33 protein-coding genes and 2 tRNA genes (1 of these 35 running past the window's edge) are annotated in these 57,671 nt (G+C 58.0%); 16 read left to right on the forward strand and 19 right to left on the reverse strand.

Annotated features, from left to right (window positions below):
* Window positions 1–114: 114 nt before the first annotated feature.
* The 6 genes from PW792_14365 to PW792_14390 form a co-directional block, all read right to left on the reverse strand.
* Complete coding sequence (locus PW792_14365) at window positions 115–1,287, reverse strand: oxidoreductase (protein ID MDE1163105.1); 1,173 nt, start codon at window positions 1,285–1,287, stop codon at window positions 115–117.
* 249 nt (window positions 1,288–1,536) lie between these two features.
* The gene (locus PW792_14370; GenBank protein ID MDE1163106.1) at window positions 1,537–4,629 is read right to left on the reverse strand and encodes a CusA/CzcA family heavy metal efflux RND transporter; all 3,093 of its coding nucleotides are present in this window, start codon (window positions 4,627–4,629) and stop codon (window positions 1,537–1,539) included.
* Window positions 4,630–4,632: 3 nt separating this feature from the next.
* Entirely contained in the window at window positions 4,633–5,718 is a 1,086-nt protein-coding gene (locus PW792_14375; protein MDE1163107.1) for an efflux RND transporter periplasmic adaptor subunit, read from the reverse strand.
* Entirely contained in the window at window positions 5,715–7,013 is a 1,299-nt protein-coding gene (locus PW792_14380; protein MDE1163108.1) for a TolC family protein, read from the reverse strand. The genes PW792_14375 and PW792_14380 overlap by 4 nt, the downstream gene beginning before the upstream one ends.
* A gap of 599 nt (window positions 7,014–7,612) precedes the next feature.
* Window positions 7,613–10,561: an Ig domain-containing protein gene (locus tag PW792_14385; GenBank protein ID MDE1163109.1), complete on the reverse strand. Its 2,949-nt coding sequence runs from the start codon at window positions 10,559–10,561 to the stop codon at window positions 7,613–7,615.
* 85 nt (window positions 10,562–10,646) lie between these two features.
* A complete protein-coding gene (locus PW792_14390) occupies window positions 10,647–11,669 on the reverse strand; it encodes a LacI family DNA-binding transcriptional regulator (GenBank protein ID MDE1163110.1) in 1,023 nt (340 codons plus the stop codon).
* A 302-nt stretch (window positions 11,670–11,971) separates the two neighbouring features.
* Between PW792_14390 and PW792_14395 the strand changes: the two genes are divergently transcribed.
* On the forward strand, window positions 11,972–13,105 hold the full coding sequence (locus PW792_14395; GenBank protein MDE1163111.1) for an amidohydrolase family protein: 1,134 nt from the start codon (window positions 11,972–11,974) through the stop codon (window positions 13,103–13,105).
* The gene (locus PW792_14400) at window positions 13,102–14,235 is read left to right on the forward strand and encodes a glycosyl hydrolase family 18 protein (GenBank protein MDE1163112.1); all 1,134 of its coding nucleotides are present in this window, start codon (window positions 13,102–13,104) and stop codon (window positions 14,233–14,235) included. Before PW792_14395 ends, PW792_14400 begins: the two co-directional genes overlap by 4 nt.
* Window positions 14,236–14,353: 118 nt before the next feature.
* Here PW792_14400 and PW792_14405 read toward each other — a convergent pair whose 3' ends face one another.
* A complete protein-coding gene (locus tag PW792_14405; protein MDE1163113.1) occupies window positions 14,354–16,696 on the reverse strand; it encodes a family 20 glycosylhydrolase in 2,343 nt (780 codons plus the stop codon).
* A 153-nt stretch (window positions 16,697–16,849) separates the two neighbouring features.
* Here PW792_14405 and PW792_14410 point away from each other — a divergent pair, with 153 nt between their 5' ends.
* The 3 genes from PW792_14410 (at window position 16,850) to PW792_14420 (ending at window position 19,578) form a co-directional block, all read left to right on the forward strand.
* Window positions 16,850–17,620, forward strand: a complete 771-nt coding sequence (locus tag PW792_14410) for a GntR family transcriptional regulator (GenBank protein MDE1163114.1) — start codon at window positions 16,850–16,852, stop codon at window positions 17,618–17,620.
* Between the two features lie 69 nt (window positions 17,621–17,689).
* Window positions 17,690–18,625, forward strand: a complete 936-nt coding sequence (locus tag PW792_14415) for a hypothetical protein (GenBank protein ID MDE1163115.1) — start codon at window positions 17,690–17,692, stop codon at window positions 18,623–18,625.
* Between the two features lie 20 nt (window positions 18,626–18,645).
* Window positions 18,646–19,578 carry a hypothetical protein gene (locus PW792_14420; GenBank protein ID MDE1163116.1) on the forward strand — a complete coding sequence of 311 codons (933 nt, stop codon included), beginning with the start codon at window positions 18,646–18,648 and terminating at the stop codon, window positions 19,576–19,578.
* A 106-nt stretch (window positions 19,579–19,684) separates the two neighbouring features.
* Here PW792_14420 and PW792_14425 read toward each other — a convergent pair whose 3' ends face one another.
* Together PW792_14425 and PW792_14430 are read right to left on the reverse strand one after the other, a co-directional pair.
* On the reverse strand, window positions 19,685–22,162 hold the full coding sequence (locus tag PW792_14425) for a hypothetical protein (protein ID MDE1163117.1): 2,478 nt from the start codon (window positions 22,160–22,162) through the stop codon (window positions 19,685–19,687).
* 43 nt (window positions 22,163–22,205) lie between these two features.
* On the reverse strand, window positions 22,206–25,607 hold the full coding sequence (locus PW792_14430) for a carboxypeptidase regulatory-like domain-containing protein (GenBank protein ID MDE1163118.1): 3,402 nt from the start codon (window positions 25,605–25,607) through the stop codon (window positions 22,206–22,208).
* Window positions 25,608–26,195: 588 nt separating this feature from the next.
* Here PW792_14430 and PW792_14435 point away from each other — a divergent pair.
* The 3 genes from PW792_14435 (at window position 26,196) to PW792_14445 (ending at window position 32,177) form a co-directional block, all read left to right on the forward strand.
* Entirely contained in the window at window positions 26,196–29,387 is a 3,192-nt protein-coding gene (locus tag PW792_14435) for an efflux RND transporter permease subunit (GenBank protein MDE1163119.1), read from the forward strand.
* Window positions 29,388–29,451: 64 nt separating this feature from the next.
* The gene (locus tag PW792_14440; protein MDE1163120.1) at window positions 29,452–30,741 is read left to right on the forward strand and encodes an efflux RND transporter periplasmic adaptor subunit; all 1,290 of its coding nucleotides are present in this window, start codon (window positions 29,452–29,454) and stop codon (window positions 30,739–30,741) included.
* Window positions 30,738–32,177 (forward strand): efflux transporter outer membrane subunit, encoded by a 1,440-nt coding sequence (locus PW792_14445; protein ID MDE1163121.1) that lies wholly within the window; start codon window positions 30,738–30,740, stop codon window positions 32,175–32,177. Before PW792_14440 ends, PW792_14445 begins: the two co-directional genes overlap by 4 nt.
* Before the next feature lie 90 nt (window positions 32,178–32,267).
* Here PW792_14445 and PW792_14450 read toward each other — a convergent pair whose 3' ends face one another.
* Both PW792_14450 and PW792_14455 read right to left on the reverse strand, forming a co-directional pair.
* Window positions 32,268–33,608: an oligogalacturonate lyase family protein gene (locus tag PW792_14450; GenBank protein MDE1163122.1), complete on the reverse strand. Its 1,341-nt coding sequence runs from the start codon at window positions 33,606–33,608 to the stop codon at window positions 32,268–32,270.
* Between the two features lie 86 nt (window positions 33,609–33,694).
* Window positions 33,695–37,726 carry a carboxypeptidase regulatory-like domain-containing protein gene (locus PW792_14455; protein MDE1163123.1) on the reverse strand — a complete coding sequence of 1,344 codons (4,032 nt, stop codon included), beginning with the start codon at window positions 37,724–37,726 and terminating at the stop codon, window positions 33,695–33,697.
* Between the two features lie 175 nt (window positions 37,727–37,901).
* Between PW792_14455 and PW792_14460 the strand changes: the two genes are divergently transcribed.
* Window positions 37,902–38,240: an L-rhamnose mutarotase gene (locus PW792_14460; protein ID MDE1163124.1), complete on the forward strand. Its 339-nt coding sequence runs from the start codon at window positions 37,902–37,904 to the stop codon at window positions 38,238–38,240.
* Window positions 38,241–38,296: 56 nt separating this feature from the next.
* On the opposite strand, the gene PW792_14465 is transcribed toward PW792_14460, so the two are convergent.
* Window positions 38,297–39,451, reverse strand: coding sequence for an L-rhamnose/proton symporter RhaT (locus PW792_14465; protein ID MDE1163125.1), 1,155 nt, complete (start codon window positions 39,449–39,451; stop codon window positions 38,297–38,299).
* A 201-nt stretch (window positions 39,452–39,652) separates the two neighbouring features.
* On the opposite strand from PW792_14465, the gene PW792_14470 reads away from it, so the two are divergent.
* The 4 genes from PW792_14470 (at window position 39,653) to PW792_14485 (ending at window position 45,851) form a co-directional block, all read left to right on the forward strand.
* On the forward strand, window positions 39,653–40,825 hold the full coding sequence (locus PW792_14470; protein MDE1163126.1) for a substrate-binding domain-containing protein: 1,173 nt from the start codon (window positions 39,653–39,655) through the stop codon (window positions 40,823–40,825).
* A gap of 29 nt (window positions 40,826–40,854) precedes the next feature.
* On the forward strand, window positions 40,855–43,650 hold the full coding sequence (locus PW792_14475) for a glycosyl hydrolase (protein MDE1163127.1): 2,796 nt from the start codon (window positions 40,855–40,857) through the stop codon (window positions 43,648–43,650).
* Window positions 43,651–43,738: 88 nt separating this feature from the next.
* Entirely contained in the window at window positions 43,739–45,343 is a 1,605-nt protein-coding gene (locus tag PW792_14480) for a glycoside hydrolase family 88 protein (GenBank protein MDE1163128.1), read from the forward strand.
* Entirely contained in the window at window positions 45,303–45,851 is a 549-nt protein-coding gene (locus tag PW792_14485) for a GDSL-type esterase/lipase family protein (protein ID MDE1163129.1), read from the forward strand. Before PW792_14480 ends, PW792_14485 begins: the two co-directional genes overlap by 41 nt.
* Before the next feature lie 87 nt (window positions 45,852–45,938).
* On the opposite strand, the gene PW792_14490 is transcribed toward PW792_14485, so the two are convergent.
* Both PW792_14490 and PW792_14495 read right to left on the reverse strand, forming a co-directional pair.
* Window positions 45,939–47,345 carry a carbohydrate porin gene (locus tag PW792_14490; GenBank protein ID MDE1163130.1) on the reverse strand — a complete coding sequence of 469 codons (1,407 nt, stop codon included), beginning with the start codon at window positions 47,343–47,345 and terminating at the stop codon, window positions 45,939–45,941.
* Window positions 47,346–47,420: 75 nt separating this feature from the next.
* Window positions 47,421–49,652: a glycoside hydrolase family 3 C-terminal domain-containing protein gene (locus PW792_14495; GenBank protein ID MDE1163131.1), complete on the reverse strand. Its 2,232-nt coding sequence runs from the start codon at window positions 49,650–49,652 to the stop codon at window positions 47,421–47,423.
* A 193-nt stretch (window positions 49,653–49,845) separates the two neighbouring features.
* On the opposite strand from PW792_14495, the gene PW792_14500 reads away from it, so the two are divergent.
* Together PW792_14500 and PW792_14505 are read left to right on the forward strand one after the other, a co-directional pair.
* Window positions 49,846–51,108 (forward strand): hypothetical protein, encoded by a 1,263-nt coding sequence (locus tag PW792_14500; protein ID MDE1163132.1) that lies wholly within the window; start codon window positions 49,846–49,848, stop codon window positions 51,106–51,108.
* A 158-nt stretch (window positions 51,109–51,266) separates the two neighbouring features.
* Complete coding sequence (locus PW792_14505) at window positions 51,267–52,436, forward strand: phosphoserine transaminase (protein MDE1163133.1); 1,170 nt, start codon at window positions 51,267–51,269, stop codon at window positions 52,434–52,436.
* Between the two features lie 358 nt (window positions 52,437–52,794).
* Here PW792_14505 and PW792_14510 read toward each other — a convergent pair.
* The 3 genes from PW792_14510 to PW792_14520 all read right to left on the reverse strand — a co-directional run bounded on the left by PW792_14510 (window position 52,795) and on the right by PW792_14520 (window position 54,905).
* Window positions 52,795–52,869: transfer RNA gene (locus PW792_14510), tRNA-Val, on the reverse strand.
* Window positions 52,870–52,945: 76 nt separating this feature from the next.
* Window positions 52,946–53,248, reverse strand: coding sequence for a hypothetical protein (locus PW792_14515; protein ID MDE1163134.1), 303 nt, complete (start codon window positions 53,246–53,248; stop codon window positions 52,946–52,948).
* 43 nt (window positions 53,249–53,291) lie between these two features.
* Complete coding sequence (locus PW792_14520) at window positions 53,292–54,905, reverse strand: adenosine deaminase (protein ID MDE1163135.1); 1,614 nt, start codon at window positions 54,903–54,905, stop codon at window positions 53,292–53,294.
* Between the two features lie 248 nt (window positions 54,906–55,153).
* Here PW792_14520 and PW792_14525 point away from each other — a divergent pair.
* A tRNA-Phe gene (locus PW792_14525) sits at window positions 55,154–55,228 on the forward strand.
* Between the two features lie 97 nt (window positions 55,229–55,325).
* Here the strand turns inward: PW792_14525 and PW792_14530 are convergent.
* Both PW792_14530 and PW792_14535 read right to left on the reverse strand, forming a co-directional pair.
* Window positions 55,326–56,621: a PepSY-associated TM helix domain-containing protein gene (locus tag PW792_14530; GenBank protein ID MDE1163136.1), complete on the reverse strand. Its 1,296-nt coding sequence runs from the start codon at window positions 56,619–56,621 to the stop codon at window positions 55,326–55,328.
* Between the two features lie 15 nt (window positions 56,622–56,636).
* Window positions 56,637–57,671, reverse strand: partial view of a TonB-dependent receptor gene (locus PW792_14535; GenBank protein ID MDE1163137.1) — the end only. 2,091 nt of this gene lie beyond the right edge of the window; only the last 1,035 of its 3,126 coding nucleotides appear in the window; the start codon falls outside the window, past its right edge; the stop codon is at window positions 56,637–56,639.

Raw genomic sequence — 57,671 nt, forward strand, 5'->3', positions numbered from 1 at the left:
TACTCGCATTTCACGGTCATGCCCTCCAGCACCATCCAGGCAGGCAATCAATAGAAGAGGGGCAAACGAAAAGGCACGGCCGAAGCCATGCCTTTCCTTCAAACCATCTGAAGCCTAGTAAACGTCGCGCTGATAACGCTTGGCCTTTTTCATCTCACCCAGATACTCGGTCGCATGCTCCAGCGTCGAGTTTGCACCCTTCGCAATCGCATCCAGCAGAGCCGTTTCGACGTCCTTCGCCATACGCGAAGCATCGCCGCAAACGTAGAAGTGTGCTCCCTCTTCCAGCCATGCGTAGAGTTCCGCAGCGTTCTCCTGCATGCGGTCCTGCACGTAAACCTTCTTGCCCTGATCGCGCGAAAACGCCGTGTCGAGCTTGGTCAGCGTGCCATCGGCCTGCATCGCGTTCCACTGGTCTTCGTACAGGAAGTCCGAAATGCGGCGCTGTTCGCCGAAGATCAGCCAGTTCTTGCCCTTTTCGCCCAGTGCCTGACGGTGCTCCAGGAAAGCGCGGAAAGGCGCGATGCCGGTTCCGGGACCGATCATGATGACCGGAGCGTCCGTGTTTTCGGGAAGACGGAACGCATTGTTCTCGTGCAGGAAGATCGGCAGCGTTGCGTCAGCCGGAGCGCGCTCGCCCATGTGGCCCGAGCAAACGCCCTGACGATCTTCACCGTGTGCGTGGTAGCGAACGACGCGAACCGTCGTGTGCACCGCATCCGGGTGCGCCGCCTGCGAACTGGCGATCGAGTACATGCGCGGCGTCAGACGCTGCAGCACGTTGAAGAGCTCCTGCGGGTTCTGCACCGCGCCGGGGAACTGCTTGGCGAGGTCAGCAAACTCGCGGCCCCAGACGTACTCTTCTGCAGCAGCCTTGTTCTCCTGGCCGAGAAGAGCCTTCAGGTCCTCGGGAACGTTCTCGCCGAAGAGCTTGGCGTACTGGTTCACCGAACCGCGGGCCAGCTTGCCGATGCCGAGACGCGTCGTCAGCGCTTCGTGCAGAGAGATCTCTACCTTGTAGTGGTCGAGCACGCGCTCGGTACCGTTGAAACCCAGAACCTTCAGGTTCGCTTCTACCTGTGCCTCACGATTTGTGGGCACAATGCCTACGGCATCGCCAGGCGTATAGGTCATGCCCTCTTCGAGCTCTAGCTCGATGTGGATCGTTTCCTTCTCGGACTCCGGCCCGGTAAGGCGATCGTTGATGAGGACGCGCGACTGATACGGCTGATTGCGGGTGTACTTGCTGTGCGCCTTGGCCGGCGCTGCGGTTGCTGTTTCGCTCATTGTCCTTCCATTGTAAAACGCAAAAACGCCCCAAACCTCGCATCTGAGGCGGTTTTTGCCCTGCTGAAACCACCACCTATCGTTTGGCGAAGGAAGAAATTGCCCCAGAAATGGCTCCCGTGACACTCTCAGGCAGGAACCTGAGCCGATCAGGCCAATCCCACCCCCGCAAGGACCACGGAAACTGCAGCAAAAAACGTAAAAGGTCGCAGATCCTTTGGGATCTGCGACCTTTTACGTTTGTGCGTTTTAGTGGGCCTGACTTGCCGTCCGCTTCCTTGCGGAGAAGCGTGCAACAAGCTCTGGAACCAGTAGCACGACGGAAAGAATCGTCGTGATCATGCCTCCGACAACAACACGTGCCAGAGGCTGCTGGGCCTGCGCTCCGATGCCGTTCATGATGGCTGCCGGCAACAGACCCAGCCCCGCAGAGAAGCACGCCATCAGCACCGGGCGCAGTTCGTCCATCGCGCCTTCGCGCAAAGCCTCCGGCCCCGGATGCTTACGTTGATGCTGACGAATGCCGCTCAAGAACACGACCGAGGCCAGCGTTGCCACGCCTGTCAGCGAGGTGAAACCGACAGCCGCCGAAATACTGAACGGCGTATGCGTCACGAGCAAGGCCATGATCCCGCCGATGGCGCAAAACGGCAGTGATATCAGCACGATGATCGCATCAGACCAGGACTGGAACTGCAGATAAAGCAGCAGGAAGATCACAACGAGGCTGATCGGAATCACGATAGCCAGTCGTTGCTGCTCCTTCTGCAACGAATCAAACTCTCCAGCCCAGCTCAGGGAGTAGCCCGCAGGAAGCTGGATCTTCTGATCCAGCTGATGCTTCAGGTCCTCGATCGTGGCTGCGAGGTCACGCTCTCGAACGCTGAACTTGATGGGAATGTAGCGACGTCCACCCTCACGATAGATCATGAAACTGCCTTCGCGGACACCGATATCGGCTACCTGAGACAGAGCCACATGTCCTCCATCGGGCGTTGGCAACTGGATGCGACCGATAGCGTCGGGATCATTTCTCGACGCATCCGGGAAACGCACCGTGACGTCGAAGCGACGGTCGCCTTCGATGAGTTGCGTTACCGCAGAACCACCCACCGCCGCCTGAATCGTCGCATTTACGTCGGCAACCGAAATGCCATAACGCGCCGCGTTCGCACGATTTACGGCAACGATCAGGTTTGGCTGGCCGTTCACCTTGAAGACGCCTGCATCCGCAACGCCACGCACGCCTTCCATGACGTGAACGATGTTGTCGGCAACACGACTCAGCTCTCCGAGGTCATCGCCGAAAAGCTTCACGGAGTTCTCTCCCTTCACGCCGCTCATCGCTTCTTCCACGTTGTCCTGAATCGTCTGCGAGAAGCCGAAGACGACTCCGGGATACTTCGCAAACTTCTTCTGCATCTGCTCGATGAGCTTCTCCTTGTTGCCGCGGACGTCTGCAGGCCACTGGTCGGAAGGTTTCAGAGAGACGCCGAACTCGGCGTTATTGAAGGTCGTCACATCGGTTCCATCATCAGGACGGCCGATCTGCGAAACAACCTGCGTAACCTCAGGAAACGCGCGAATTTCATCACGAATCTGATCCGCAAAGCCAGCCGACTTTTCGAATGAAATGTCCTGAGGCAACGTCGCGCGAATCCACAGATTGCCCTCTTCGAGCGGCGGCATAAACTCGCCGCCAATGGCAAAGAAGAAGATTGAGCCTGCGGCGACGATCGCGATGATCGCCGTAATCCACATACGTCTTGGGTGCCGCAGTGTGTGGTCAAGCAAGCGAGCATAATGACGGCTGAAGAAACGACTTACCGGCGTTCCCTCTTCCTTTGCAGGCTCATCGCTCTCTTCCACCTTTGGCGCGAAAACGGCGCTCAGTACAGGAGCAAACACGATAGCGAAGATGAGCGCCCCCGTGAGTGCAAAGCCGTACGTTACCGACATGGGGGAGAAGATTTTGCCGGGGACGCCCTCCATGGTGAAAAGCGGGATGAACGCAACAAGAATGATGAGCGTGGAGAACAAGACCGGCCGCGCTGCATCCCCTACACCCTGCAGAATGGAGTTCTCCGCCAACTCGCCCGGCTTGCGACGAGAGAGCCTGCGGAAGATGTTCTCCAGCACGACGATTGAAGCATCCACAAGAATGCCGAAGTCGATTGCACCGATGGAGATGAGGTTCGCGGGGCGCCCTGCCAGCACCATCATGGAAAAGGAGAACAGAACAGCGAACGGAATCGTCGCTGCGGCAATGATCGTGGTGCGCACATCCCCAAGCATGAGCAGAAGGATGAGCGTCACAAGCGCAAGGCCGGTCAGAATGACATGCTTCACCGTATGCGTCGTTTGGTCAATGAGCGTGGTGCGGTCATAGATTGTGTCGACATGCATGCCCGGTGGCAGCAGGGTTCCTGTGTTCAGCTCATGAATTTTCTTCTTGAGTCCATCGAGAGCGGGCAGGCTCTCTTCGCCCTTCTGTAGAAGGACGATGCCTTCCACAATGTCCTTCTGTCCGTTGCGACCTATCTTGCCGAGCCTCGGCTGAAAGCCTTCGCTCACCGTGGCAACATCGCTCACCAGCACAGGCGTGCCAGCCTTTGATGCGATTACAATGTTCTGAATATCCGCAATGCTATGCAGCAGCCCGAGAGAGCGAACGTTGATGCTCTGCTCACCCATGGTCATATAGTTGCCACCGGCGTTCGCGTTGCTGTTCTGCAAAGCTGTTACGAGTTGCGGCAACGTGACCCCGTAGGCCAGCAGCTTATTGGGATCAGGCTCCACTTGATACTGCTTCGTCGTGCCACCAAAGGTTGTGATGTCGATGACACCAGGAACCTGGCGCAGTTCTCGGCGAACGAGCCAATCCTGCGTCGCCTTCAAATCGTTGAGCGAGTATGGGCCGGAGAGTTGATAGCGGTAGATCTCTCCGATGGGCGACCACGGAGAGAGTTGCGGCTGCAACCCGTTCGGCAACTGCAACGTCTGTAGACGATCCAGCACTTCCTGGCGATCATGAAAGAGATCGCTGGAGAAGCGGAAGTAGAGCTTCACATCACTCAGACCAAAGATGCTGATGGAACGCACCTGCTCCAACTCAGGCGTTCCATTCAACGCAAGTTCGATAGGCGCAGTAACCTGCTGTTCCATCTCTTCGGCAGACCACGCAGGATTCTGCGTGATCACTTCCACCAGCGGAGGCGAAGGGTCGGGGTACGCTTCAATGTCGAGCTTCAGTGAGCCATAAATACCTGCGGCCAGAGCCGCGACCAGCAGGATGAGAACGACGGTGCGATAACGGAGGAGGGCCTGCACAAAGGATGTCATTGATCAGTCTCCTGCCGGTTCGCGCAGATACGCTGCGCCCTTGGTGACGACACGATCGCCATTCTGTAAGCCCGAGAGGATTTCAATGCGATCTCCGATGCTGGCTCCCGTCTTCACCGTCTTCGTCACGTACTTACCGTCTCCGGCAGGAACGTACACCACGGTCGAGTCGCCATCATGCAGAACGGCAGACTGCGGCAACATGAGTCTGGTCTGAGCGGGTTGTGCCACGGAGAGCGTGGCAAACATGGCCGGCTTCAGCTTATGGCCCGGATTCTGCAGCACCACACGAACTTTCAATGCGTGGGTTCCGGGGTCAAAGGAATCTCCAACATTCGCGACCGTGCCCGTAAACGTCTGTCCCGGATACGCGCTGAAGGTGATGCTGACGACGTCGTGCAGATGGATAGAGTGCAGGTCCTGCTCAAAGACATCGCCCGTTACCCAGACCTGATCCAGGTTGGCTACCGTTGCGATTCCATTGGTGGTTTCGAGCGAGCGCTGCATCTCGCCGGTCGCCGTTCCGACATCAAGAACGGTGCCGGTGATCGGCGCCGTGATCGTAGCAATATCGCTGGTACCGTTCTCTGAAAAGCCGAGTTCGTGCACACGCTGGCGCGCCCGCTCCTGCTCGGAGTGCGCTGCAGCATCGGTTGCCTGCAACTCCTGCAAGTCAGCCTGCGAGAGCACGTCATGAGACGCCAGCAGTTTGCCGCGTTCGAGAGCACGGTCTGAGCGCAACGCTTCAATCTTTGCCTTCTCAAAGTCCGAGCGAGCCTGCGCCACATCGCCGCTCTGCAGCGTTGCAACAGCCTGCCCCTTACGAACTTCCTGGCCGGGCACGAGTGAGAGACTCAACAAGCGCCCGCTGAGAGGAGCGTAGATATGAACGACCTTCTGAGGGTCTGCTTCTACGCGCCCCGGCAGATGAAGCTGGTCACTCGACGTCTCTGCGTGAATGGTGTTGACCGTGAGATTGATCTTTGGCTGCGCAGCTTCAGGAGCCGAGGCAGCATGCTTGCACCCTGTCGCCGAGAGCATCAGGCAAGCGGCAGCAAACGAGTAAGTGGACAATGCGGACAATTTCATGGAGTGACCTCGATATGAGCTGCGGCATCAAGCTGTTCGGCTGCGAGCAGCAGCTGAAGACGAGCGTTGAGAGCGGCAAGATTTACCTGGCGATAGTCGGAAAGAGCACTGAGATAGTCGAGCAACGTGGAGTTTCCGTGGCGATAGCTGAACTCGAGGTTGTCTCGCACGCTGGAAGCTTCGGCAAGATACTTCTCTCGGTAGCGGGCATCCTGTCCCAGCGCCGTTCGATAAGCAGCCCACGACGAATCCACGTCAGCAAGCACCTGGTTACGAGTAGCGATCAAAGCCAGACGGCTGCTCTCAAGCTCATGCTGCGCTCGAACCTTCTCCCCCTGATTGCGATCAAAAAGCCGTAGAGGGATGTTGATGCTGCCGCCAACCGAGTTGGCGTTTCCACTGCGTTCGTACTCGCCTTCAAGAGTTGGGTCAGCCGTTCCATTCGCCTGCGCCAACTTCAAGCCCGCAGCGTTGGCATCAATCTGCGCCTGCGCCGCTTTCAGGTCCGGACGTTCCTGAATAGCCCTGTTATGAAGTTCGTCGAGAGTCAGCGTCTCGGTCTGCGGCTCCAGAGATCCCTGAATCGCAAAAGCTTCCTGCGGGGCAGCAACACCTATCAGCGTCTGCAGTGCAATGCTGCTTTGCTGCAGAACTAGCCGGGCGTTGTCCGCATCGTTTTCAAAACCGACGAGTTGCAGCTCGACCCGATCGAAGTCCGTGCGGTCCATGTCTCCGGCCCCAAGTCGAAACTTCATGAGGCTGACAGTCTTTTCATAACTCGCAAGGTTCTGCTGAGCGATATCCAGATCCGCCTGCGCATAGAGCATTCGAGAGAACGACTGGCAAACGCTGAGGTCTGTCTGTCGCCGTTGATCCGCAAGCTGCTGCACAGTGAGTGCGGTCGTTGAGCGAGCACTTTGAAGGCGCCATTCGCGCTTGTTGCCTCGCTCGAACAAACGCTGCACCCCCGCTTGATAGAAGTCAGGACCGTTCGGATCGTTCGGCCCCAGCGACAACATTTGCCCACCCAGCACAGCGGTCGGGTTCTGACGCAACCCGGCAGTGACCTCACCGGCACGAACAGCGTTGGCATGTTCGGTACCCGAGAGCAACGTGGGGTTCATGCGGTGAGCTGCGTCGAGCACCTGCAGAAGGGACAAAGGCGGAGTGTCGCCCGCAGCTGCGCGCGCAGTAATAGAAGAAGGTAACGTCGCCATGATCGGCGGCGCGGACGATTGTGCACCCGCTACCGACACAGCGGCGAGCAGATACACCAAAGGCAAGGACTTGCGCACGAGGCACACCTCCCACTGGTAAGCGCATAAATAGCGCATGAAATTTTCAGAATGAATGGGCTCTATGCAGTCAGAGCAGGCGGAGGCCGTAAACAGAGCGCACGGGTGCTCCAGGCAGCATAGGCGCTGCGACGCGTTTTCCGAGCAGGCTTCAGAACCACAAGCAGTGCAAGGCACGCTACAAGCCTTATAAAGGCAAATAGGATCGGGACAATTTCTAAGGCGGAGGCCGCGCCTTCAATGGCAAGGTGCCACGTCTGCGCCGCAACAGGCAGAGCTGCCTGTCGGGCCTCAAGAAGATCGTCGCTGACAGAGATAAGAGGAAGCAGGAACAGGCATAGAGCCGTGACCAGCAAGAAGGCCGAACGCCTGGAGACACGTAGGTGCTCCTGCCGTCCAGCACGCCAGGTGAAGGCCAATAGCGCTAAAGAAACCAGCGCCCAAACGCAATTGGAAGCAAGCTCCACGATCCTGCGCTTAGTGTACCGTCAAGCCTCGTGCGGAGCGCAAGTATCCTTGCGTCTCTCAGCCGCTGCGAACGCCCGTGTACTCAAGCAATAGAAAACATGGAGCACACGGGCAGAGCATACTTCTGCGGCCTACTGCAACGTAAGTTCACGCACCACGGGAAGGCTCTGGGAGCCGTCCAGCCAGAGTGCTCGCGAAGGCGAAACAATATAGAGCACGCCAGAGGAGATTCCCGTAAGCGCCACGCGACCGTTCGTTGCGCCTGTCGCGGTGTATGTCGTGCTGACATCGGGGACCGTTGTTCCAGTAATGGATTGGTCCAGCGAGGTAACGAGACTGCTGGAGCTAACGGTGGCCAGCCCCGACTCGGTGACCACCTGCGTGGTTGCCGGAGCCTGTGTTCCCAAAGCATATGCTCCGCTCAAAGATAACGTCGTGCCGCTGAGCTGTGGCTCAAGAACACCCTGTCCTCCCGAAACCGCGTAGTCCAGATAGAACCCCTGCCCTGCGCCCGCGAAGTAGAAAACATAGCTCGTGCCAGTGCAGTTTGTGCATCCCGAAAGCCCTGCCGGCGCCAGGATAATGCTCGCTCTGCCATTGGGTACCACGCTGTAGGTTCCGGTCAGAGCCACCTGGGCCACTACACCGCTGGCACTGCGATCGGAGGTTCCGGTAATGCTGCCGGCACCATCGAACGTGAGCAGGCCTATCTGTACATCCGGGAAGTAACTCGGCGTGCTCGTGACACCAAGCTTGGTCTCGCTATACACACTGCTCGCCCCCAGCGAGGCTGCAGTGAAGTTGCCATTCGTGATCGTCTGTACCAAAGCGTCCCCGGACAGCAGAGCTTGTGCAGAACTGCCAGATGCAGCGTCTGTCGAAAGCAATACAAGCTGCGAGGCAGAGACGACATACACCACAAAGTGCAGCGAGCCTGTTGCGGTCGTAAGCGTCAGCGTGCCGCGCCCGTTGCTTCCTACGGTGAACGCGCCAGCCGTAGAGGTAACAGGCGTCGCGCTCGCGCTGGTGACAAACTCGCTACTGCTCACCACACCAGCCGCGCTTAGTTGCAGCTCACCAACCAAACCACTCTTCGTCCGAGCCGCAGCAGAGCTGTTTGCGCTCCAGCCAGATAAACCAAACGCAAATCCGTTAGCCAGCGAAGCCTGCGTAAACGCGCCTGAGGTCTGCTTGTAGAAGCGGCCCGCGAGTCGAACGCCAGTAGCATCGAACTCCAGCAGGCTGCCGCCCGTGGCCACTCCGTTCGAGAGCCCGCTTGTCGTCAAGACATACGACGAAGAACCAGCGGAACTTGCAAGAGTGACCTGGCCGCGCCCGTCCGAACCCACCGCAAACGTTGAAGCGGTAAGGGCCACATTCGTGGACGCTGAGGCCAAAGCAGAGCCGTTGCTATCCGCGGTGCCAGCGGTAATATGACCGTTGCCATCGGCCGTAAAACTGCCCACAGTCGTCGCGGGAAGCCCACTAACATCGAAGCCTGTCAACTCGAAAGCATACTGACCGTTCAACTCGCTATCGCCTGCTGATCCACGCGAAGGGTTGACCGTAAACGTCATCGCCTGCGTTCCCGTAGCGCCAAGCGAATCAGTCGCCTGCACCACGACGTTCGCATACGGGCTTCCCGTATTGCTGGTCGGAACGCCGCTGATAGCTCCCGTACTCGCATTGATGCTGAGCCCGGCAGGAAGAGCGCTTCCTGTCGATGCGATGGAGAAGGTGTAAGGCGTGGTGCCACCAACAGCCGTCACCAGGAAGTCGAATGGCAAATCAACCTCGCCAGTAGCACTGTTTGCCGAAGTGATCTGTGTACTGACGACGGAAAGCGTAAGCGTCTGAGTTGCAGAAGTCTGCGTGCCCACGGTTACGGCAACACCGAGGGTATAGCTCGCAACAGTTGTTGGCGTACCTGAAAGCAGACCGCTGCTGCTCAAGGTGATCGTGGACGGCAACGAGCCTGACACAATCGACCAGGTCACGCTACTTCCACTGACCCCACCACTGTACGCAAGCTGCTGGCTGTAGGCCACATTGATATTTCCCGTCGGCAGCGTCGTAGTCGTCACAACAACCGGAGTAACCACGTTCAGCGTGAAAGAAACGCTAGCAGACGTCTGCCCTCCAACCGTCACAGCAACAGCAAACGTATAGCTCCCCGCAACAGCAGGCGTTCCTGCAATAAGACCAGCCGAACTGAACGTAAGCCCTGAGCCAGAGGGCAGCGAACCGCTTGTGATCGACCAGACCACCGTCCCCGTACCGCCCCCGGTGTAAGCCAGTTGCTGACTGTAGGCGGTTCCCGTGACTCCAGACGCAAGCGTCACGGGCGTCACAGTGGGTGGTGCCGAAGCAACAGTTAACGTCAGCGTTTGAACCGCTGTCACCGGCGTCGTCGCCGAATCCGTGACCGCAAGTGTGAACGTAGAGGAGACCGCCGCAGTCGGCGTTCCGGAGAGAACGCCTGAGGCAGCATTGAGCGTGATTCCTGCTGGAAGCGTGCCGCTCGTAATCGACCATTTGAGCGTCCCCGCTCCGCCCGTGACGACCGGCGTTGCGCTGTAAGCGGTACCCACAACACCCGAAGCGAGCGAGGTTGTGGTGATCACAGGAGCAGCCGTCACCGTAATCACTACCGGATAAGAGAGCGAGGGCGAAGCGACCGACGTAGCTGTCACCGTCGCAGTCGTCGCCATAGCAGGAGCGGTGTATGGGATAGAAATTTTCTTTGTCTGCCCCGAAGCCGCGGTCGTAGCCGTTCCCAACGTACCGCCGCCTGTGACGGTAAACGTTGCGCCGCCCGGCGTACCGTCGTTCGTAATCGTCGCAGTCACCGTTGTGCTCTGGCCTGTATCCAGTGACTGCGAGCCCCCCACCGACAGAGCGGTAAGCGACGCGCCACCGGTGCCACCATCGCTGCAGGACGACGCACCAAGTGCCAGAACAGAGACCAACAGACACGCAAAGAGCGCGTGCCCAGCGCTGCGAACGCGAAAGAACGAATGACAAACCGTGTGCATGAAGCCTCCAGTTCCCTCAGGAACGATGACCCGTGGCAAGCTCATGCAACCGATTGCACTAGCTTGACTGTCAATCTATCGCGCCAATGGTTTTCTCGCAACAAGAATTCACAATTTCGAAATATTCGCGTCAGCGACGACGAGTGGAACGCTGCGGCGGACGTGCTTCGCCTGTCGTCGCGCGCACCACCAACCGTGTCTCAAGCACGCAGCGGACATCTGCTTCGTCAGTACCCTGCATCGCCTTCATCAGCAGATCGAAGGCGATCTGTCCGGCCGTGTCACAGCGGGCGGAAACGCTCGTAAGTGCTGGAAACGTCGAGGCCCCAAGCACGTCGTCGCAGCCAATCACGCTGAACCCCTGCGGTACCGAGACACCATTCTCCAGCAAGCCCGCAAGCAAGCCGTGAGCGACAAGATCATCGAAGGTGATTGCCGCCGTCGCGCCCGTGGCACGAACCTCAGCCACCACCTGACGTCCTGCTTCGAAGGTCGCTCGACGAGCTCCGATCGCCAAACTCTCCATGCCAGCTTTCTTGGTGGCACGCTTCAGCGCCCGACGACGCTCCTGGTCGGACCACGAAGCCGACGGTCCGCTGACGTACACGATCAGCCGATGCCCAAGCGCAGCAAGATGCTCCACAGCAGCGCTGATGCCCGCAGCCGTATCGATCAACACACGAGAAATTCCCGGCGTATCACGATTGATCAGCACCAAAGGTCGGCGTTCTGCGAGCTCAACAATCTGCTCATCCGGCATACGCGATGAGGCCAGAATAAAGCCTTCGACCTGCAACGCCAGACGCTGCATCAACGTGTGCTCACGAGCCGCGTCTTCATCAGAATCGCCAAGAAAAACGCTGTATCCGGCGGCGTCCGCACCCGCCTGAGCCGCTCGTATCAGCGGCGGGAAAAAGGGGTTAGCCACATCAGGAACCACTATGGCGATGTTCGTATGGCGTCCAGTGCTGAGCGCCCTGGCCGTCTGGTTCGGCTGATATCCCAGCTCTTTGGCAGCAAGATGCACACGCTGCACCGTATCTTCGCCAATCAGGTGAGGACGCCCGAAGGCGCGCGACACCGTTGCACGGGACACGTTGGCAAGACGCGCCACATCGCTGATGGTGGGAAGTTGTTTTTTGTCGCGAGCCACACAGAGAGTCTAGCTGGAGTCGGGAGCTCATCGCGCAGAAAGCTCAAATCTTTTGCTTGTCATGCAATCGGTTGCATGTAAGAATCCTGCGAACGGCTTCCCCTCACTGCGATGCTACCGAGGCACCGCTTCTCTCGCAGCGGAAGACACTTTCAACTGCTCAGCCTAGCGGTGCCGAAGACAGCGGTCCTTCTCAGAGAAAGAGAGTGGCTGAGCGGTTTCGCCAGCAAGGCTTTGCAAGGTATATCTGGATCAGCCTTCTGTGCCCCGGTGCGGCAGAAGAGTGATCGAGGACATTGACCATGACGACCGTACGCGGACGCGACCCACGAAGCGGCCACTCTATCGCTGTAACGATGAGTGAAGGACGCATCACGAACATTGCGCCCGCGCACGAGGAGACATCGACCTGGGTCAGTGCGGGACTCGTCGATCTACAGGTAAACGGCTACGCAGGTTTTGACCTGAACGCAGAGAGCCTAACCGTCGAGTCCGTCCACGCTCTCTCTGTTGCACTTGCACGCGTGGGAGTCACCAGCTTTCTCGCGACGCTGATCACGCAATCAGAAAAACGCCTGCTCGCCGCCATGCGAACGATCGCGGCCGCGCGCCAACGGTACGCTATGGTGCGCCACGCTCTTGTAGGCATTCACGTTGAAGGGCCGCACATTTCTCCTGAAGAGGGTGCACGGGGAGCGCATCCCCGCGAACATGTACGCCAACCGTCCCTGCAGGAGTTTGATCGCTGGCAGAGCAACTGCAGCGGCATCGTTCGCCTGGTCACGCTTTCCCCGCACTTTGAGAACGCTCCTGAGTACATTGCGGCTCTATCTGAGCGTGGCGTTCTCGTCTCGATTGGTCATACACACGCGACACCGGAGCAGATTCAAGCCGCCGTCAATGCCGGAGCCACTCTCTCCACCCACCTCGGCAACGGCATCGCATCGACGCTGCCAAGGCACCCGAACCAGCTCTGGACACAGCTTGCCGAGGATCGGTTAACCGCGATGGTCATCGCCGACGGGCACCATCTCCCCGATGATGTCCTGCGCGTCTTTCTGCGTGCGAAGGGGCTTGAGCGCATCGTCCTCGTCTCCGATACAGCTGCTCTCGGCGGCTGCAAACCAGGACGGTATCAGCAACCTATTGGTGGCGAGGTAGAGCTACTCCCCAATGGCCGACTTCAACTTTCTGGCACGCCTTATCTTGCGGGGGCTGCTCTTCCGCTCAAGGATGGCATAGACCATCTCGTGCGTAACCTCAACGTCTCCCTGGCCGATGCGCTCTCCTTCGCAACGGCGCGGCCAGGCCACCTGCTAGTCGATCGCGGAGTGCTTGAAGTCGGAGCTCCCGCCGATCTGATTCTTTTCACTTTCGGCCCTGCCAGCGGCTTTGCGGTCGAGAGCACTTACGTTTTCGGAGAGCTTATTTCATGAACTTCTTCTGCAAGACGCTGGCGGCTTTTGCCGTCGGCGCAGCTAGCCTTGGCGCTGCGGCACAGGCCGTGCCTCGTCCTCTCGTCATCGCATATGTTCGCGGACCAAACCACACACTGCAACCAGGTGAAGTCGACCCCACAAAGATCACGCGCGTTCATTACGCCTTCCTCCACACCAAAGATGGCGGCATCGCACTTGCGGGCTCAGACGACGCGAACTTGAAGTATCTCGTTGGCCTGAAGAATAAGGTGAAGAGCTTTCAGGTGCTGATCTCCGTTGGTGGTGGTGGAGATTCGGGTGACTTCTCTGACATCGCTCTGACAGATGAGTCGCGTGCGAAGTTCAATGCCAGTTGTATCGAAGTCCTCGAGAACTACGGCCTCGATGGTGTCGACGTCGACTGGGAGTACCCTGCCGCACCTCGTGCAGACAAGCGTTCACGCGCCATCGACAAGCAGAACTACACGTTGCTGCTTCACGACATGCGCCAGGCGTTGGACCTGGAGTCGAAGAAGCTGCATAAGCCGCTCTATCTATCCTCGGCAACCAACGGCAAGCGATTCTTCCTGCGCAACACCGAGATGGGTGAGGCCGCGAAGTACCTCGATACCGTTGCGCTGATGGGTTACGACGTCTTCGGACCCAACGGCACGACGACGGGACATCACTCCCCGCTGTTCACGAGCCCAGCCTCCCCGGCTCCTGTTTCGGACGATCAGTTCATCCGTGACTACGAAGCCGCAGGCGTTCCCGCCGCGAAGATCGTGCTCGGTGCACCGTTCTATGGCTACATTTGGACCGATGTTCCTGCTGCGCAGCATGGGCTCTTCCAGACAGTGACACCGCGACACGCTAAGGACATCACCTTTCGCATCATCGCCACCACATACCTCACACCGAACTCTGGCTTTGTGCGCTACTGGGATGACAAAGCAGAGGTGCCTTTTCTGTACAACGAAACGACCAAAGAATGGATCAGCTACGAAGATGCCCGGTCGATCGAAAAGAAGGCTGCGTATACGCGTGAGCATGGTCTTGCCGGCATGATGTTCTGGGACCTCGGCGGTGATTCGGACAACACGCTACTCAACGCTATCGAGAAGGGTCTCGGCCTGACAACGCAATAACCTGCATACGTCCTAATAAATGAACCCTCGCGGAATGCCTGTTGCAGGCGATTTCGCGAGGGTTCATTTATGCCGATTGCGTACTTTCTGCGGTCAACAATCAATCTGCGACAGCAGGCTACTTTGCCGAATGTACATTCGTCTGCGCCCAGTTCAGGGTCCACAACGGATCGAGTTGCGGTCGTGCTACCTGGAAACAAAGATCGTGCGCGCCCTGGATTGCAGGCAAACCAGCCTTCAACACCACAGCGCCCTGCTTTCCAGGATGCTGCGGCAAAGGAAGTGTGGCAATCGTCTGCCCTTTGCAACTATCAAGATGAACTTCCACCTCGCCGCCAGCGGTCTTGGCCGGCGCAAGTGACGGTGTCTTGTGCGCACCGTCTTCAAAGACCCACGGCAGAGGCACCATCTCAAGCGTCAGCGAGCTGACCCCATCCAGCAGCGCTGCATGCTCAATCCAGCAAGGGTTGCGATAGTTTGCAACCATTACCGGACGATCGCCGTGCGCGGGGTCCTGCTCCATCGCGATCACCGGATCCGTCACGCACTGCTTCATCTGCTGGCTGTACTTACGGCGAACGGTCTCCTGCGTGAGCTCCCGGTCCATCTCACTGCCAGGAACCATCGCGGCTCCCACAAACATCGCCGCACGCAGCCGTACGGGCATTTGCAGCTCCAGCGGAGCTTTGTACTCCGGCGAAGAGGCCGTTACAGCGCCGCCATTTTCTGTGTAACGAAGTGTTCCTGCCGACACCTGACTAGCCAACGCGACCTCGACGCGGCGTGGAGCATCAGTCACCAATGTCTCCGTGCTCTGCGGACGGAACGCCAGCGGATCAAACGGAATACCAAGCTCCTTGTAGCGCCCCAGCTCCTCTGGCATCCGCTCTACGAAGTTCCCCCAGTCGCGCTGTGCCGCAGGCGTCCATCCAATCTCTGCCAGCGCTGCAGAACGAGGAAAGATCATCCAGGCCACGCGATTGTCCGTGATGAGATACTCCGTCCAGACGTTGGCTTGCACGCCCAGAATATGTTCACGCTGCGCCGCCGTAAGCGTCGCAGGCTCGGGGTCAAACTTGTAAACGTCCGCAAGCGTGTTCATCGCGAAGCGTCCGGGCGCTTCTGCCACAGCATCCGTCTGACGATAGTTGAAGTACAGCGGCCGAGCAGGAGTCAACACCGCATCGTGGCCTTGTTTGGCAGCCTCGATGCCCCCTTTCACGCCATGCCACGACATCACTGCAGCGTTCTGTGCAAGCCCACCATCGAGAATCTCGTCCCAGCCCAGCGTGCGGCGGCCATGCGCTGAAAGAAATGTATCGACCTGCTTGATGAAGTAGCTCTGCAACTGGTCTTCATTCGCAATCCCCAGAGACTTCATCTGCGACTGAATCTCAGGGGATGACTTCCACTGGTTCTTGATCGCCTCATCTCCACCAACGTGGATGTAGGGGCTGGGGAATAACTCCATCACTTCGGTCAGAACATTTTGCAGAAAGGTGAAGGTATTCGCCGTGGGACTGTAGAGATTTGGGAAGACACCAAAGTGATTTGCCGCCGCTGCTGGCGCAGTCGTGGACGAACCAAACTCTGGATAAGCTGCGATCGGCGCCGTGGCATGGCCCGGCATTTCAATCTCCGGCACAATCATCACGTTGCGCTTCGCCGCATACGCTACGAACTCCCGCACCTGAGCCTGCGTGTAGTATCCGCCATACTTTGGATAAGGCTTACCGGTCTTCGGATTGATCTGCCCTTCCTGACTTGGCAGATCGCGCCATCCGCCAACAGACGTAAGCCTGGGGTAACGCTTGATTTCGAGCCTCCACGCCTGGTCGTCCGTCAGATGCCAGTGCAGCGTGTTCAGCTTCTCAAGCGACATCCAATCGACTAACTGATGAAGGAACTCAATTGACTGCATGTGCCGGGCAGAATCGATCATGATGCCGCGCCAGCGCATCTGCGGAGCGTCAACAATCTTCACCGCGTGAAGATTCAGCCCACCCGTCTGCAACGGCGCAGCTTCCAGCAACTGCCACAACGTGACCGTTCCGTAGTACAATCCCGCGTCAGTCGCGGCTCGGATCGTAACGCCTTCCGGCCTCACGTCAAGCTCATAGCCCTCGCCTTCCTTGCTGTCGACTGTGCGCTCAAGAACGATGTGCCCCTTGCCCGTCGCTGCCAACTCCGGCGTCAACGCCACTCCTTTTGTCCGCTTCATTAGCCCTGCCAGATGCTCCGCAGCAAACCGTGCGCCGGGATCATCCTTCGGATAAGAGACCGCAGCGCCAGCAAGAATCCGACACTCCCCTGCTATTGTTTGGACGCTACGCGGCAGAGGCACAAGCGGAAGCGGGGCCATCGAGCTTTGGGCTCCGGCTGCAGAGCTAACGAAGGCCGCAGCGCCAAACACAAGGCCGCACAGGCAGGAGTTCATCGATATACCGAAAACACGACTCATTTGAATCCTCGCAAAAAAATGGTGAGGGGAAATTCGATTATCTAGCACCCTATCATGCAACCGGTTGCAGAATGCAATCCAATGCTGCTCCAGCAATTTACTAGTTGACAGCTACACGCCACCCTGTTGATATATCAGTGAAGGTCGGTACCCATGAGCACCCTCGATCGCAGGCCATCCATATTGCGCCCCTCCCTCGCCAACCAGGCGTATACGGAGATTCGCGACCGTATCCTCAAAGGGGAAATCGGGCTCGGCGAAACCATCTCTCGTCGCGGTCTCGCGGCAGACCTCGGCATGAGCTTCATCCCTGTCTCTGAAGCAATGCAACGGCTGGAAGCCGAAGGGATGCTCGAAAGCCTGCCACGTATTGGCACCCGCGTGCGCATCCCCAGCGCCAACGACGTGCGCGACCGTTACATCATTCGCGAAGCGCTAGAAGTTCAGTCAGCCCGGCTTTTCTGTGAGCGTGCTTCCGCGATGGAGCGTGAGGAGCTTTCCTCGATGGCTCGCAAGCTCGATGCCATGGACCAACAGAGTGAGACCGAGCAGTTCGAGTTTCAAACGCTCCACGTCCGCTTCCACATGCGGCTAGCAGAGTGCACAGGGTGCGCGCCTCTTTATGAGCTTCTGGAAAAAAATCAAGTGCTCATCTTCAACTGGCTCTTTGACGTAGCAGCCGACTCGCAGATGCCAACCAACTGGCACAGCGACCTCATCGACATCATCAACGGCGGCGATCCGGATAAAGCAGCCCTGGCAATGGGCACTCATATTCGTACCGGCATGTCAGAGATCCAGAGCAGCATCGCCGAACGCTTCGGCAACAACCTCTCCTGGATGCAGCGCCGTTCCGAAACCCCGAAGAAGTCTGACGACCAACAAGCTGCGAGCCCACGACGCTCGCGCTCACTGGCGATCTAGCCTCTCGTACTCTTTGCAACACGCTTCGTTACCTCCTCTCCGCATTCTCTTTTTGAAGGCGGCCTTCCTGTGTCTCATCGCATCTCCAAGCTTCTCTCTTTCGCCACCATTGCTACGCTCCTGCTGACCGGTTGCGTTGGCGGCAACGGTGCTTCGAACACCTCCACAACGACAGTGCCCGCGATTGCGCCGGGACGCGCCGTGTGGTTCTGGGAGTCGCAGGCTCAGATGGCGATCGTCGCCAGCTCCACGGCACAGGACACAGCCATCGCCAACTTCAAGACCTGGAACGTGACCTCGGTCTATGGAAGCTACAGCTCGCAGATGGAAAGCGATCCGGCATCCGTTCGAGCGTGGAACGCAAAGCTTGCAGCCAATGGCATCCGCTCGTACTTCCTCGTATCCTCGGCATCGTTTTTTCTCCCTGATCAATGGACCACAGCGCAGGCATGGCTCGAAAAGTACGTCGTCAACTTCAACACGGCATCCACGGCGACCCAGAAGTTTACCGGTGTAGCGTTCGACGTCGAACCGCAATCCTTCACGGGCAACACGACATGGCCCTCCTGGAGCGCGGCTACGCCAGCACAGCGCAGAGTCTACGCAACGTATCTGGTCAACATGCTTGCCTCCTCACGCGCTTTGCTCGCGAACAACGGCGCTGCTGCGCTTCCGATTGAAAGCTACCTCTCGCACTCCTACATCAGCCTTACATCAACAATTCTGTGGGTAGATGCCGATGACCGTAACGCCTGGTTCGCTCAACTGGCACAGGTCTGCGATAGCATCTCGGTCGACCAGTACGGGACAAACTCTGTGTCGAGCATCGTCACGGGCATAGAAGCAAACGACGCTCTGCTCTCGGGCAAAGCCCGTGTTGCGCTGAGTACCGATAGCACCGACTGGGGCGGCTCAGTGTCTGCCTTCTTCGCCGGCGCTGCCGCCGTAGAAGCGCAGAGCGGCAAGTACGTTGATATCGAAGATTACGACACTACCGCGCAGTAGGCGCATTTCAGGAGCATCACTTGTTTCGACGTTTTCAAGCATCGCGTACCGGGGTTTCGTTGGCCATGCTGGCGTGCCTCGCGAACCCACTCATGCTGGCAGAACAGACTCCGGCACACTCTCGCGGCGCATGGTTCTGGCAGTCGCCAGCAAGCCCCTACGGCTCGCTGCACGTTCTCGGCAAGGAAGAACTCCAGGAGCAGACCATTGCCAGGCTGAAGGCATGGGGAGTGACCACGCTTTACGGCAGCTACCGCGGCGACGCCGTTGAAAGCCGCGCAGAGTTGCGCGCATGGAACGCAAAGCTTGCACGCGCTGGCATCGCCTCGTACCTTCTGCTCTCGGAAACAGAGTTGTTCTTTCCTGATCGCCAGGCCGCGGCCGATGAGAAACTCCGCAACGGCTTTGTGGAGTTCAATGCAACCGCAAAGCCGGAGGAGCGCTTTCAGGGGCTGGCCTTCGACATTGAGCCACATATCTTAGCGACGACGTCCTCCCACGCAGGCTGGAAGGATGCCACGTCGATACAACGCCGCGATTACCTCCGCAACCTGCTCACCTTCTACCAGCACGTTCGTACCAACATAGAACCCAACACACAGCTAGAGGCAACATTGCCCGTGTGGTTCTCGCATCTTGGTGGCAGTGTTGGATGGAATAACTCTGCAGAAAGGGACAGCTGGTTCCGTTCCATGTCTTCTACCTGCAACAGGGTAAGCCTGATGGCCTTCGAACAAAACTCGGCAGATAAGGTGTTGGCTCGTTCGCAGGAAGAGCGTGACCTTCTGGGCCCAGCCGCGCGCGTGGCCTTGCGTGCCAACCTTGGCAAGGAGTGGGGAACATTGGATGACTTTTGGCAGGCCGCTCACTCCATGGAAGCAACTACCCGCACAGGCATCGACATTCAAGACGTAGCAATCCTTGCCGCAGAGGAAGACAAGGACAAGCAGTAATCAGGGTCAGCCCCCTGTAAGAGAAACGAAGCTTCTGCTAAAGAAAAAAACGCGCTGAGAGCCTCTCCATGCTCTCAGCGCGTATCCAGGAAAACTGTAACGACTACTAAGGACGAGCACCCAACGCGCCCGTCCTGGCCGCAACAGACAGTGGTGTGACGATCGGTGTCGCTGCCCCCACAAACTCTGTTACAGACGCTCCGTTTGTGCCGATCGTACCGGACGTATTCGTTCCGGTATTCAGCACCCACACATTCCCTGAAGGGTCGACGACGACATCCATCGTCGCCTGCATATCCGCCTTCTGGAAGCCCCCACCTGTGGGACACCCAGCAGCGCTGGAACATGCGGTGCTCGGTGCAGCGCCGACAGGCGAAACCGCCTTGTAAGTAACCGTCGTACCCGACACCGTAGGGTTCACGGCGACCAGGCCATAAACGCCAGCCGAAGTCTCAGGCCAGTACTCCCCCATCCACATCACGCCGGCACCATCGACCGCCACAGCACGCGTTCCGTTGAGACCGCCGAGATACTGGGCCGACGAGGATCCCGCACCCGCCACAGCAGTTGCCGCAGGAACAAAGCGCTCTGCCTTCGCAATCGCTGTCGATGAGTTCGTGCAGCAAGCCGTGCCCGTGAAGATGGTGTTCGATGCGCCAATCGCAAGACCGTAGGAAGCCGAAGCCAGCCCAGTATTCGCGGTGGTGTAAGCGCCTGCTCCCGTAGCGCGAGCCGCACCCGAGTCCGATGTAGTAGCGACGTCCGCAGTGCTAACGGCTCCTGTGAAGCTCGTGCCGTTGGCAGCCGTCAGCACGATCCGCTGGCCGTTAAACTGCGTTCCAGCCGTCAGCCCGGAGATCGTGACCGTCTGACCTACGACAAAGGAGTTCGTCGCGGTAAAGGTGACAGCACCACTGGAGACCGTGTATGCAGTAATAGCTGCGCTCAAGGGGTACGCCGAAAGCATACTGGATACCGAGCCAGTGATGCCAAAGACTCGCCCAACCGTATCGGTTTGCAAGTTATTGAGCTGGATGGCGCTGGAGCTGCCGCCCGCATAAAAGCTGCTGGCCGCCGCAACAGAAGTTGCCGTGCTGAGGCTCAGCGTTCCAACGGTAGGCGCAACAAATTCGTAGAGCGAAGAACCAGCAGCTGACGAGGTATAGAAGACGTTGCCATCAAGGTCGGAGGTAATTCCATAGACCTGCGCAGCGGGCGTATATCCCAGCGGGGTCGACGTACCTGCTGGCCATTCCGCGATAGCATTTGTCAACGTTCCGTGGCTGTAAGCTGCCCATACGTTACCCGAAGGATCGATCGTGATGTTCTGGCCATAGGTCTGCGCTGTACCCGACTGCGCGTTTGGAACAACGCAGGCAACAGGAACGCCGATCGGGCTCAACTCCACAATCGCAGCCTTGGATACCGATCCATTCACGATGAAGATATTGCCCTCTGCATCAACAGCTGCGCGGGTCGGGACATCAAAATAGCCTGCGCCACCGAAGCCGTTGCTGGAGCATCCCCCTGCGGTCATCTTGTACGTCACACCGATCGTCCAGTCCGTAGGAGCAGTCGCAATCGTTGGTTGAAACGGTGACGTTGATGCCGCCAGATTAAAGAGGCAACCGATATTCGTTGTCGGCCCAGTGCCGCAGGAGGTGAACGTGCCTGCCCCCGTGGGGTTGGTTGCCATGTAGTACGCGGCCTGCAGGGTATCTACAGGCTTCGCGCCGGTGGTACTCAGCGCACCCGCAAACAACTGCGCACAAGCAGCACTGGCGGAGGTCTGCGTATTCACGCAAGCCGCCAGGATGTCAGCCATTGTGTTGACCTTGCCCGCTTCCGGAGTCGCCGTAATCTGCACCGTCGACGTCGAGGCCGAGCTACCGGAGTGGATCGTGGACGCCGTCATCAGGTTGGCAACCCCGGCGACTGCGTTGTTGAGTCCCACGGCAGCCTGTGGCGTAGAAGTCGACACATTCGAGCCATTCGTGCCGATCAACTCAGAACCTGCAGTCGCGCCAGTTGCATTCATATAAGGAGCTAGGGCAAACGCCGCAGCCACCGTGGACACTTCGTTCACAATAACGAAGGTGCTGTTGCTCACAGTAGAGCAGGCGCCAAGTGCAGCCATCAGAACAATGGCCGAGTTCGTATTGGCGCTGTCGTTGATGTGATTGCCAAGGCTGTTGCCACCAGAAGAGATCAGATAGAGCTGCGGATCATCCGACGTCGATGGACAGGCCCAGGTGTTCCCCGAGCCACTTGAGGTGCCGTTCGTTGCGCTCTTCACAAAGGAGAACGCTCCATCCGGGTCAGAGGTCGTCGTTGTCGCCAGCAAAGTACCTGCCGAACCATAGCCCGTCGTGCCTGCAGACCAAAGCTGCACCGTAGCAAAGGCTACCGGTTGCTGACCGCCGTAAAGCGAACCATGAATCGTTGCCTCAGAGCTGTAGGTGTTCACATCGTTTGATACGGCCGCCCCAATGCCACATCCCGAAACAAGCACCGACAATCCGATGGTTGCAGCTCCGGCAAGAATACGTCGCATTGCTCGCATGGCATTCTCTTGCGTTTTCATCTCTTCTTCTCCTGACCTGGATACTGCAATTTTGAATCAGCTTCTACGTTCCACTTAAAAATTCAACTTCATCGCCAACTGCAACTCGCCGTGGCTCGCGGGTGCTGGACACACTACCGAACGCGGAACCCGGCGTCGTTACATCTGAAGAGGTATAAAGCCCCTGTGGGTTTGTGTGGTTGAACGTGTTGAACGTCTCCACCCGAAGCTGTCCACCGAAGCGGCGCGTAAATCGCATGTTGCGCGACAGCGAGATATCCCACTGCTGGAACCCCGGCCCGATCATGGACGTCGGCTTCGCATTTCCCACGCGCAACTGTCCCGAGGGCACATCCTTATAGGCCGCAGTATTGAACCAGCTGTCGAGCGTATGAGCCGCGTTCTTGTTTGGGTCGCCAACCTTATCCGGACGAAGCGTAACCGAACTGCCAGAGCTCAACACACCAAGCTGTGCAGGGTCCTGTCCGCTGCTCGATGTAACTTGCGTGGCAAGGCCAGCATCGAAGCTTGCGGTTCCGCTCAACTGCCAGTTAGCAAAGACTGCATGAGCGACCGTCTTCTTCTTCCACGGATAAGGAATGCGGTACACCCAGCTCGCGACAAAAATCTGGCGGCGGTTGAACGGAGCCACCGAGTACTCCTGATGTGGGTTGTAGTGGTCCTGCGGAGCGTTGTTGCGGTCTGTCCCTGCATCCGTCAGCGTCTTCTGCCACGTGTAGGCCAGACGAAGCGATGAGCCGCTCGCCATGCGCTTCTCTACCGCTATCTGCAGTGAGTTGTAATTCGAACCGTACTGGTTCTGAACAACATTGATTCCGATAAAGCCCGGATAAGGGCGGTAACGATTCACGTTCGGCGTAGTGCCTGTGCTCAGCGCTGTAGTAATGCCCGTCTCCTGCGCATAAAGCCCGGGCTTCAACGTATTGATGTCCGCAATACCCAGCAGATGGGTGCCCTTTGATCCGTAGTAGCCAATATCCACCAGCATTGTCTTCGCAAACTGCTGTTGAATATCAAAGCTCCACTGCTGCGTATAAGGAAGACGCGACGGCAACGGTGTTCCGCGAAGTGCAGGAATAGACGTGGTTGCGGTTCCGGCTGCGGGATTGGCAAACGTCGTATTCGGAACATTCAGATTGTTCAGAAAGGGGGCATTCGTAAAGATATTGTTTTCATAAATACCTGTCAGTGCAGAATCGAAGACCAGACCATAGCCGCCACGAACAGCCGTCGTGTTGCTCGCGAGCGGGCTCCACGCAAAACCTAGGCGCGGCGACAGCGTCATGTAGGACTCATTGCTCACCTTGCTGCCAAACGGCGAATTCAGGTTATTCACGATGATGCCGTTGTAAGGATCGCCCGTACCCGGAACAACCGTCGACGGCGTTGTGGTGCTGATCGTAGGTGCATTCGCCGCGATAAAGCGGTCCGGATCGAAGTTCGTCAGCATGTCGCGCTTGTCCCACGGCTGGCGGAACAACGAGTATCGAAGCCCTGCATTGATCGTCAGCTGCGACAGAACGCGATAGTCATCCTGTCCATAGAACTCCATCTGCGATTGGCGAATGTCAGGACGCAGATCGATCGAGGTTTGCGTGAACGTAGAGTGAGTCCCAAGCATAAAGTTTGCCCACGTCTGCTCCGTCCCGATACCCCCACTGGCTAGCGATGTCGTTGCAAAAGAGAAGCTGCCAGCATTCGTACTGCCGTTATTCTCCGTCTTCTGGTAGTAGTTCCAGGTCGCACCGAACTTCAACGTCTGCCGTCCGGTGACGTAGGTGAGGTTATCGAAGGCGTTGTAATTGCGGCTGTAATTGTCATACCCGCCGTAGCCGGTCGCGGCGCTCAGCCCCGTCATCGTCACATAAGGCACATTGCCCAGCGTGCTTTGGAATGGAAGGCTAACCTTCACGTCGCTTGCGTTTGCCTTCGCCATCAAGCCGATTGGCTGGCTATAACGCCGTCCTGAAGTGAACGCAAAAGCTGCCTCATTCAGCAGCGTCGGACGAAGTACAGACGTAAGCCGCGCCATCGCGTTTGCGCCAGGATACGAGGATTGCGTCGTCGCGACACCAGGAAGTGAGGCACTAATCTGATAGCCATACGGTTCAACCGTGTTGACCGCATCCCGAATGTAGCGAACCGTCATCGACTCCTGCGGAGAGAACGAGTGGTCGACGCGCGCCAGTTCCTGGTGCAGGTTATAGACCGAACGCCCTACAGAAACGAGCGTGTAATTCGAGGTATTCCCGTCCGGGATCTTATCGAAAATATCCTTGATGTATTCGGCGGCAATAGGATCAGGGGTGGTAATCGAAGTGGCCGAGGTAAGACACTTGGTTCCGGCAGAATCCGAATACGACGTACATACAGGATGCGTAAACTGCCCCAACTTCATCGCAGCGGTTGGAGCAAGACCGCTCTTGGTCTGGTACATGATGATGCGACGTGCCTCTTCCGAAAAGAAGAAGAACGTGTCGTGCAACTTTGGTGCCGGACCACCGACGGCACCGCCGAAATCGTTGTACCGCTGCGGTGGCCGAACAATGCCGCGATGGTTGTTCATCGCGTCGTTTGCATTCAACGCATCATTGCGGAAGAACTCATACATATCACCGTGATACTGGCTCGTTCCCGCCATCGTGATGACATTGATCTGCGAAGCAGCATTGCGGCCATACTCCGCGCTATAGGTTCCGCGCGTTACCTTGAATTCTGCAATCGCATCGATGGAAGGCGTATTCACCAGCGTCGTATTTGCGCCACGATCAAGGTTGTCCGCACCATCCAGCAACTGACTGTTCGCCGACACGCGGCCGCCGTTCAGCGAGTACGGCAGAGAGTTCACGCTGCCCGTCGGATTCACGCCTCCGATCGTCAGCTCGTCGCTCCCCGCCGTGCTCGTAACGCCCGGAAGGATCGCCAGCAAGCCAAGGAAGTTGCGGTTGACGATGGAAAGCTCGCGCACTTCCTTGCCGGAGATGATCTGTTCAGAGGCTGCGCTCTGCGTCTGCACCTGCAACTGATCGGCGTTCACCGTCACCGTCTCATCCACCGAACCGGGAACCATCTTGATGGTGTAGTTCAGGCGGTCGGAGACGTGCAGTTCGATACCTGCCTGGTCATATCGCTGAAAACCAGGCGAGGTGACGTGCACGGCATAGTGGCCGATCGGCAACAGAGTCGCATTGAACTCAGCATTGCGGTCTGTCGTCAGGGAGCGGATGGTTTGCTTCGTGTCGGTGTTCACCACGTTGACGTGAGCACCCGACAAAAGAGCACCCGTAGGGTCGGTGACACGCCCCACAATCGTGCCTGTCACTTCCTGCCCAACCGCAGTCTGCGACAACATCAACAAACCACCCGCCAGGAGAAGCACGCTGCTCCACCACTTCGCCTTTGGGGCATCCAAGCGACGCTTCCCTGTGCAGCCAAACACGCTCATGCACTGACTCCAGTTACAGGATGATTACTTGACCTCTACTGATATGTCAGTAGAGGTCAGAAGTCAACACCTTTCTCCAGAGGAGTCGAAGAATGGTAAGTTTTTTCTTCTGCTCCAATCCTTGAGAGCCTTTCGAAGCGATGGCATCTATTTGAAAAATAGCCGGATACAGGATTTCGACACAGGCTGCAGCTCTGCCCTCATGATTTCCTCCCCAAAGGCGTTGGGCCCAAATTAGATCGGACGAATTCAAAGCCGGATTGATAGAGGTCGGCCTCTCGCATTCGCAAAAGACACGCACGTTGCGGAGCTATGGGCATCCTGCTTTACGAACGCACAGAGTTCGATCCGCGCAGAAGCAATCTACGAGGAATCCCGGCACCCCTTGGCGCCAGAAACGGGATACGCTGAAGTTACGCAAATAACCTGAAATCTATTTCTTGGCCGATTCCAATCATGGCTTTCAACATCCTGGGAACACTCCGATGCTGAGTCCTTTGCGGCGGGTATCTCGTCTTACGAACTAGCTGCCGCGATCAAAACACACGTTGTTTACCCAGGGATCTGTGCAGCTCCAAGGGAGTACTGATGTGGATTGTTCGTTTAGCGCTTAGGAGACCGTACACCTTTGTCGTCCTATCGCTTTTGCTCTTTATAGCTGGCCCAGTCGTTGTGCTGCGCACACCGGTAGACATTTTTCCTAATATCGATATCCCGGTTGTATCGGTGATCTGGTCGTACACGGGGTTTTCGCCGGAGCAAATTGCCAACCGTATTGTGCTTCCTTATGAGCGCTCGCTGACGACGACCGTCAACGACATCGACCATACGGAGTCGCAATCACTGAACGGCATCTCCGTCGTGAAGATCTTCTTCCGGCCCAGCGTTAACATCGCTCAAGCCGTGGCACAGGTAACGGCTATCTCGCAGACTGCGCTCAAGCAGTACCCCCAGGGAACAACTCCTCCGCTGGTTCTTCAGTACAGCGCATCAAGCGTGCCCATCCTGCAACTGGGTCTCTCCGGCGAGGGGCTCAACGAGCAGCAGCTGAATGACTTCGGGCAGAACTTCATCCGGACTCAACTTGCAACGGTGCAGGGTGCTGCGCTGGCGTTCCCCTATGGCGGCAAACAGCGTCAGGTGCAGGTCGATCTCGACACGAGCAAGCTGCAAGCCTATGGGCTGTCCGCATCTGACGTCGTGAATGCGATGAGCACGCAGAATGTGATTCTGCCCGCTGGCGATGCGAAGATGGGGCACTTCGACTATGAGATCGAAACCAACAGCACGCCGGAGTCGATTGCCGGGCTGAACGCGTTGCCCATCAAGACGGTGAACGGCTCCACGATCTATGTGCGCGATATTGGCAATGTGCGCGACGGCTTCCCTCCGCAGACGAATATTGTTCGTGTCGATGGACAACGGTCTTCGCTCCTCTCGGTACAGAAGACCGGCAACTCCTCAACGCTGGACATTATCAAGAATGTTCGCGCACAGCTTCCTTCGATTCACGCACAGCTTCCGCCGTCTCTGAAGATTCAGCCAATTGCCGACCAATCCGTTTTTGTGCGGGCAGCGATCAGCGGTGTCGTTCGAGAAGCACTGATTGCAGCGTGCCTGACGGCTGCTATGATTCTGCTCTTCCTCGGAAGCTGGCGATCCACAATCATCATCGCTGTATCCATTCCGCTGTCGGTGATCTGCTCGTTGCTGGCGCTTTCTGCGCTTGGTGAAACGATCAACATCATGACGCTCGGTGGCCTGGCTCTGGCTGTCGGCATCCTGGTGGATGATGCCACAGTCGAAATTGAAAACATTAACCGAAACCTGGAAGAAGGCAAAGAGGTTGAGCAGGCCATCCTCGATGGTGCCGCTCAGATTGCCATTCCGGCATTCGTTTCTACGATCGCAATCTGCATCGTGTTTGTGCCGATGTTCTTCCTTACGGGCGTGGCACGGTACCTCTTTGTGCCTCTTGCAGAGGCTGTCGTTTTCGCCATGCTGGCGTCATACTTCCTTTCGCGAACCATCGTACCAACGATGGCGAAGTATCTGCTGAAAGGTCACGAGCATGATGCAGCGGAGAAAGCGAAGACAAGCCGCAATCCTTTCACACGACTGCAGCTCGTGTTTGAGCACTACTTCGAAAAGCTGCGTAGCTGGTATCACGGTGCGCTCAACATCTGCCTTGAGAACCGTGGCATCTTCCTGTTCGGAACGGTCGCGTTCTGGATTCTGTCCATCGCAGTTCTCTATCCATGGCTCGGACAAGACTTCTTCCCTTCTACAGATGGTGGGCAGTTCAAGCTGCACATACGGGCACACACGGGCACGCGTATTGAAGACACTGCGAAGCTGTGTGATGAGATCGAATCTGTAATCCGCCAGAACATTCCGGCAAAAGAGCTGGGAACGATCATCGACAACATCGGTCTACCCTACTCAGGCATCAACCTGTCGTACTCAAACTCTGCGCCAGTGGGAACGGCCGACGCCGATATCAGTGTCATGCTTTCGGAGGATCATCATCCGACGGCAGAGTACACACACAAACTGCGTGACGTTCTAACGAAGAAGTTCCCCGGTACAGAGTTCTACTATCTGCCCACAGACATGGTGAGTCAGATTCTGAACTTCGGCTTGCCCGCACAACTCGACATTCAGTTGATAGGGCAAAATGCACCCGCAAACCATGTGCTAGCTGAACAAATGATGCAGGAAATCAGCAGTGTTTCCGGAACGACTGACCTTCGCATTCAGCAGCCGTTCAACCTGCCAAAGTGGACTGTCAACGTTGACCGCACACGCGCGCAGCAAGTGGGCTATAGCCAAAAGGACATTGCCGGAGACCTGTTAACCAGCTTAAGCGGCAGCTTCCAGACAGCACCTTCGTTCTATCTCAACCCGCAGAACCACGTAAGCTACAACATCGCAGTACAGACTCCGCAGTACTTTGTGCGGAACCTGCAGCAACTGCAAAACTTCCCCATCTCCACGAACGGATCGTCGACGGCGCCGCAAATTCTGGGCAACCTTGCCTCGATTGAACGCGGTGCGGAGCAAGGAACAATCAGCCATTACAACGCTCGCCCTGTCATTGATATTTATGGAGCGGTGGAGGGCACCGATCTTGCCAGCGCGTCGAGCAAGATTGAAAAGATCGTAACGAAATATCAAGTCAAGGCGCCGCGCGGCACGGAGATTTTCCTGCGTGGACAGGTGCAGACGATGCACTCATCCTTTATGGGACTTGGGTTGGGACTGCTCTTCTCGATCGTGCTGGTCTATGCATTGATCGTGGTCAACTTCCAAAGCTGGCTTGATCCGTTCATCATCATCGCTGCACTGCCGGGCGCACTTGCAGGTATCGTGTGGCTGCTCTTCCTCACAGGAACGCACATCAGCGTGCCTGCGCTAACGGGTTCGATCATGTGTATGGGCGTGGCAACGGCGAACTCGATTCTTGTCGTCAGCTTCGCCAAGGAACAGATGGAGATGGGACTGAGCGCGTTTGAGGCGGCACTGTCCGCAGGATTTACTCGCTTCCGTCCCGTACTGATGACAGCGCTTGCCATGATGATCGGCATGGTGCCGATGGCGCTGGGAATGGGCGATGGCGGCGAGCAGAACGCTCCGCTTGGTCGCGCAGTGATCGGTGGCCTGATGCTGGCGACGTTCGGAACGCTGACCTTTGTGCCCGCGTTCTTCTCCTTCATGCATCGCCATGATGCACCCATAACGCCAAGCCCGGAAGCAGTGGAAGGAAGTGCGACCGCATGAACCGCTGCACAGCACGCACCCCCTTCCCAACATTCGCAATGATTCGCATGGAGAAAGAAGCACGATGAGCCTAGACGGTCACAAATTCAATGAAGTAGATCCTGGCGCGGATGGTCCGGCGTCTAATCGATCCCCCGTTCACGGCACAGAAGAGTTGAAGCGCGAGGCACCAAACGTCTCAGGATTTTCGCTCGGCATTCTGGCGTTCGTGGTTCTTGTCATCCTTGCGATACTCGCGATCATCGGCATTCTGAAACGCAAGCATTCTGCCAGCGAACTATCGAAGTACACGGCCGCGACGTCTGCACCTCCAGTCTCGGTGCAGACACCTGTCTTGCAGAAGAGCTCGAACGAGATCGTGATTCCAGGCAACATGCAAGCGTTCACGATGGCCCCGATCTACGCTCGCACGACAGGCTACGTAAAGATCTGGTATCACGACATCGGATCGCATGTGAAGAAAGGCGAGTTGCTCGCGATCATCGAAACACCTGAACTCGACCAGCAGCTGATGCAGGCGAAGGCTGACCTTGCGACAGCGCAAAGCAACGCGTCTCTGGCGAAGACGACGTCGAGCCGCTACAAAGACCTTGTGTCTCAGAACGCGGTCTCACAGCAGGACACAGACAACGCAGCATCCCAGCTGGAGGCACGGCAGACAGAGGTGAACTCCGCGCTCGCGAATGTTCATCGTCTGGAAGAGTTGCAAGGCTTCGAGAGAATCACTGCGCCGTTCGATGGTGTTATCACAGCACGTAACCTCGATGTTGGGCAGCTGATTACGGCGAACGGTGCCACGGTATCAGCAGGTGCGGGTGTCACCTCGGGCAGCAAAGAGATCTTCGACATTGCCGCAGTCAACACCTTGCGCGTTTACGTAAACATTCCGCAGGTCTACTCTCCCGATGCAAAGAATGGTGCAGTCGCCACGCTGACGCTTCCTCAGTACCCGGGACGCAAGTTTGAAGGCAAGCTGGTTCGCTCTTCGGATGCCGTCGACCCAACGACGCGAACACTGCTTGCAGAAGTTGACGTGAATAACAAGAACGGTGAGTTGCTTCCGGGCAGCTACACCGAAGTGCATCTGCATACAGCAACGCTTGTGCCTGCACTAATTGTTCCGGTCAGCGCATTGATCCTTGACCCGGATGGGCTGAAGGTTGGGGTGGTGGATGCGCAGAACAAAGCGCATCTGATCAAGGTGACCTCGGGCCGCGACCTTGGCTCTACCGTTGAGATCCTCAATGGCCTTTCAGCGGATCAGAAGGTCATCAGCAACCCGCCCGACTCTCTCACGGACGGCGAGGCCGTTCGCGTGGTCAATTCGAATGAGGCTGCGGGAGGCAAGTCTTGAAGCATAGGACTCTACTCGCAAGCACAGGGCTGCTGACGTCGCTGGTGATGACAGGCTGCAAGGTGGGACCGAATTACAAGGTTCCCACCATGCCCGCGCCGCCAGCATACTCAGACAACGGACAGAACGGTGCATGGCCCGCCGCTGCTCCTGCAGACCATGCAGAGCGCGGCGCGTGGTGGACGGTGTACAACGATGAAGAGCTGAACAAGCTCGAAGAGCAGTGCGGCAAAGCGAACCAGCAGATTGCAGCAGGGCTTCATGCTTATGAACAGGCGCATGACCTTGTCCGCGTAGCCCATGCCTCTCTCTATCCCACGCTCTCTATCGGAGCCTCCGGCACGCGAAGCCAGCTTGCGTACAACGAACCTTTGCGCCCTACCGCTTATCCATTGCACTACTGGGATTTCCTTGTTCCTGCGTCGATCTCGTGGGAGCCGGATTTCTGGGGAGCTGTCCGCCGACGCATTGAATCGGCCTCCGCAAGCGCGCAACAGTCTGCTGCAGACCTTGCGACCACACGTCTCAGCCTGCAGGGAGATCTTGCGATCACGTTCTTCCAAGTTCGCGGCATTGACCTTCAAGCGCAACTGCTCCGCTCTACGCTGGACAACTACACCGAGGGCTTAAAGCTGACGCAGGCACGACAAAAGGGCGGGCTGGCTTCTGACAGCGATGTCGAAGAAGCCAAGGCGCAGCTTGAGCAGACTCGTGCGCAACTGATTGATCTTGGCGTGCAGCGTGCTCAGTATGAACACGCTATCGCCGTTTTGATTGGAGCACCTGCCACGGGTTTCCATCTCCCCGAGAAGCCGCTCGCAGGCACACCGCCAAGCGTGCCTACGGGCATTCCTTCTGAACTCCTGCAACGTCGACCGGACATCGCTTCGGCTGAACGCCAGGTGGCGGCAAACAACGCTCTGATCGGCGTAGCGAAGTCGGCATACTACCCTTCCATCACACTGGGGGCGACAGGAGAGCTGAACAGCGCGCATATCAGCGACCTTCTCAACCAGAGCAGCACAGCCTGGGCTGCGGGACCGTCCTTCAACGAAACGATCTTCGATGCGGGACGGCGCAAAGCGCAGGTTGATTACGCGATCGCTCAGCGCGAGCAAGCTGTCGCTCTTTATCGGCAACAGGTGCTTTCTGCGTTCCGCGATGTCGAAGACCAACTCGCTGCTTTGCGTGTGCTGGAAGACGAAGCCGGCGTAACAACACGTGCTGTCGATGCAGCCAAACGGAGCACAGCTCTTGCCACTCTTCGTTACAAGCGCGGCCTAACGCAGTATCTCGAAGTGCTCACGGACCAAACGATCCAGTTGACGAATGAGAGATCGGCAGCCGCGCTGGTATCGCGTCGCATTGTCGCCAGCGTTCAACTCCAAATGGCGCTCGGTGGAAACTGGAGCGCGACGCAGCTTCCGAAGAACTAGCACGCTACGACTTATGCCGGTGCAGATCGACTCCATCAAGTCGATTTGCACCGGCATAGTTGTTTCAGGAAATTTCCCAGCAGGGTCTCACTACTTCGACTTATCTACCTCAACGCCAAACACGTACGTGGGGCCGAACATGTTGGAACGGAAGATGATCATCTTCGCATCCGGCGTGAACATGACGTTGGGCTCAAGCGTGTAGTTATGCTTGCTCATGTTCACCAGTTTTTCTGCATGAAAAACGTACGGCTGCACGAAACCCTTTTCGTTGATGGCTCCCGGCGATGAGATCTTCTCCGGACGGAAGAGATAGAGCCACTCCCCCTCAGGAGCATGAGCTACCTGCCTTGGGTCGCCGCCGTCACCTGCAAACAAGCCAGCCTGCTCATTCACATTGAAGTGGATCGACCACTCGTTGCGGTCCATGTGATACCAGTTGCGTTGCCCCGTGCTGAGGTTCAGCGAGGCTAACCAGAAGTCTTCCCCTCTTGGCGTCTGCAGATCGTAGTAAACGGTATCGCCACGTCGCCCCCAGAACTCGTGGCCAGCAATCTCCATCACCATGGTTCGCTTATGCATCAGTTCGTTGTGCGTTCCATCGGTGTGGATCGTCCAGATGCGATCGACCTTGTGCCATGGGCCTTCGTGGCAGTACATCAGCAGCTTTGGGTCGCTGGGAGAAAAGAGCAGGTGGTTCACCCAGTCCGTCGAGTGCAGAAGCTCTGTGACTTTGCCAGTTTCAAGGTTGAGCGTGTAGAGGACAAGAGGGATGCGCGCGGCCAGTCGCCGCTCCATCATCTCGCCCTTGTTGCGTGGCTGATCCATTGGGCTTGTTTGCGTGGTTGAAGCGCCATCGGCCTTTGAGTGGCCCCGCGGACCATTGTGCCCGTACTGCTCGTTTGGCCTGTCCTGCTCATCGAATGTTCCAGCGGCCAAAGTCTCATCCGCATTGATTGTGACCAGGCTGCCGCGTGGAGGAATTACGCCCAGCTTGCGAGTTTCGCCCGTATCAACGTTTGTGGAGTAGACCGCATGCTCTGGCTCCTTCACATAGAAGATGCGCGGCGTTTTATGTCCGACTTCAAGCGTGTGCACGCGCTCTTTTAGTACGACGCGTGTCTTCAACGTACGGAGATCCAGCACGTTCACTCCGTTCGGCGTGGTGTAGACCATCTCGTGACCGTCGGGAGTGAAGGCGTTTACGTTGAAGTAGAAGCTGGCGGAGCCGGGTTCATCGGTAAGCCGGGTCACACGATGGCCGGTATCTTTGTCTATCCAGGTCTTAGGTGGATGAGCAATCTCCTCTGCCGTTGGACGCTTGTCAGGCGGACGGCGTTCGACAGGGCCAGAGAAGTCCTGAGCGGTGGCGCTTGATACAACACATGCAATTGAAAGACAGGCGACATTCGCCCAGGCTGAAAATTTCATGGGGATTATCCTTCACAAAAACACTATCGAGAAAATAGCCCCGGACGGATAAACCGCCCGAGGCCAGGAAGGGGGAGCAACCTCCCTCAGAAGGTGAACTTTCCAGACACCTGCATGGAGCGTGGGGCGTAGGTGCTGGCAAGGCTTGTCACGGTACCAAAGGTGCTTGAACCAAACGAAGAGTTGATACTGCCAAACACCGTATGGTTCAAGAGGTTGATGACATCCAGCTTCAGCATCACTCCATAACGGCTGGTGACGTGGAACTGACGGGCGATATTGGCATCCAGGGTGAAAGCCGCCGGGTTGGTTAGGTGATACGCCCCTGTACGTGGCGCGTTGCCGAGGAGTTGCACCGTGGAGCCAGGAGCCGTAGCCGCGGAAACGAACGCATTCGAAGCGATATAGTTCGCTGCCGTGAGTCCGCACTTACCCGCAGTGGTTGTGCCGCTTGCAGGACTTACATTCAACGCGCAAGCGTTACGCTGCCCGTTAATATCACGACCAAAACCGCCACCAATACGAGCCTTCCCCGAGAACGCCGGGTTGAGATCAGGCATGCACTGTCCCTGCAGAGGCGAGAGGCAGCTTGAGGAGGTCAACGCTACGGCTGTTCCCGTCGCGTAGGTCGTAATGAAGCCGACAGTGTAGTTGCTCAGCAAAGCCTTCGACCATGCGTTGGTACCACCCAGATGGTTTGCACCAACAGGGAGAGCATAGGTACCGAACGCGTGGAAGACGTGCGGGCTGTTTGTCGTGGTTTGCGAACGTTCGATGCGGTCCATACCGTAGCTCTGGCCTGTAGAGCGAGAGATAGCGGCGGATGGGATTGCAAATCCGGAACGGAAGGTACCGTCATTGCCCACATTGCGCGACCATGTGTAGTTGAAGTTGTAAGTCAAACCATGCCATACACGCTGGTCCAGCACGATCTGTAAGGAGTTATAGCTGAAGTTGGCAACGTTCTGCCCCCAGAGATCAGTTACACCGTTTGCGGCACCAGGAGTGCTGCTTGAGTTGACTGCGTAGTACTGTGGGAAGGCGACAAGGCCTTGCGCAACCGACAGAGACGAACTCGTAGCAGTGGTAGCAGCCGCAGCAGTGAAAAAGCTGGGGAATGCCAGTCCGGGCATGGCGGCTTGCGCCAGGGCAATGTTTGCTGCCGTAGCTCTTGCCGTCAGGATGGGCGTGCCATCAGAGGCCTTCACACCAGCCAGACCCGCAAGATAACGCGGATCGAGTTGGTTGCTCCAGTAGCCACGAGCGTTCGCGGCACCGCTGGTGGAGTTGATCAGATGATGGCTCTGATTACCCACGTAGTTGATCGACAACGTCAACGTGTTGGTGATGGCCTGCTCGATGCCGACGTTGTAGAAGTTGAAGTCTGGTGCGCGGCCCGAGAAGTATGGGTCGGCATAGGAGACAGCCAGGGGTGCAGCAACAGAGGTTCCGTTAACGTAGTTGCCAGAGTTGAGCACCTGCGTTGCGGAGCCGGGAGTGACCTGCCCCGGATAGTTATAGCCCGCGCCAAAGAGGGACGTGTTGTACAGAGCCGTTCCCGTAAGTGCTGCGTTGTTGTTCAGGTAGAACCCAGGAGCGGCTCCGGCACCGGAGGTGGATTCCGTAGCTGATGCCGTGGGATTGAAGCCAAGCTGGCCTGTTCCCTGATAAGCACCTGCACGACCACCAACACCACCGCCCTGCGAGAAGACACGCCCAGCCCCCATGCGCAGAAGCGTCTTCGGCGTGAAGGCGTAGGTGATGCCGACGCGCGGCCCCCAGTTCTTCCAGTAAGTCTGCACAGGGGTGCGGCAGTTACAGCTTGCCGGTGAGCCACCGCGGTTCCCTGCGAACTGAATGGCACCCGCCGTTCCCGTAGCAGGGTTTGTGAGGTTCGGGTTCATGAAGCTCCAGCGGTCTTGAACCTCGTGATACGGCGGGAGGTAGTCCCAACGAAGACCTGCGTCGATGGTGAGCTTGTTTGTAGCCTTCCAGACATCTTCCACATAAGGAGCAACCGTGAAATAACGTCCGCCAACCTCGCTGACATACTGCAGCGGAAGCGAAGTGGTAGCGCCTGCTGCTCCGAGAAGGAAGCTGGCGTAGGAGTATCCCGTTGCTGTTGTCAGCGACGAACCGGAGTAGTTCGCTGTCGCGTATGGCGTGTACTGCAGGCCGAGCGGCCCGGTGAAGGTCGCAGGGTTTGCATTGTTGATCTGCTGCCACTGCATGGTGATGCCAGCCGTAATGGAGTGGCGTCCCTTGGTGTACTGCAGGTTGTCCTTGATCGAGTAGTTGTTTGGTGTCGTCAACTGCGTCGAGTTCGTGCCGACTGCAGCAAGCAGGCCGCTCGAAGAGGGAGTCTGCCCCCAGTTCGTGATGGGCGTGGTGCCAATCGTGCTGGCCTGGAAAGCTGCCTGCGGGAACTCCGTGCTGGACTGTCCACCCGGCAGGTTTCCAACCCCCAGCCCGCTGATGCCATACGTTGCATTCCCGTCCGTATTGCTACTGATGTTCTGGTAGAAACGCGTGTAGCCGAACTTGAACTGGTTTACCAAGGCATTGCTAATCGTGTAGGTGTCTTCCACCGCGAAGTTCTTGGGGAAGATGTTTGCCATCGTGCCGCCCGTGTAGGGTAGCGGCAGATAAGGCGTATTCCAGTTGTTGAGGTAGTGCACCGCACCCATGGTGCCAATGGTGGAGATACGATGCTTCGGCGAAATGTCGAAGTCAACCTTCCAGTCGATCAACTGATTGTCAAAACCTGTCGGAATTGACTGGGTGTAGTTGTTCACCAAAGTTGAAGTATTGTTCGGGTCCGGAAGCCACGACTGCATCTTCTGTGAAATCGGCGAGATATAGCCCGCAGGAATGATGTTGTTGGTAAGCACACCATTCTTCATTGCAGTGAAGGGTGTACGGGCGCAAGTGGCTCCAACGCAGTTGCTGGTCGTTGGGTTGTAGAGGAAGGCGGCATTCGTAGCTGCCGTTGTCCCCGTGCCCGTCAAGCCGCTGCCTACGCAAGTAGTAGCGCAGTTGAGTTCGGTGAAATCACCGGCTTTCATCAGCGCAGTGGGCACTGTGGACTGCGAAGGGTTGGCAACCTTGCGGCTACGGAAACGGTCGTAGGCGACGAAGAAGAACACGCGCTTGGTACCCGGGACATGGCCGCCAATCGAAGCAGACAGTTCGTTCTGATCATCCTGAGGCTTGGGTGGTGCAACGAACTGCCCCGCCGCGTTCTTCACTGACGAACTCTTGGTGAGGAAGTTCCACGAATCGAGTGCCGAGTTACGGAAGTAGTCGGAAACCTGTCCGTGAAATTTCAGACCACCAGACTTGAGCGTGAAGTTCTGCGCACCCGCTCCGGCGTACTCTGCGGGCGGCGTGCTGGTGATGACCTGGAACTGATCAATAGCGTCCACGCTGACAGCCTGACCAACCAGACGGTTGTCGCCCTGCTGGCTGACAGTCTGTGCCGGAAGACCTTCAAGGTAAAGTTGGCCGAGGTAGTTACCCGTACCGCCAACGATGGGCAGACGCGCACCGCCCTGTGCTCCCGGAGCCAAAGAACCAAAGGCCGTCGGATCACGCTGCGCGTTGTTCATGATCAACGGAAGCTGAGCGTACGTCTCGTTTTCGAGCGTCAGGCCGATGGTCGCGTTGTTCGTCTCCATCTGCGGGGGAGCGTCCGTTACAGTTACGGTGTCCAATGCACCACCATTCTTCAGCGAGACGTTGAAGGTTGTTAGCTTCAAAGCATCGAGGCGAAGGTTCTTCTGCACGTACTCCGCAAAGCCCTCGGCCTTCACCGAAACGGTGTAGAGGCCGGGTGCGATTGGAGAGACCGTGAACAAGCCATCGCCTGTTCCCTGGCGCGTTGTTACGACGCCCGTGCTCTGGTTGGTGACGACGACCGTCGCATTGGGAACGGCTGCGCCGGTGGTATCGGTGGCGACGCCCTGGATGCCAGCCTCGCCGCCGGTCTGCGCAATCGCCATTGGCGCACAGAAGGCAAAAAACAATACGAGACAAAGAGAAAGTGCGGCTTTCATAAAACCGCCCTGATGCTGGTGCGTGCGCTGGCCAGGCGCAACGTAATTCATAAACAACTGCATTGGAGCTCCTCCTACACCCTTTCGTGAGGGACCTATCTTGAAGCGCCGACCACACTACGTCGCCAAGACGAGAAGCGTCAATAGAAAAACTGTTCCTCAGTAGGATTATTTTGTTGTACCGTCGACTCTACTGCTTCTTCTGGAAATGGCAGAGAAATGCACAGGAGTTCTCATCGTGAAGCGATACGCGCAGGTGATCCAACTACGCCCCGAAGACGAGGCCGAGTACATTCGATATCATGCCGAAGTCTGGCCCACTGTGCTTGCCACCATCGCAGCATGCAGCATTCGCAACTACACGATTTTCCTGCGCAACAGCGTGCTCTTTGCGTACTTCGAGTACCACGGCACGGACTACGCTGCGGACATGCGCAAAATGGCGGCCGACCCTGAAACGCAGCGCTGGTGGAGCATCATGGACCCAATGCAGCAGCCAATGCACGACGCCGCGCCAGGCGAACAATGGTCGCCACTGCTGGAAGTTTTCCATACAGATCAGGAGGCTGCTTCGTAGGCGGCAACTACAGCCTGTTGCCCACTACGAAGCAGCCCACCAGGAAATAACGGCCGTTACGGCATTTGTGATTTCAGGTACGTTCCATAACCGATGACAACGGTAGCCGCGATCAGCAGCAGAAGTCCGCTTGCAACGAGCATGCGGGTTCTTCTGCTGGTTCCGCTCCACTCTCGCAGACCGATCCCCCAAAGGTTCGCGAAGAGGATGATGCTCGACATGTGCAACGTCCAGCCAGCGAAGTTGTACTTGCCCATGCGGGCTTCACCCATCGAGTAGAAGAAGAACTGGAAGTACCAGATGATGCCTGCAAGCGCCGCGAAGAGATAGTTCCGCGTCAGCACGTCGGGAGCAATTCTCTGCGTCAGCTCACGCGGATCAACATCCTGCAAAGTGTCGCCAGAGGTCGTGGCCGTACGCATCGGATTGTATCCAGGGCGCCCCACAAACTGCTGCAGCGAGCGGTTGCGCACGATGAGAGCGCCGGACCACACGAGGTTCGTGATGAAGCCTCCCCACAGTACGACAATCAGCACAGGAAGCCCCTGCAGTACGTCGCTGCGACCACGCGCCAGAAGCTCCACCTTCTCCATCTCCGCGATAGGCTTGCCCGCGGCAAGGCCAAAGGAGAAGAACGAACTCATGATGCCCGCGAAGATCGCGACGGCAAGCCCCTTGGCGAAGCTGAAGTCACGTTCGCCCGCCTCCGCCTTCTTTTCTGCACTGACCTCGTGCTCTTTCGAGGCACCCGCAGCGCCACTCACCGCGATAGCAAGCAAGGAGAGCAGAACGCCGGCAAGCGTTACCTGCCCCCAGCTCTCATGCAGGATGGCGTGGATGCGGCCGTCATAGATAGGCGGCACGAGCGTGCCAAACGCGGTACAAAAGCCAAGCGCAATGCCGTACCCCAACCCCAGCCCGAGGTAGCGAATAGCCAAACCAAACGTGAGCCCGCCGACTCCCCAGAGAAGGCCGAAGAGCATCGCCCACAGAATGGCCGACATGGGCGCACGATGCAGGATGCCAAAGACATCCGGCACAAAGAGAAGCGCAAAGAACGTCGGCGCAATCATCCAGGCAGCTACGCCCTGGATGATCCAGTAGATCTCCCACGACCAGCGCTTGATGCCACGGAACGGAATGAAGTTGCTGGCAGAGGCTAAGCCACCCAGCCAATGAAACAGAACCCCAAGAAACGGATTAGCGCCCACGAAGTGTCCTTAGAAAGCGACCGAACCTTGGCCCGACCGGCGCAGCCATCCTACCCCATTAGACTCACAATGGAGAATAGTTTCTCTATTGATAGTTTTGAACTTTTCAACGAATTCCTCCTTTGCACGGTTCAGAAACAGAAACCATTAGGGAAATACCGTTTCCTGTCGGATAATTCCGTTACTGCAGGAGCCTTCCCAATGCCGTCCAAAATGCCTTCTCGTCCCGCGTCCAGTGCCAAACGGCTCTACCTCATCCCGATTCTGACGAAGGCGCTAGACATTCTGGAGCTGCTACAGAATGAAAACCAGCCGATGGTGCTGGAGGCTATCCACAAGCGCACGCGCATCTCGAAGACGACGGTCTATCGGATTCTCAAGACTCTCGTCCATCGCGGATACGTAAGCCAGACGGCAGACCGGCAGTATCGTTTCATCTCACGCGCACGCAAGCTTCGCTTTGGCTTCGCGGGACAGAGCGCGGAGATGGCATTCTCGAACGATGTAACGGATAGCCTTCGCCGTGCGGCCGAAGCTGTTGGTATCGATCTTCTCGTCCTCGACAACCAGTACAACGCGGGCAAGGCGATTGAGAATGCAGATACGTTCATCCGTGAGCGCGTGGACGTCATCATCGAGTTCCAGGTGGAAGAGCATGCTGCGCCGGTGATCGCGGACCGCGTCTCTGCTGCGGGCATTCCGCTGATCGCCGTCGACATTCCGCATCCGCACTCCACCTACTTTGGCGTGGATAACTACCGCACCGGATATACCGCGGGAGAACTGCTTGCCACCTTTGCCCTCAATCGCTGGAAGGGGAAGGTGGATTGGATGCTCGGGCTCGAGATTCTTGAGGCAGGCCCCCTCGTACAAAGCCGGATCACCGGGGCCATTGAAGGCGTGAAGAGCCTCCTGCCAAACACTCCCATCGAATGCTTTGTTCGCATTGACGGACGTGGCATGCGCGATAAGAGCCAGCGCGCGGTGGCCGACTTTCTGAATCGGCATCCGCAGGACAAGCGCATCCTTATCGCAGCCGCCAACGACACCAGCGCGCTCGGCGCGATCGCCGCTATCCGCGAGCTTGGTCGCGAAAAGCATGTGGCTATCGTGGGACAGGATTGCGTGGACGAGATGATGGCAGAGATGCAGCGAAATAATACGCCAGCTATCGGATCCGTCTCGCATGAAGTCTCAGAGTACGGACCGAGGCTCATTGAACTTGGGCTGGCGCTCCTGCGTGGAGAAACCGTCGCGCCCTATAACTTTGTGAACCACCGCGTAGTGACGAGCGGTAATACGACGGCGCAGCCCGTTGAACCCAGCACGGTACCGGCTCGAACGGCGACGAAGCGTAAGGCAAGCCAGAAGTAGTGAATCTTCAATGAGAAACAGTTTCCCTGTTGACATTTGTTAGCCGGGATTACTACTCTTCGCTGCGTACGCCGCATACCGATCTCATGAAACTTCGCCACCTCCCATACTCGGCTTGTCTCGCTGCCCTTTCCTGCGTTCCGCTGCTCGTTGCCTCAACAAAGGCCGAAGCACAGCAGCCTGCGATCAGCCCGCGCGCAGTCTTCCTGCATCCCCCAGCAGAAGCGCGGCCGATGGTGCGCTGGTGGTGGTTTGGCCCTGCGGTTACGCACCCCGAGATTCTTCGCGAGCTGGAGCAGATGAAGGCCGATGGAATCGGCGGCGCGGAGCTTGCGTTCGTCTACCCGGAGTCGCTTGACGATCCGCCACGAGGCATCCACAACACAGCCTTCCTGTCGCCCGAGCACCTCAATGCGATTCGCTACGCACAGGTCGAAGGCCGACGACTTGGTTTACGCATCGACATCACCTTGTGCAGCGGTTGGCCTTACGGCGGACCGAAGACGACGCTTGCCGAAGCAGCAGGGCGCTTGCGGCTTCTAGAGCTTCCTCTAGCAGCCGATGCCACCACGGTGCCTGCCCCGAAGCTTGAAGAGGGCGAGAAAGTCATTGCAACGTTTCTCGCACCAGGCGAGCCGAAGCGCTGGTCAGCCTCGGATGCTCTCCGCATGCCTTCGAAGCTTATGCCTGCAAAGACATCGCGGGTTGTGCTCTTCTTCCTCTCTTCTCATACCCATCAAAAGGTGAAGCGAGCTTCTGTGGGAGCCGAAGGATATGTGCTTGATCCGTTCAGCAAACAGGCTGTCGCGTCGCACTTGAAGAACGTAGGCACACCACTGCTGAGCGCCTTTGGCAGCACACCACCCTATGCCATTTTTTCGGATTCGCTCGAGGCCTACGGCGCGGACTGGACACCGACGCTACCCGAAGAGTTCCGCAAGCGTCGAGGCTACGACCTGCTCGCGCATCTGCCAGAACTCTACGCAGGGGGCACTGCTGCGGCCGAGTGCGTGAGGCATGACTGGGGGCGCACGCTTACAGAATTGGTTGACGAGAACTACCTCACGCAAATCAATGATTGGGCACGCGCACACGGCACGCGCTTCCGCTCCCAGACCTATGGTGAGCCTGCCGTTTCCCTTGCGAGCCAACGTTTGGTGGCGCTGCCCGAAGGAGAAGGGCCGCAGTGGCGAGCGTTCTCGACGTTGCGCTGGGCCAGCAGCGCGAACCATCTCTTTGGCAATACGGTCACCTCTGGCGAAACGTATACCTGGCTGCATTCACCGGTGTTTCGCGCGACCCCGCTCGACATGAAGGCGGAAGCCGATATCGACTTCCTGATGGGAGAGAACCAGCTTATCTTTCACGGCTGGCCGTACTCCGCGCCAGGCGCGGGTGAGCCAGGGTGGTCGCTCTATGCAGCTGGCGCGTTCAACGATCACAATCCATGGCATCCCGTGATGCCTGCCGTTACCGAGTACATCACGCGGCTTTCGGCCCTGCTTCGACTGGGGAAACCAGCCAACCAGGTGGCGCTGCTGCTGCCTACGGATGACGCCTGGGCAAGCTTCAAGCCAGGCAAGGTCACCGTTACCGGTGCAATGCAACACCTGATTCCTGCTGAGCTTCAGTCGGCGATTCTGGCTGCGGGGTACAACGACGACTTCGTCGACGCGGACACGATTGATCGCCTTGGCGTGCGCTATCCCCTGCTTCTTATCCCACCAACTGAGCGCATTCCCATCACAACGCTGAAGCAGATTGCAAGCTTCGTCGCGGGTGGTGGCCATGCTCTTACAATCGGCCATCAGCCCGCACTGAATGCAGAGGGTGAGGCGTTAAGCGCACAGGAGCAAAGCATCCTCACAGGCTTTCCGCATGTGGCCAATATCGCTGACGTTCCTGCGGCGCTTCATGCCCTTCTGACTCCCGACCTGGTTCTTCATAGCGACGATGCGAAGACGGCCGAGACTCTCGGCTTCATCCGCCGCGAACTGCCGGGCGCAGACATTTATTACGTGGTGAACACCGGAAATACACCCGTAGACACGAGCATCACGCTGGCCTCCAGACATCCGTACGCAGAGCAGTGGAACCCGGATACGACAGTTGCTGCGGCCGTGCCTCGTGAGCAGCAGGAGCTTCATCTGGCACCGTACGCGTCCACTCTTTTCGTCTTCACGGAAGCGAAGAGCGCCCACAACAACGCGTTCTCCTCGGCTCACGTACTGGCCGACCTCACGCATGATTGGAACATCCGCTTCGTCGGCGCGAAGATCACGCGCGAAAACGCCGATCTATCTGATTGGGCGGCATCCCCAGCCACGGAACACTTCTCGGGCGAAGCGGTTTACAGCCACACATTGCAGCTTGCAGACGTGCCCCGCGGCCGTATTCTTTTCGCGATTGATGGTGGCAGACCTTTGCTGGACGCATCAACCAACAGCAAACGCGAGGCGCCTGCTCTTGGTGCGAATGGTTTGCCGAATCCGCTCATTACGCGTACGGGGCCTGGCATGAGCGCGCACTTTGACCCGCCCGTTCGGGAGGCCGCGCTGCTCATTGTGAATGGGAAGCCTGCTGGAGCATTGTGGCACCCACCGTATCAACTTGATATCGCTCCGCTGCTGCAAACAGGAACGAACACTATCGAGTTGCACGTCTTCAATACGGCACTCAACGCATGGTCCGCGCTACCGCCACACGATTACAAACCGCTCACCGAACGCTACGGGAATCGCTTTCAGATGCAAGATCTCGACAAGGTTCAACCGCTCCCGTCGGGCATCTTCGGAACCATCACGCTCGTCAACGAGGCACCATGAGGTGTTGCCGCGCATCGGACTGTCCATTTCGCGGCGACGCTTGCAGCGCATACCCACAAAAAGCTCCACACAAGTACGAGGATTGATCGTGCCCAAAACTTCTGCCCGTTCCGCTCTGCTTTTCAGCGCGTTTGCTCTCGCCTCCAGCATCGGAGTCGCCCAGCAAAGCAAATGGCCTCAGCCTACTGCGCCGATGCAGGCTGGTATCGACAAAGACACATCGCGCCACTTTGGCGATGCTCCTGTCGACCCCGGACCGCTTGCCAGTGATCTGTCTCCGGCACTCACCCCCGCGGCCATCGATGCGGCAACGCGCAAGGTTGCGGACTGGCAATTGCGCGTCTCCGAGCCGTACTTCGAACACATCTGGACGTGGAGTGTTCTTTACTCCGGCTTCATTGCGGCTTCCGAATCTACCGGCGACCCGAAGTACCGCGAGGCCATGCAGCACATGAGCGAACACTTTCACTATGAGCTTGCCGGGCGCACGCCCAACGCGGACACGCAATCCATCGCACAGACGTATCTCGAGCTCTACATGCTGCAGGCAGCACACGATAGAGCATGGTCACCGGACCTCAATCAGACGATGGTTGCACCGACCCGAGCAGACCTCGACAATGTCATCAATCTGCCGACGGTTCGTGCGGGCGATCCTCGCATCCCATGGTGGTGGTGCGATGCCCTCTTCATGGCGCCGCCTGTGTGGGCGCGGATGTATGCCGTTACGGGCGACCACAAGTACATCGACTATCTCGACAAACAATGGGCCAACACCTATGCCGTGCTGTGGGACGCAGACGAGCACCTCTACGCGCGCGATGAAACGTTCAAATCGCAACGCAGCCTGAACGGGAAGAAGATTTTCTGGTCGCGCGGCGAAGGCTGGGTAATGGGCGGCCTGGCGCGCACGCTCGAGTACCTACCGAAGGACGATCCCCGGCGTGCTTTCTATGAACAGAATCTGCGCGACCTTGCCGCCGCAGTCACCAGGCATCTCGATCCGAAGACGCATCTACTGCACGCAAGCCTTCTTGACCCCGAGCACTTCCCGCTCGACGAAACGTCTGGCTCGGCGCTGTATCTATACGGACTGGCGTGGGGTGTGAATGAGGGCGTGCTCGACGCGAAGACGTATCGCCCTGTTATCGACAAGGTGTGGGCAGGCTTGCTGCACCATGTTTATGCGGATGGCCGCTTCGGCGGCATTCAACAGACAGGCGCAGAGCCTGCGTTCTATCCACCGTCCGCGTCTTTCACCTACGGCGTTGGTGGCTATCTGCTTGCAACCGCAGAGCTCAAGCGCATGTCGCTGGGTCACCATGCGCCTCCGCGTCTGGCACAGCAGTTGCCGCCTTATACGAAGCAGTTGCCTTCGTCCAAGGCTCCCAGCGCAACGACCGACCCAGCCAACCATGCGCATATCGAGCTGCCAACGCCGGCTGATCCAAACTTGCAAAATCTCATCCTTGTCGGCGACTCTACCGTGCGCAACGGCAAAGGCGATGGAGCCAACAACCAGATGGGATGGGGCGATGAGCTTGCCCAGTACTTCGACCTCTCCAAAATCAACGTAGTGAATCGCGCGATCGGCTGGCCGCAGCTCTCGCACCTACATCACCGAAGGCCACTGGGCGTCGACCCTGCCCTACATCCGCACTGGAGATGTTGTGCTGATCCAGTTCGGGCATAACGATAGTGGTCCGCTCGACGATGCTGCCCGTGCACGCGGCTCCATGCCGGGCGTAGGGGACGAGACACGCGAGATTGAGAACCCCGTGATGAAGCGCCATGAAACCGTGCATACCTTCGGTTGGTATCTCACGCAGTATGTGCGCGAGATTAAAGCTCGTGGGGCAACGCCTGTTCTTTGCTCCATGATTCCGCGCAAAATCTGGGTTGATGGCAAGGTGCAACGCACCACCGACACCTATCGCGGCTGGACTCGCACGATCGCAGAGCGCGAGCACGTTCCATTCCTCGACCTCAACGAGATCATCGCGGAGAAGTATGACGCTCTGGGGTCCGCAGCCGTCGAGCCGCTCTTCGGAGACGAACACACGCACACCACAGCGGCGGGTGCAATCCTCAACGCTCAAGCCGTCGTTGCCGGTCTGAAGGCGATGCCGAACGACCCTGTGGCCAAGGACTTCTCCGCGCAAGGAGACTCCATTCGTGCGTTCTCCCCTGCCTCAAAATAATCATTACCCCAACAAACAAAACACGCTGTATGCCTGCGATTCCAGCCAGGCATACAGCGTGTTTTTGTTACAGCGTAGAGCAGCGTTTTAGAAGAAGATTCCAGCCTGAATCAACAGGTTCAGAGAGCTCTTCGCCTTGGGAGCGATCTCCGGGCCGTTGGTGTAGCTGATACCCGGGGACAGATAAAAACCGCGAGCCATACGAGCGGTGTAGCTTGCCGTCAGACTTGTGGCGCTGTTCCAGTACTTCTCACCAGCCGCAGCCGCCTGATACTTCGCATAAGGGCTGTAGGTAGTGTGCGAGGAGACGATGCTCGCCATGTCCATGGGGCGCCGTGCAAACGGGCTGATCATGTAAACGCGCGCTTCGTAGTACTGCGTGTAGGAGTTCTGAACAGCCGGCGCATACATCGCGGAGAAACCGCCGTAGATACCGCGGTACGGAGCGGCCTTGTCCGACTTCCAGAGCTGACGATCCGCGAGCAGGTAGCCGAGGTAGTTGTTCGTCGTCTGGCCACCCGTCTTCAGGTTCGTGAAGTGAGTGGTGTTGTACATATAGCCGCCACGCAGCCACATCTGATTGTGGTCCTTGTCAGAAGCCTGCTGATAGCCACCCTCGTAGATCGTCAGCAGACCATCTCCCTTGGGCTTGAAGCGCAGACCGATGGTGTCGCGTCGAGCCTGCTCTACGCCACCCTTCGGGTCCATCGAACGCTGGAAGCTGTACTTGGTGTAAAGCTTCTTGGTCCAGTGATAGTTCACGTTAAAGGCGGGCGTCGTCATCGGCAGGTACGACATACCCACTTCAAACGGCAGCGAAGCAAACACACCGAGCGAGCCCGATGAAGCCTGTCCACCAATAGCCGTACCAACAAACTCGAAGTCGTTGTCGATGTAGCCGCCCTTCAGCTCGAGTTTGTTGTGGAAGAGGCTCTGGTAGTAGCTGATGTTGCCGAAGCCAATATCGTTCGGGCCGCCAGCGTTCCAACTGATCTTCTGAATCGTGCCCATGATCTCAAGCTGTCCACCGCGAATGCCGAGCTGACGCAGATCCCATGTCAGCACAGGATAATGCGAACTCTTCCATGTGGGGCGCTGACCGGTGAAGGTCTGCTGCGCGAGGGGCACAGGAGGAGAAGTGGTGTTGTAGGTGAATTCGTTATCGTCGATATCGAAGAGGCCGATGCCCTTGCGTGCCAGTGCCTGGCGAACAGGGTTTTTCAGGCCAAAGAGCATCTCGGAGAACGGCGGCAGCTTGAGGTACGTGCCACGGAAGTTGAGATCTTCGATGTCGCGGCCACCGGGGTGCTCGTAGTCATAGGGCTTCGGCTCGGCGGCCTTTACCGCCTGGGCCTGCGGACCGATGGACGACGAAGAGTCCGTGCTGCTCTGCTGCGCTACAGCCGTTGAGGCAAGAGCCAGCAGCAGAGCCACTCCTGCTCCGGCCTTCTTGCCATGAGCAAGGATGCGTTGTTGAGTTTCGTGGAGGTACATAAGTTTTCTCTTTCTTTACAAACACGGGGAGAAGCCGGATGCCACAAGGCCTTCGCCTTGGAGCATCCGCTTCGACTACTTCAACGACACAGCGTTGTTGAGGGTAAGGTCGCGTGAAGAAGCACCAACCAGCACACGATAGGAACCAGGCGTAAGCTGCCAGTCGTTCTTCGCGACATCGAAGAGCGACAGCATCTTGCGGCTGACCGTGACCGTGGCTTCCTTGCTTTCGCCCGGGGCAAGAGCCAGCTTCGACCAACCCACCAGACGATGTGGCGGCTCACCAGCTGCGGAAGGAAGCTCAGCATAGACCTGTGCGATCTCCTCACCAGCGCGCTTGCCTGTGTTGCGAACCGTGAAGTGAACGGTCAGGCCTTCAGCCGTGGGCTCAACGGAGAGCTTCGAGTAAGCATAGGTGGTGTACGAGAGACCAAATCCGAACGGGAAGCGAACGTCCTTGTGTTCTGCGTCATACCACTTGTAGCCAACCTTCAGCTTCTCGTCGTAGTGAACGTTGAAGGTGGGCAGGCCGTTGCCGAGATCACGCATGAGATCGGTGAGCGACTCGCCCTTCTTGATCGTCGGCTCCGAAGCCTTCGGCGTCGGAACGAGTTCGGGACGGGGCAGATCCGCCTCTGCAATGGGGAACGTAACAGGCAGCTTTGCTGTCGGGTTCACTGCACCAGAAAGCACGCGGGCAAGAGCCTCGGCTCCACGAATGCCGGGGAACCAGGCCTCGACAATGCCGCTGACCTTCGGAGCCCAGGGCATAACGATCGGTCCGCCGGATTCAACAACTACGACGGTCTTCGTGTTCGCCGCGCTCACGGCGTTGATCAGCTTCTCCTGATCGGGGCTGAGGTGCAGCGTCTTCTGGTCAAAGCCTTCTGCCGACCACTGGTAGCCGAAGACAATCGCAACGTCGGAGTTATGAGCGAGCTTGGCAGCTGCGTTCACATCGCTACCGCTGTTGAAGGTGACGCTCGCATTGGGGAACTCAGCACGAATCGCCGCCAGAGGAGCATCGCGGAACCAGGCCGGACGGATGAACGAGTCAAACACGCCGTTGCCCGGAGGAGGAGGAGGAACCGGCGTGCCGCCTGCAGGATCTACCTGTGCGGAGCCGCCACCACCAACCACGCCGACATCCGCATGACCGCCGATGATAGCGATCTTAAGAGGCTGTACGGGGTTCAGCGGCAGGAGGTTGCCCTCGTTCTTTAGCAGCACGATGCTCTTCTCTTCCAGAGCCTGCGCCACCTTGTAGCCATGATCGACGTCGACGACGCCCTTCTCAGCTGGGTGATCGATGATGCCACTGGAGAACTCTGCGCGCAGAATGCGTACGACGTGGTCATCGAGTTCGGCCATCGAAACTTCGTGATCTTCAACGGCCTTCTTCAGCGGTGCGCCGTAGAAAAAGTCGTTCGGCTGCTCCATATCGAGGCCTGCGTGCGAGGCCTTCACCGCGCTGTGCGTGCCGCCCCAGTCCGAAAGCACGAAGCCGTCGAAGTGGAAGTCGCCCTTGAGGACATCCTTCAGCAGATAGTCGTTCTCGCAGGCGTGGTCGCCATTGACAAGGTTGTAAGAGCACATCACGGCAGAAGGCTTGGCGATGCCGAGCGCAATCTCAAACGCTAGCAGATCGCTCTCGCGCATGCTGCGCTTGTCGATGATGGCATTGACGGCGAAGCGGCCGTTTTCCTGGTCATTGATCGCATAGTGCTTGATGTCGCTAATGACATGCTGCTCGCGCTCACCCAGCATCAGGTTGCCGTCCATCGTCCCAGCGAGCAATGGGTCTTCGCCGGCGTACTCGAAGGTGCGACCGTCACGCGGCTCTCGGGTCAGGTTCACGCCGCCGCCGAGGGTCATGTTGTAGCCCTGCAGGCGAAGTTCGGTCGCAATCAGCGCACCGTACTCATACGCCGAGTGCGGCTCCCAAGAGCTCGTTGCTCCCAGAACGCTGGGCAGCGCCGTGGAGTAGCGTCCGTTCGCCGCACTGCGGGTCACGCCATATGCTGCGTCCGCCATCTGGATCGCCGGGATGCCGAGACGCGGCACACCAAGCGTCTGACCTGCGCCGCCGTTCGAGCTTGCCGGGACACCTTCTTCACCGGGCATACCGTAGCCGTGAACGAGGCCGATCTTTTCATCCAGCGTCATCTCTTTCAGGACGAGGTGAGCGCGCTGATCCGGGGTGAGGGACTTGTTGTCCCACGCATGCGTCTGGGCCGAGAGGCTCGGCACGAGCGTCGCGGCGAAAGCAAGCGGCAGACCCCAGCCAAGCAAATTCGAATTCTTCATGATTCTTCCTTCCTCGTTTGTGGCGGTCTAGGACTCGAAAACCGCTTTCATCAAACTCGCCCATAGTCGCGAACCTGCAGGGTTGTTTGGGAAGGATGGATACGGTAGTGATGGCGTACTAAAACATAAACACTGCAATAAAAAGACTTACGTTATACGTAACAAGCCACTTGATACACTGAAACAGGACAAAATGGCGATAGCGAGCACGAGCAGCGACGATTGGAAGAGCCCGGCAAGTAATGTAGCGGTGCTCGCGCAGCTTGAACTGCTGCTCGCCAGCCCGCTCTTCAACCAGAGCAAACGCTACCCGGCGTTCCTGCGCTACGTCGTAGAAAAAACGCTCGCCGGAGCGGAAGACGACCTCAAGGAACGGACAATTGGCGTCGAGGTTTTCGGCCGCCAACCGACGTACGACACCAATCTCGATCCCACCGTACGCTTGACTGCCGCCGAAGTACGCAAACGGCTGGCACAGTATTACCAGCAGGCCGAGCATGTGCAGCAGCTTCACATTGAGATCCGCGCCGGGTCCTACGTCCCGACCTTTGTGGGGCAACAGATAGCAGAAGCTCCGCTGGCTCCACTCCCCGAACCGGTCGCCGCTCAAGCGTTGCTGATCAGCGAAACGCCACAGCCGACAGTTCTGTCCAGTTCCGCTCCCCAAACACCTGCAACAAAGCGAGCGCCCCTGGCATATGTAGCAGGACTGTTGCTGGTCGCCGCACTCGCCACCTGGTTCTGGACGAAAACACGGAGTTCGCAGGCTGAATCCGGCATTTTCTGGTCGGCGATCCTGCAGGACCCCAATCCCGCTCTTCTCGTCGTCCCGGACCTCTCCCAGGCGAACATCCTTCCGCGTCCCGCCGAAAACCCAGACACCTCGATCCTCGCGCATATTACAGATAGCCATCTGGTTGACTTCAACGACAGCCTCGCGCTGTCGAAGCTAAGCGGCAAGCTGGGACAGGCGGGCAAGCCCTTCACCCTCAAGCTTTCCTCAGACGCAACCTACTCCGACCTGCAGCTTGGCCCTACGGTGCTGATCGGAGCAGCAGATAATCCGTGGAGTCTTCGCCTCCTGCAGCCGCTTCCGTTCTCGGTAGCGCAACGTGGTGACTCCTGGACCTACGACATTCTGCGGCGCGACAAGCCAGCCGAACATTCTTGGTTCGTCGATTTCTCGCAGCCGTACACGCACCTGCAGCAGGATTACGGCATCGTGGCCAGACTGAGCGACACAATGACAGGCCATCCCGTGTTGATCGTGGCCGGGCTTGGACAGAACGGCACAACCGCAGCCGTGCGTCTGCTAACCGACCCGGAGTTGCAGAAGGTAATTGAGAAAATGGCCCCGCCGGGATGGTCCGGCAAGAACCTCGAGATCGTCTTTCGCACCCAGATCATTCAGGACCGCTTCGGCCCTCCCGAAGTTGTCGATAAAGCGTTCTGGTAGGCCACGGCCTCTGAGAGTCCGCAGCCTGTCGTTCTGCGTCCAACAGGTAAGTAGAGCTACGCCTCTGCGACTCGCACAAAGAACCGGCGGAGAGCCAAAGGTTATTCTTAAGCAACCGCTACATTTCGTGGAATAGACAACGCACAGAAGGATTCGCAGTGAACGAGCAAAACGTACGGCCCGCAAAACTCCCCTCCAGCCCGAACTTCTCTTCTGGCCCGTGTGCAAAGCGACCAGGCTGGTCTCTCTCTGCTTTGGATGACGCACTTGTTGGCCGCTCGCATCGCTCGAAGCCCGGAAAGATGAAGCTGGAAGAGGTCATCACTCTTTCGCGCGAGATCCTCGGCATCCCCGAGGACTACCGCATCGGCATCGTTCCCGGATCAGACACAGGCGCCATCGAAATGGCTATGTGGTCGATGCTCGGAGAGCGCGGAGTCGACGTGCTGGCATGGGAAAGCTTTGGCAAAGAGTGGGTGACAGACATCACCAAGCAACTCAAGCTGACAGACCTCAACGTCTACGAAGCAGAGTACGGAGAGCTCCCAAACCTCGCGCAGGTCGACACGAACCGCGACGTCGTCTTCACGTGGAACGGAACCACCTCAGGCGTGCGCGTACCGAACGGCGATTGGATCTCTGCCTCGCGCGAAGGCCTCACCTTCTGTGACGCGACCTCTGCCGCCTTTGCGATGGATCTTCCGTGGCAGCTGCTGGATGTCACGACCTGGTCCTGGCAGAAGGTGCTCGGCGGTGAAGGCGCCCACGGCATGATCGTTCTAAGCCCACGCGCTGCCGAACGCCTGAAGACCTACAAGCCCTCGCGCCCGCTCCCGAAGATCTTCCGCCTGGCCAAGGGTGCCGAGCTGATCGAAGGAATCTTCAGCGGCGAAACGATCAACACGCCATCGATGCTCGCAGTAGAGGATGCACTCGACGGACTACGCTGGGCAAAATCCATCGGCGGCCTCCCGAAGCTGATCGCACGCGCAGAAGCCAACCTCTCAGCAATTTCGACGTGGTTGGAGAAGAGCACCTGGGCAGCCTTCCTTGCCTCGCAGCCAGAGACAACTTCCTGCACCTCGATCTGCCTCAAAATTGTCGATCCTGAGTTCGTGAAGCTAGACACCAAGCAGCAGGCGGCCTTCGTAAAGTCATTGACGGGGCTGCTCGAAAAAGAAGGCGCGGCATTCGATATCGCCTCCTACCGCGACGCTCCTCTGGGTCTTCGCGTCTGGGGCGGAGCCACCGTGGAGACCAGCGACATCAACGATCTCCTGCAGTGGCTTGACTACGCATTCGCAACCGCAAAAACCAGCCTGGCCTAATCAACCCGGTAAAGAAAACCCAAAGCGGCCTCGATCACTCAAGATCGAGGCCGCTTCTGTTTGACCCTAAAGAAAGTCTTGCCATTTAGCTTGATGCTCTATAGCTCGATAAAGCGGTTGCTTGTGCCCTTGCAGCCTCTCGAAGAACAAACGGCGAAGGAAGGAGTGGCGGGAATCGTGGTCTGGAAGAATGGGAAGCAATCATAGCAGGATTTTCCATGCCCAGCCGGGCCGTCACACATCGCCAACGGGCATTGATTGAAACGTCACAGCAGTGCGATATGCCGTATTATTTGTCGTACAGCAGGCACGACTCGGCTAGAGTCAGCTAGTATTTATTAATACTAAAGGGTTTATATGGTGGGCACAGCAGGATTCGAACCTACGACTTCCACCGTGTGAAGGTGGCACTCTACCGCTGAGTTATGCGCCCATCAGTTGCAGCAACCTGCAAACCAAAGACCGTCGGAAAGCGCCCACCGCGTTCTCGACTCTTCGAGTATACACCGCTAGAAGCCGCCGGATTTGGTGACAAAGCCGAACTTCATCGCCAGCCCGAGCGCCAGGGCCAGAGCCATCGCCAGCGTCGTCAGCCCCAGAGCCCTGAAGCGTTTGCGGGCAGCTTCAATCGCTGCGATCAGCACATACAAAACGAGCATCAGCACCAGGCCGTCGAAGACGAAGTAGCGCGTCGTGCCCACCTCTGTCCGCCACATCGGCAGTGCGCCAACCGCGGGCAGGAAAGAGCCAACACCAAACACCACCAGAAACAGCAGCATCTGCAGAAACACAGAAACAATCTTCTTGAACACAGTTGGCTCCTTCGCTTGCCTCGTCTACGTCAGTACATGCAGTCTAGTGCGAAACACTTCCCGCGTGGCCTTCAAAGATCGCCAGCCGGTGCTCCAGCTCCCACTGCGCCGCAGCCTTTTCATTCGCGTTCAGAAAGCTTGCGCAGCCAGCGCTCGGCTCAGACTTCTCCGTAATGGTAGCCGAGCACGCGCCCACGCGCTGCGTGTACCTGTCCTCTGCCGTCCACAGGCTCTTGCCCGGCATAAAGCTGTGCTCCAGTGACGTTCTCGCAGACTGCTTCAGGTCCGCATACTCCAGGTGCTGCTCCATCACCGCGCGCACGTACTCATGCGTCAGATCGATCCGGCTTACCCCCTCGTCGTCCGTGCAGATCGAGTACGGAACATGCGCCGCGCGGTACGCCGCCAGTGGGTGGTCCGAACCCTTCACACCCAGGATCACGTCGTTTGACGTCAGGTTCAGTTCCAGCGAGATATGCTTCGCTGCCATCTCCTTCAGCAACTCCTCGGGACGGTCTTCATACAGCACGTCGACACCATGTCCGATGCGCTCCGCATGACCCAGTTCCACAGCCTCGCGGATGTGAAAGGTCAGCCCCGCCGGAGGCACCAGCCCGGGAGCAATCTCACCAGCATGAAGCGTGATGTGCACCTTCGGGTACACCGAGTGCAGGTACTCCAACATCTTCATCTGCAGGTGGTAGTCCTGCATGGAGACGCGGCCATCCTCGGCCATCACAAAGTTGATGCCGACCACATCCGGATCCGCGATCGCAACCTCAAAGCCCAGCAGCGTCTGTGCAAACACCTGCTGCGGAGCAAAGCCGCGCAGCACCTGGTAAAGCCAGTGGATCTTCACCTTGCACGCCGGGTTGGCGTGGGCCTGCGCGTCGCAGTCTTCCATCCTCCGCTGCGCGGTCTTCGCGTCCGCAAAGGCCTTGCTGTCGACCGCCACCTCATCGCGCAAGCCGCCCGCTAGCAGCGCATCGCGCAGCTTGGCAAAGTCGGGCATCTCGCCGGGGAACTTCGGCTCCGGCCAGCCAATCGTTTTCGCGATCGAGATCGCGTGACCGAACGGCGGCGTCTGCATGATCTCGAGGTACTGCTCGTTCTGCGTCGCCGCACGCGTGGCGACTTCGTCCAGCCAGTCGCCTGCATCGCGGTCAGCGCCAAAGCGCGCAAACGTGGCGAAGAACTGATCGTGGCCATTGATGCCCTGCGTGGGCACAAACGCCCGCATGGAGAAGCTGTCGACCATCGCGTCGTAAAGCTCCTGATTCTTCATCGCCTCGCTGGCAGGCACAGCATCCTTCGGGCATCCCTTGCCCTCAGCCGACACAAGCTTCACCGCACCCTGCCCAACCGGCACAGCTGGAGTTCCCGCGCTCACCGCCGCCACGCAGAGCCCCTGCTTCACGGCCTCTGCGATGAACGTCTCCGCATACACGGCACCGGAGAGATGCATGTGCAGGTCCGCGCCCTTGGGCATGGTCTTCAACAGTGCATAGAGCTCCGGTTCGCCCTGCTTCTTCGCCACATCTACGGCATGAGCCGCGCGAACTTCGCCTGCGGTCAGCTTCTGCGCTGTAGACGCAACACAACTCACCGCCATCGCGGCCACACAAACCGGAACTACACTCCACTGCATTCGAGCCATTGAGAGTACGCCTCGCCTTCACACCGTTACATTGAGATTGCTAGTCAGAATACTGCTTCCTGCGCCTGCCCGCACAGCCGATTTGGCGATCCGGCCTCTGTCGGCTATACTAAGTTTCGTCGTCATCCAACGGTTGGTGCGCATACTGCGCCGCGACCGGTTCCCTCCCCTTACAGGCAGGCGAAAGAAGGAAACGCAAGGTAACGAGCGCTCTTGGCAGAGCTCGTCGCTTCAAGTTGTTATGCCAAGGCCAGATAGCTCAGTGGTAGAGCGCGGCCCTGAAAAGGCCGGCGTCGGCGGTTCGATCCCGTCTCTGGCCACCACTCCCTCCTTCGAAAATCAAGCAAACGTTTCGCCCCACGCCAGAACGTAAGCGTGAGGGAAATCCATGTGTTCGAAAGTATCGAGCGGCGCATCCGCCTAAGCGCGGCCCTTCGCCCATCCTCTGGCCATCACGGCGAGCGGCAGCAACAGCAGCAGCCACGATAAGACGTTCCAAACGCCATCCCCTAGCAGCGCAGACAACAGCCCGGCGAACGATAGCAACGCCAGCACGGCAGGCCAGCGATACACCATGGCATAAGGCTGCGGCTTCATGTGCGTCGCCCTCGCAGGAACGCGGCTCGCCTCTTCAGCCTTGCCCTTCTTGATCCAGAGCACGATACCGCTAATCAACACCGCGATCGCGGCAAGATCAAACGCAGCCCATAGGATCTTCAACGGCAAGCCACCATAGTCGCCGAAGTGCAGTGGGCGGGAGACCTCAAGCGTGTGGATGTACCAGGGGAAGCGAGCGGAGGAAGTAACGGTGCCACTCGTTGCATCCACCAACACGGGCGTGAAAATGCGCGAGGTGATTGGCGTGCGGCCCTTGGTATAGATGAGGAAGTGCCACGGCGTGCTGATCCGCGGATCAGGGTAGACGATGCCCGTCACCTTCATCTGCGGCAGTGCGTGGCGTGCGCTGTTCGCCGCTTCGTCAGGAGTGATGAGGTGCGCTGCAGGCGGATGGCCCTTATAGGGCGCCAGCAGCGTTGCCATGGAGTGCGTTCGCCAGAGCGCAAACAGCGGCGTGGAGACGGCGTTCATCGCACCCGTCACCCCAACCACCAGCATCCAGCACATCGCGGCTGCACCGAGCAGATTATGCAGGTCTAGCCAGTGTGTTCGGCGTGGTGCTGGGCGCACGGTCGCAAAGGGCAGGCGACGCATGAAGGGGCCGTAGATGACAAAGCCGCTGAGCAGCGCGAGCACGAACAGCAGAGCCATCGCTCCCATGAACAATTCGCCAGGAACGCCCGCAAAAAGACTGCGATGCAGCTCCAATATCTTGTCTACGAAAGAGCTACCCTGTGGGGCAGAGGAGAGCGGGGCTCCCGTGCGCGCGTTGAAGGTTTCAATAACGCGTGGAAGCTTTGCCTTCGCCTTCGGCGGCAGCATCAGCGCAACGTTCACCTTGGGCGAATCATCTTCGATCGTCACGAAGAGAGGACGGCTGCCGGGATGATCAGCCAGAGCGAGCTCTACAAAATGCTGCAGCGGCAGAGGAGGAATCTCCACTGCCGCTTCCTGCTTTGCAGGTTCAGAAAACTGTTGAATCTCGTCGCCAAAGATCAGTGGCAAGCCGGTGAGGCAGGAGACAAGAAGAAAGATCGTGCAGACAAGACTGGTCCACCGATGGAGCCAATACCAACGTCGTAGCGAATGTGAATGCATCGGTGAACCGTCCTGTTAGAAGTGTAGTTTCAGTGCAGCCTGCAACGAGCGCGGACCGCCTGTCTGGTACAGCGAGTTGAGGCCGCCGAGCTGGTTGTTCAGCGTGCCGCTTGCTGTTCCGAAGAGCGTAGAGCCTACAGTCAGGTTGTTGTACACGCCGCCGTAGATCGGATGGTTCAACACATTGAACGCTTCTACGCGGAAGAGCAGGCCAAAGGCACCATGGAAGGGGATGTCACGCTGCACAGCAACGTTGGCTTCCGCCGCATCATAGCCACGAACGGAGTTCCGGCCCGAGTTGCCTTCCACGTAGCTGGTGACGCCACCGACCGTTGTCGTGGCTGCGGTGAATGCAGCCGGATTGATCTGCCGACGGCTTGGCCCTGCATGGTTGTAGAGATAGACCGGCTGGTTCGCGACAACATTCGGGTGATAGTTCAACTGGTTGCCGCTACCGGCTCCAATCGTGGTGTAACCAATCAGGTCGATCGGCGGAGCCGAGCGGGCCGTAATTCGTGAGACCACCGACCAGTGCTGCAACAGGGCCGCAGCCGCGCGGTTCCCGTAATGCCCGGGGATGTCGTACGTCAACGCCAGTTCGAAGTTATTGCGGATGTCGAAGTCCGAAGCTCCGCGAAGCTGTGTGTAGACCGCCAGATTATTCGAGGCATCATCCAGCGAGTGAGACCAGGTGTACGACGCCAGCATCTGCAAACCGCGCGACAGGTGGCGATCAAACTGCACCTGCAGCGAGTTGTAGTTCGAAGACGCACCGTTGTTGGTCAGGATGAGATAAGCGGCGGTACCAAAGTTGGCGTTGCCAAGGTAGTAAGGAATGTACTGCTTGGACAGATAGAGCTGATGTCCCGCCGAACCGACGTACGTCAGCTTCAACGTCTGGTTTGCGCCAAGCCCCTGCTCGATAGCGGCGTTCCACTGGAAGCTATATGGCGAGCTCAGGTTCGGGTTGGTCGCGTAGACGCTGGCCGCGTAAGGAGCCGCAACGTTTGGCGCGGGGATGGCGTCGACCTGCGTCTGCGTCAGCGGGAA

This window comes from Acidobacteriaceae bacterium, assembly GCA_028283655.1.
GTDB lineage: Bacteria > Acidobacteriota > Terriglobia > Terriglobales > Acidobacteriaceae > Granulicella.

Bases quoted from the DNA above. Each gene is read 5' to 3' on its own strand.
- PW792_14365 (MDE1163105.1), bottom strand. From the start codon at position 1,287: ATGAGCGAAACAGCAACCGCAGCGCCGGCCAAGGCGCACAGCAAGTAC.
- PW792_14370 (MDE1163106.1), bottom strand. From the start codon at position 4,629: ATGACATCCTTTGTGCAGGCCCTCCTCCGTTATCGCACCGTCGTTCTC.
- PW792_14375 (MDE1163107.1), bottom strand. From the start codon at position 5,718: ATGAAATTGTCCGCATTGTCCACTTACTCGTTTGCTGCCGCTTGCCTG.
- PW792_14385 (MDE1163109.1), bottom strand. From the start codon at position 10,561: ATGAGCTTGCCACGGGTCATCGTTCCTGAGGGAACTGGAGGCTTCATG.
- PW792_14395 (MDE1163111.1), top strand. From the start codon at position 11,972: ATGACGACCGTACGCGGACGCGACCCACGAAGCGGCCACTCTATCGCT.
- PW792_14400 (MDE1163112.1), top strand. From the start codon at position 13,102: ATGAACTTCTTCTGCAAGACGCTGGCGGCTTTTGCCGTCGGCGCAGCT.
- PW792_14405 (MDE1163113.1), bottom strand. From the start codon at position 16,696: ATGAGTCGTGTTTTCGGTATATCGATGAACTCCTGCCTGTGCGGCCTT.
- PW792_14410 (MDE1163114.1), top strand. From the start codon at position 16,850: ATGAGCACCCTCGATCGCAGGCCATCCATATTGCGCCCCTCCCTCGCC.
- PW792_14425 (MDE1163117.1), bottom strand. From the start codon at position 22,162: ATGAAAACGCAAGAGAATGCCATGCGAGCAATGCGACGTATTCTTGCC.
- PW792_14430 (MDE1163118.1), bottom strand. From the start codon at position 25,607: ATGAGCGTGTTTGGCTGCACAGGGAAGCGTCGCTTGGATGCCCCAAAG.
- PW792_14435 (MDE1163119.1), top strand. From the start codon at position 26,196: ATGTGGATTGTTCGTTTAGCGCTTAGGAGACCGTACACCTTTGTCGTC.
- PW792_14440 (MDE1163120.1), top strand. From the start codon at position 29,452: ATGAGCCTAGACGGTCACAAATTCAATGAAGTAGATCCTGGCGCGGAT.
- PW792_14450 (MDE1163122.1), bottom strand. From the start codon at position 33,608: ATGAAATTTTCAGCCTGGGCGAATGTCGCCTGTCTTTCAATTGCATGT.
- PW792_14455 (MDE1163123.1), bottom strand. From the start codon at position 37,726: ATGCAGTTGTTTATGAATTACGTTGCGCCTGGCCAGCGCACGCACCAG.
- PW792_14470 (MDE1163126.1), top strand. From the start codon at position 39,653: ATGCCGTCCAAAATGCCTTCTCGTCCCGCGTCCAGTGCCAAACGGCTC.
- PW792_14490 (MDE1163130.1), bottom strand. From the start codon at position 47,345: ATGTACCTCCACGAAACTCAACAACGCATCCTTGCTCATGGCAAGAAG.
- PW792_14495 (MDE1163131.1), bottom strand. From the start codon at position 49,652: ATGAAGAATTCGAATTTGCTTGGCTGGGGTCTGCCGCTTGCTTTCGCC.
- PW792_14500 (MDE1163132.1), top strand. From the start codon at position 49,846: ATGGCGATAGCGAGCACGAGCAGCGACGATTGGAAGAGCCCGGCAAGT.
- PW792_14520 (MDE1163135.1), bottom strand. From the start codon at position 54,905: ATGGCTCGAATGCAGTGGAGTGTAGTTCCGGTTTGTGTGGCCGCGATG.
- PW792_14530 (MDE1163136.1), bottom strand. From the start codon at position 56,621: ATGCATTCACATTCGCTACGACGTTGGTATTGGCTCCATCGGTGGACC.